The following is a 57,671-nucleotide window of genomic DNA, read 5'->3' as shown; positions in this document are numbered from 1 at the left end:
AGTCCCGCCGCGTTCATGCGTTCCAGCCAGGACGCGCTTTCGGCCCGCGGCACCGGCCCCAGCATCACGGTCCCGCCCGGAGCGGCGAGCGAGAGCGCCCGCTCGGCGAGATGGGCGCCCGTCGTCAGGTCGCAGTGGACGCGCCGGAAGAACTCCGAGGGGTACGGCAGCGCCCGGCCTGCGGGCCTTCTGACCACGGTCCCCTCCACCGCGTAGCCGTCCGGCGACGATCCCAGATGCACCAGTCCCGCCCCGTTCCGGAGGGAGTCGGCCCATCGCGGGGTTCCGCCGATGACCATCGTGTCGCCCTCATCCATGCGCTCCCACTCCAAAAGGGACGCCGAAAATATGGATTTATCCAGATCAATTACGAAAGGCTCACCAAACATATTCAACTGCTCCATCCCCGGCAACACCATCAATAGGTACGATGCGTGCAAGATCTCAGGTGGCCCGGCACGAAAGGGCTCGATGTCCGAGATAGATCTGACCCAGGTGGAGGGTGCGCTGCGCCGGTCGATGAGCCTGCTGCGCCGGACGTACGCGGAAAGCCCCGCAGGCGGTGGCGGCTGGTATCACATGCTCGAAACTCCTCCCCCGGGCGCGACCGCCACCGCCGTGGCGCTGCTGGCCTTCCACGCCGCGGGCGAGACCCCCCACCACCTCACCGACGCCCTCGCCTTCCTCCGGGCGCGGCAGCTCAAGGCCGACGATCCCCGCGTCGACGGCGGCTGGTGGACCAACACCAGCGGTGAGCGGCCCGTCGTCGAGGCGACGGCCTGGGTGATCCGATGCCTGGCGACGCTCCGGTGCGACTCCCGCCCCGACTCCCCCGACCTGGCGCGCGCGGTGGAGTGGCTTCGGCACAACCGCCACCCTTCGGGCGGCTGGGGATCTTTCGCCGACTGCCCGCCGCGAACCTGGCTCACCTGCCTGGCGATCCGCGCCCTCGTGGCCGCGGCGCCGTACGATCCGGCCATCGAGCCGGGCGTGGCCTGGCTCCTCGACCAGCGCCTGTTCCCGCAGGCCTGGGGGGCCGAACCGGGCAGCGCCGCACCACGCGTGGCACACACGGCGATGGCTCTGACGACGCTGCTGGAGGCCGGGGCCGACCCGGCGGACGAACGGCTGAGCGGCCGGTTCGACTGGCTGCTCGAACACGTCGACACCGGTTCGCTGGACGAGAAGCGCAATCGGGTCGAGAGCACCGCGGTGGTGCTGCCGACCGCCGCCGGAAACGAGATCTGGCGGCCCCCGCCGCTCATGCACTACGCGCTGCCGGTCGCCGCCACGGCCCTCATGCGCCACCCCCGGGCGCCCGAGCCGGACGTGCTGGCCCGGCTGTCGGAGGCCGTCCACCGCATCGTCACCGACCAGTGCGAGGACGGCTCGTGGCCCAACAACCACGACATGAACCTCACGCTGTGGGGCGTGTGGCCGTGCGTGGAGACGCTCGCCGGGTTCCGCGCGCTACCGCTCGCGCGCGCCGCGGACCGGATCGTCTGGGCGGACGGCGTCATCGTGATCCGCCAGGGCAACCGCGACCTGCCGCTGGGAACGGTCCTGAAGCCCCTGCTGCCGGCCCGGCCGGGACCGCATCCGCTGCGCTGGGCCCGCAGGCACTGGGCCTGGGTCGTGCTGGCCACCTTCAGCCTGGGCGGCACCGCCGGGCTGCTCGCCCGGCTCATCGAGCCCAAGGACCTGGCTCTGGGCCTGCTCGTCCCCGTGGCGCTGCTGGTGATATCGGCGATCATGCAGCGCAAGCAGAGCTGAACCGAATGCTTTGGTGTCCCAGTCGTCCCCCGACTGGGACAAGTAGAGATTATGGCCTTCTGTCCGGTTTGTATAGGTTTCGTGTGACCTGTTTCTCAGCCCGCCGCGCCGGCGGCATTTCGTCGGCCGCGTCTGCCATCATGCCGCTCACACCGATCAAGGAGTGAGCATGACCGCGCCCCCCGCCCCCTTCCCCGGCTCCGAGACGCTGGGCGACATCTACTGCGTCTCCTTCGTACGCAACCTCTCCCCGGACGAGGTCCTGCGCCGATTCGGCGTGAATGAGGACACCATCGAGGAGGTGGCGTTCGGCGACCTGGACGAGCGCTCGATCGACAGCATGCGGGACGACGCCGCCGGCTACATCGGCGCCACGAAACTCGGCGAGTGGGCCGTGGTCGTCGAACCCGGAGGCTGGCAGCTCGCCGTCGACCACGACGTCTACGGCCCGGTCTCACGGCGGACCGAGGTCGTGTCGGTCTGCCGCCACGACTACGCCCAGGACACCTTCGCCTACATCGTCGACGGCACGCCGGTCGTCACCTTCGACCCTCGGTATCCGGACATCCGCTCGGGCACCGACCCGGACCGCTTCGCCGCCGAGATGCGCGAGGCCGGCCTGGACCCTGCCGCCGACGCCGACACCGACCACCCGATCGAGCGGGCGTTCGCCCTGGCCGCCCGGATCACCGGGCTGACCTTCTCCCCGGACCTGCCGAACCTGCCGTTCCTCGGCGCGGAACCGCTGGAGGACTGATTCCAGGCCGCGGCCCGCACCCGAAAACTCATCGTCGTCCGCATCGCCCCCATCAGCATTCGTCTGCGATCTTCGAGGTGCCGGGTGCGCGGCTCATCGCCGTCGTGGCCGTTCCCGCGATGCTGGGCACCGCGTCCGTGGCGGCCGCGGTGCTGTCGGCGTACGTCGAGCGCGGGTTCCAGCCCGGGACCGGCTGGCGGGCCGTCGTCGCGGCGGCCCTGCGTCAGCTCCCCGGCCGCAGCGTCCGCCTGATCTCCTGGGTGACCCCGGCCAGTTCGTCGTTCAGGTAGAAGTGGCCGCCGGGGAACGACCTGAAGGCGAACGTGCCGCGCGTGTGATCCCGCCACGAGCGTGCCGCGCTGAGGCTGGTGCCCGGGTCGGCCTCGCCGGCCAGTGCGGTCGCCGGGCAGGTGAGCACACCCCCGGCGTATCGGTAGCGCTCCAGGGCCTTGTAGTCGCTGCGGATCGGGCCCAGGACGAGGCGCATCAGCTCGGGGTCCAGAAGCAGCGAGTCGTCCGTGCCGTTGAGCCGGCGCATCTCGGCGATGATCCCGTCGTCGTCGCGCAGGTGCACCTCCTCCGACCGCTCGGAGGAGGGACCGCGCGCGGCGGAGACGAACAGATGCGGCACCGCGATCCCGTCGCCTTCGAGCCGCTGCGCCACCTCGAAGGCGAGCGTGGCCCCCATGCTGTGCCCGAACAGCGCCGGAGGCGGACCGGCGAGTTTCCGCACCCGCCGGAAGATCTCGTCTGCCAGCGCGTGGAGGTCCTCGACGCACGGCTCGGAGACCCGGTCCTGGCGGCCCGGATACTGGATCACCAGCACTTCCAGGTCGGGCAGGAGCGCCTGCGACAGGGGGACGAAGTAGCTGGCGGAACCGCCGGCGTGCGGGAAGCAGACCAGTCGCGGCGCGTCAGGCGACGGCTCGTGGAAGCGGCGGATCCACAGATCGCCGTGGTAGGGGCTCATCGGCGTTCCAGCTGGGTCATGTGGGCGGCGACGCGATCGGCGGTGGGGCGCTGGAGGCTGTCCACCACCTGCCCGTCGGTCAGGAACACCACCGAGTCGGCGTAGGAGGCGGCGACCGGGTCGTGGGTCACCATGATCACTGTCCGGTCGTGCCGGTCCACCATCGCGCGGACGAGCTCCAGCACCTCCTTGGCGCTGCGGGTGTCGAGCGCACCGGTCGGCTCGTCGGCGAACAGCACCGCCGGCTGCGTGATGAGGGCGCGGGCGATCGCGACCCGCTGCTGCTGCCCGCCGGACAGCTCGGCCGGACGGTGCGAGCTCCGCTCCGCCAGGCCGACCTCGGCCAGGGCGCGGCGAACCTGCTCGTCGGCGGGTTTGCGACCGGCCAGGAGCAGCGGCAGCCCGACGTTCTGCGCGGCCGTCAGCGCGGTGATCAGGTTGAACGCCTGGAAGACGAAGCTGATCCTCTCGCGGCGCAGTACGGTGAGCCGCTGCTCGTCCAGCGTGGCCAGATCGACGCCGGTGAGGATCACCTGGCCGGAGTCCGGCCGGTCCAGCCCGGCCGCGCACTGCAGCAGCGTGGACTTGCCCGATCCCGACGGCCCCATCACGGCGGTGAAGCTGCCGGTGGCGAATCCGATGCTCAGGTTCGCCAGCGCGGTCACCGCGGCGCTCCCGGTCCCGTACGTCTTGCGCACCGAGCGCAGCTCGACGGCGAAGTCCATGGCAGTCACCTTCTCTGTCGTCACTCTGACACCGGCGCGGGAGTACGCAGAGCCGCCATGGCGGTCAGCGTCGTGGCGAGGATGGCGAGCAGGGCGCTCGTGGCGGCGAACGCGAGGACGGGCGCCCAGGGGATGGCGAGCGTGGCGCCGGGCACGATCTGCGTGAGCGCGGCGAGCAGCCCCGCGAAGTTGACCGCCGACGCGCCGGTGGCCAGCACCATCGCGGCCGCCACGATCACCACCGATTCGACCAGCAGCGCCGCGACCGCCTGCCGTGACGTGGCTCCGACCAGCCTCAGCATGGTCAGATCCCGCCGGCGCCCGGTGGCGGCCATCACCATGGTGTTGACGATGGCGATGCAGCTGTAGACGATGGCGATCCCGAGCGTCACCAGCATGCCGATCACGCTGGTGCCCTGGTCGCCGGTGCCCGCCGTGGCGACCCACTGCTCCTTGGTCAGCAGCGCGGCGCCCAGGCCGGCGCTCCTGTCCCGCAGCGCCGCGACGGCGTCGGCCCCGGCCCGCACGTACGCCACCTCGGCCGGGCTCGCCCCGCCGTCGGAGGCGTCCAGGTAGAAGTCTCCACCGCTGCTCGTGCTCCCCACGACCGCGGCCACCGTGAGCTGGACCGGCTTGCCGTTGTCCGGCGTGACCTGGACGCGCCGGCCGACGTCGAGCTCCCAGATCTCCGACACCACGATGCTGCCGGGCCCGAAGTCGCGCAGCGAGCCGGAGAGCAGGGGCAGGGAAGTCATCTCGGCGAACCGCGCCGAATCGGTGGCGTAACCGAAGAACGCGTCGGTCATCCCAGGCTCAAGGGCCGAGCGCACGGTCATCGGCGCGAGCGGGGCGACCTGGACGCCGGGGATCGATCGCGCCTGTTCGAGGGCTTCGACGCCGATGGTCGCGCCGCTCGCGGGGACCAGCACGTGGTCCGCGCGTAACCGGGCGCCCGCCTCGGCCGCCTGGGCCTGGCCGATCGTCTCCAGCGCGCCGAGCAGGCTGATCGACATGCCGGCGGTGATGAGGATGGGCAGCGTCGTCGCGGCCGTGCGCCGGGCCATGGTGAGGGTGTTCTCCCGCACCAGGGTGCCGATCGCGCTGCCACCACGCGCCCACGGCCAGGTCAGCAGCTTCAGGATGGGCGGGATGAGGGCCGGGGTCAGCAGCGCCACCGCCGCGATCAGCGTGAGCAGCACCCAGAGGTAGACCACGGGGACCGTGGCGATCTCCGGCAGGACCGCCGCCACCACGCCCATCCCCATGATCGAGATCGCCAGGAGCGCGAGGCCCCAGCCGGTCCGCGCCGACCGGCCGCGCTGCGACCGGGGCGGGTCGCCGTCCGACTCGCGCAGGGCCTGCGTCGGCCGGATGGCCGCCGCGCGGCGCGAGGCGGCCGACACGCTCAGCCCCGCCACCGCCAGCCCGGCGAGGCAGACGAGCACGAGCGGCAGGGGCGAGATCGACACCTCGAACCAGGACGGCGCCAGGCCGCCGGAGGCCAGCACCGAGGCCAGCACCGGGGCGCCCGCGAGGCTGATCAGCACGCCGATCACGCAGGCCACTCCGGCCAGGAGCAACGCCTCGACCACGATCATCTGCCGCACCTGGCGGGGAGTGGCGCCGATCAGGCGGAACAGCGCCAGCTCACGGGTGCGCTGGATCACCGTGAGGGCGAAGGTGGAGGCCACGATGAAGACGGTGGCGAACCCCGTCACCCCCGCGGACACGCTGAGCAGCACCACGGTCCCGGTCAGCGCGGCGCGTTCCTGCGGGAAGCCCGTGAGCGCCGAGTTCATCACCAGCGCGATGGTGGCAATGACGCCGACGCCCAGGGCGAGCGCGACGAGGGCCACGACGAAGGCCACCCACCGCGCCCGAAGCGTGCTCATCGCGATGCTCAGCACGAGCGAACCTCCACACCTTCTGCGACCGGGGGGACAGGGACGACTACCGCGTCAGCGAGCCGTGCGGTGGCGGGAGAAGTCTCCGTGCCATTCTCCGGACGGCTCGATACGCAGGCCAATCCTGCCCGCCGACGGACAGGATTCCAATACATCCACCGAATATAGTAAGACTATAGCGTTTCATGAAATGATGGTGCGCTCGCGATAAATCAAAATGGCGGGGATTCGCCATTCCGGGCACTGGCTGCATGCCCGGGGTGTAGTTAGCTACCGCGAAGAAGTAGGGCAGTCCTTACCGACACTTGCCAAGAAACCTGACACGATGGGTGTATGAGGGAGACGGACTCGCGAGAATGGTGCCCGGTCCTGCTGCGCCGCAAGCAGCCCGGCGGATGCGCCGGGTGCCCGAACGGGGCGGTGTCGAGGCCGGCGGCGGAGAAGGAACAACCGGCTCACGGGCACAGTTGACAGAGACAGCCGTTCAGGAGCCCAAATACGCGACCCGTATCCCGCCCGTGGTGTTGCGCACCGAAATCTCGTTGGCGGCGCCGGTGGTCGCGCGTACGCCGACGGCCGGTTCGCCGAGCCCGCCGCGAATATCGAGTGCGTAGTCGTCACCCTCGGGCACCTCCACATCGATGTCACCGGCTTCCGAATCGGCCCGCAACGAAAGCGGCGCCCGGACGAATCTCAGCGCTATGTCGCCCAGCACGGCGTCGGCCTCGACGTCCGCCGCCCGCAGGCCCGTGCCCGTGATCGCACCGGTCTCCGTGGTGAGCCGCAGCGCCCCGGTCAGGTCGCGCAGCGTGATGTCCCCTTCGGCGGTCCGTGCGTCCACCGCGGTCCCGGCCGGTACGCGGATCGTGTAGCTGACCCAGCAGGCCGCGATCAGCAGCTCCTCGTCACAGCTCGCCTGGATCCGGAGCGCGTCGCCGGACCACTGCTCCTGCAGCGCCGGCTTGGGGCCCGACCACGTCAGGCGCCGTTCGATGTCGACCCGGCCGGCCTCGCCCGGGACCAGGCGCACCTCACCGATCCCGAGGTCGAGGGTGATCCGGCTGACCGCGCGCTGGTGGGTCTGCCGCTGCGTCGCGGTCTCCCTGGCCAGCCAGGACCATAACGACAGGCCGATCAGCACGGCGATCATGAGCGCCGCCCCGGCCCCGAGCGTGATCCAGCCGGCCCGTGCCCCGCGCGACGCCGTCATCAAGCCTTCAGGTATTTCAGCACGGCGAGCACCCTTCGGTGGTCGGTGTCGGTCGTCTGCAGGTCGAGCTTGGTGAAGATGCCGTTGATGTGCTTGGCGACCGCGCTCTCGCTGATCGCCAGCCCCATCGCGATCCCCGCGTTCGACCTGCCCTCGGCCATCAGCGTCAGCACCTCACGCTCGCGCAGCGACAACCGGGCGAGGCTGTCGGGCCTGCGGCGGACGAGCAGTTGCGAAACCACCTCGGGATCGAGCGCCGTGCCGCCCGACGCGACGCGGCGCACGGCGTCGAGGAACTCGCGGAAGTTCGCCACGCGGTCCTTGAGCAGGTAGCCGAGACCGCTCGACTCCCCGGCGAGCAGTTCGGTGGCGTACTCCTCCTCCACGTACTGCGACAGGACCAGCACGGCGACCTGCGGCCACCGCTCGCGGACGACCAGGGCGGCGCGCATGCCCTCGTCGGTCTGGGTGGGCGGCATCCGCACGTCCACCAGCGCGAGATCCGGCTGGTGCAGCTCGACGGCGGCCAGCAGGCCCTCGGCGTCCGTGGCGGTCGAGACCACCTGGATCCCGGCCAGTTCGAGCATGCGGACCAGGCCCTCCCGCAGCAGCGCGGAGTCCTCGGCGATCACGACGCGCACGGCAGCTCCACGGAGATCACCGTCGGCCCGCCCACCGGGCTGTCGATGTGGAGTTCGCCGCCGACCGAGGTCACGCGTTCGCGCAGTCCGCGCAGTCCGGTGCCCTTCTCCAGAGTGGCGCCGCCGCCGCCGTCGTCGGCGATGTGGATTCGCAGCCGGTCATCCTGCCGGTTGACCTCGATGTGCACGTTGTCGGCCTCCGTGTGCTTGGCGACGTTGGTCAGTGCCTCCGAGACGACGAAGTAGGCCGCCGCCTCGATCGTCCTGGACGGCCGAGGCGCCACGTCGACGGTGAGATGCACGGGAAGCGGCAGTCTCGCCGCGATCCCGGACAGCGCCGCGTCGAGGCCACGGTCGTCCAGTACCGCCGGATGCAGCCCCCGGACGAATCCGCGCAGCTCGGTCAGTGCCTGCTTGGCTTCCTCGTGCGCGTCGGCGATCAGTTTGTGCGCGTCCGGCGGGAGGTGGGAGAGCAGTTCCCTGGCGATGCCCAGGTTCATGGCCAGCGACGTCAGGCGTTGCTGGGTGCCGTCGTGCAGGTCGCGCTCGATCCGCCTGCGTTCGGCGTCCGCGGCGTCGAGGAGGCGGATCTGGTTCTCCGACAGCACCTCGACCCGCTGCACCAGATGGTCGACGTGCGAGGAGGCCAGCAGGCGTTTGGCGATGGCGGCATCCCATGCGGCCATCGCGCGCACCACCCACGGCGTGGCGTGCAGGCACAGCAGGCCGGCCGACGTGAGCGCGGCCAGCGTCGCCGGCTCGTGCAGCCGCCAGCCGAAGCCGTTGCCGGCCGGCAGCGCCCACGCATAGGCGGCGATCGGCGTGCCCAGCAGGCCGACGGTCCACAGGGTCATCGAGACCGCCGCGCCCAGCGTGAGCCCCAGGCCGCTGAGCAGGCTGTAGGCCAGGCGCGAGCGGACGACGGGCTGCTGCGCCTCGGCCCGTACGCGCGCGCGCAGGCCCCGGCCGCCGGGAGGCCGCGGGACGACGGCCGGGATCGGCTCGCCGCGCAGGGCGGCGAAGCGGGAGCGGTGCATCCGCGTGCACATCCGGCCGAGCCACAGCAGGCCGGACAGCGGCAGCCGGCGGACGCCGACGAGGGCGAGCATCAGGACGACGGTGCCGGCCACGCTGAGCACGGTGAACGCCAGCATCCCGACGACGCTGCCCGCGGCGATCTGGAACGTGGCCAGCCAGGTGCCGGCCTGCCACGGCGCGCGCAGCACCCGTCCCCCGACGGTCACGAGACCTCCCAGGTTCCCACGCGGTGCGGCCGTCTCCGATGGTAGGCAATCACGCGCCCGGTTCCGGGACAAGCCTGTAGAAATCACACCCTGGCCAACGGCTCGGGCTCGTGCTCGCGGATCCCGATGCGCCGGTGCACGCGGCGCATCCCCCACGGCGCCCACCAGTTCCAGCGGCCGAGCAGGGTCATGGTGGCGGGCAGCAGGAGGCAGCGCACCAGCGTGGCGTCGACGATCACGGCGACCAGCAGGGCCAGGCCGAGCTGTTCCAGGTCGCCGATCTTCGAGGCGCCGAAGCACGCGAAGACGATCCCCATGACCGCGGCGGCCAAGGTGATCAGCCGTCCGCTGTGCTGCAGGCCGTACCGCACCGAGGTGTTCGTGTCGTGCCCCCGGTCGGCGTACTCCTTGATCCGGGCCAGCAGGAACACGTGATAGTCCATGGCGAAGGCGAAGCCGAACGCGAACACGGTGACCAGCAGGTAGACGCTCAGCCCCGAGACGGGCAGCGTGTCGAGCGGGCCGGACAGCCGGCCTTGCTGGAACAGCAGCACGAGCATGCCGAAGGTCGCCGACAGCGACACGATGTTCAGCGCCACCGCGACCAGCGGCGCGATCAGCGAACCGGTCATCAGGAACAGCAGCACGAGCATCGCGAGGAGCGCCACGGCGATGGCCAGTGGCAGGTCCCGGGAGGTCCGGTCGAGCAGGTCGTGGAGCCCGGCGGTCTCCCCCGTCACCCATGAGCGGACCCCGTCGGGCCGGTCCGCCCGCAGCCGGTCCAGCACCTGTTTCGCGACCGGGCCCTGCGAGTCGCCACGCACGAGCACGGCGACCGACGACAGGCCGGGGCCTTCGGCGCGGGCCGGCTCGACCCTGGCCACGCCGGGGGCGCCGCGCAGTCCGGCGCTCCACGCCTCCAGTTCGGCGGGGCCGTGCTCGGCGACCACCCGCAGCGGCGGGTTGCTGGTGAAGCCATAGTGTTCGGACACCTCACGTTCGACCTGCAGCGACTGCATGCCGGGCGGCACGCTGTCCGCGCCGGCCATCCTGATCTCGAGGTTGGTGAGCGTGCTGCTCGCGACCGCCAGGACGATCAGCACACCGGCGAGGACCAGCACGGGTACGCGCTGGGTGATCCGGGCGATCCTGGCGAACACCCCGCTGACCGGCCGGGTCCGGGCCCGCGACGGCCTGACGCGTCCGCCGAACACCCCCAGCAACGCCGGGACCAGCGTGACCGCGGCCAGCATGCCCAGCAGGGCCGAGGCGATCCCGGCGGCGCCCATCGTCTGCAGGCGCGGCTGCTGGATCACCAGCAGGCTGGACAGCGCCGCCGCGACGGTCAGCGCGCTGAACAGCACCGTGCGCCCGGCCGTCGCCCAGGCGCGGCGGATGGCCTCCGGCCGGTCGTGCCCGGCGGCGAGCTCCTCCCGGTACCGGGCCACCAGCAGCAGGCCGTAGTCGATGGAGAGCCCCAGCCCCAGCAGGTCGACCACGCTGAGCACGGTGTTGTCGATCTGCAGGACCCGGGTCGCCAGCAGCATCAGGCCGAACGACGACGCGATGGTCGCGACCGCCGTGATCACCGGGATGCTCGCGGCGAGCAGGCCGCCGAACACGAAGACCAGCACCACCAGCGTGATCGGCAGCGAGTACATCGTCGCGTTCGCCATGTCCTGCTGCGCCAGCGCGTTCGTGTCGTCGGAGATCAGGTCGATCCCGCCGAACCGCACGCTCACCCCGGGGTGTCCCTCGGCCAGATCGCCGAAGCGGTCCTGCGCCTGCCGTAGCGGGAGGCTCTGGTCGCCGGCCTTCACCAGCTGGACCTGGACGGCCGCGCCGGATCCGGTGTCCGCCGCGTACGGCTCGCCGACCGCGTGCACCCCGGGGATGCCCCGCACGTCGGCGACCGCCCGGGCGAGCTCCGGCGCGGCGCGGTCGATCCCGGCCACCACGGTGGTGAACTCGCGGCCGTGCACGCGGCCCTCCACCAGGGCCCGCTGGCCTTCGTCCGCTTCCAGGCCCCTGATGAAGTTGGCGGAGCTGACGGTCTGGAGGAGGGGGCCGACCGACGTCCCTCCTGCGATGACGATCAGGATCCAGGCCGCGATGACCCAGCCCCGGCGGCGGTAACAGAAACTGCCGATCCGACTCAACATGCTCTTCACTGTCGCAGCCGGGGAAGCCGCTGTCGGTACTGCCTGATGCCGTTTCCGGGTGGCACTAGCTACAGCCCCTCCGCGACCAGGACCGTCGTCACTCGCCGCCGCTCGGCAGCCGGCCTCCGTGCGGGGTGCCGGCGACGTCGCGGACGGACGGGTTGAGCGCCGCGGCGACGACGAGCAGGCCCATCAGAGCGGTCATGCCGAGCACCGAGTTCGTCACCCCCCACCAGGTGAGCGCGGCGCCCGCGAGCAGGCTGCCCAGGAAGTTCGCGCCCGACCCGAGCGTCATCATCACGCTCAGGACGCGGCCGAAGAGGTGGTCGGGCGTCACCTGCATGGTGTAGACCGAACCGGCGACGTTGAACACCCCGGACACGTAGCCGTTGCAGGCGAACAACACCGCCAGCAGCCAGGGGTCGGTGACCCACGCGAGCGGCGCGATGCAGATCGCCCACACGAAGAGCCCGCCGACGACCAGCGTCCGCATGGTCACCTGCCGCCGCCACACGGTCGCGGTCATCGCACCGGCCACGCCGCCGATGCCGCCCGCGGTGACCACCAGGCCGACCACCGCGGGCGAGTAGCCGCCGTCGTGGATGACGGCGAACAGGGTCAGCGTCATCCCCATGAAGATCATGTTGCTGGCGGAGATCAGCAGCATCGCCGCCCGCAGGAACGGCTGCCGCCACACCCATCGGATGCCCTCGGAGATCTCCGCGTACAGCTTGCCCCGCGCCTCCGGCGCGCCCTCCGCCTGGAACGGCTTGCGGATGAACAGCAACTGCACCAGCGAGATCAGGTGCATCACCGCCGTGAGCAGGAACGGGGTCCAGCGCACGAGGCTGAACAGGAGGCTGCCCAGCGGGTTGGCGAGCATGTTCACGCCCTGCATCCGAGCCTCGTTGCGGCTCAGCGCGACCGGCACCTGGGACTCGTGCACCAGGTTGCGCACGGCCGAGCGCTCCGCCAGCTCGTAGAAGATGCTCAGGCTGCCCTGCACGAACGCCGCGATGATCAGGTGAGGCAACCAGATCGCGTCGGCCAGGACCGCGACGAACACGCTGACGGCGACCACCACGCACCCGAGATCCGAGAAGATCATCAGCCGCCGCCGGTCGAACCGGTCGACGATCGCGCCCGCGGGCACCTGGACCAGCAGGTGCGGCAGCGAGGTCGCCGCCGCGATGAGGCCGGTCGCCAGGGTGGACTCGGTCTGCCAGAGCACCAGCAGCGGGTAGACCGTCATGGTGAGCATGGCGCCGAGCGAGGTGAACCCGGCGCCCGTCCACAGCAGCATGAAGTCCCGGTTGCGGTTCAGCGGCAGGATGCCGGCCACCGGCTCCTGCGGCTGCGACTGCGACTGCGTGGTGCTCATCGGGTCACCTGCCCCAGGTGGGCCTTGAGCAGAGTGGCGATCTCGGCGAGCGGCCCCGGATCGGTCATCTCGTGGTGCGCGCAGGAAATCTCGTACTCCTTGATGCTCCCGGTGACGTACGCCCGCCACAGCTCACCCGGCGAGGACACCGGTTTGCCCTGTGCGGCCGTGAAGAACAGCAGGTCGCCGTCGAACGCGGCGTCCGGCGGCTGGGTTCCGATGCCTTCCTCGTTGCGGTAGACGCGGTAGATCGACCGCAGCGTCGGTTCGTCGAGGTTCGTCAATGGTGAGCCACTGTCCTTGATCGCCGCGAGTGGGGATTCGGTGTCGCTGAGGACCTCGCGCAGCAGGGCGAAGGTCAGCGGGCGGCCGTCCAGGGCGCCGGTGTCGACCCCGGTCTCCCGCAGGATGTTGCCGATGAACTCGGCCTCGCCGGGCACCTCGCCCGCCTCCGCCTCGGGATAGGCGTCGAGCATCGCCAGCAGGTCCACCTGGTGCCCGAACTTGCGCAGGTGCACGGCGATCTCGTGGGCGATCTGCCCGCCCCACGACCAGCCCAGCAGGCGGTACGGGCCCTCCGGTGCGACCGTGCGGATCTGCTCGGCGTAGTCCGCGGCCATCTCGCCGATCGACCGCGGGCTCCGGTCCGGCTGGGTGATGCCCCGTGCCTGGATCCCGTAGATCGGCTGGTCCGCGTCGAGCAGCCCGATCAGCCGGGCGTAGGGCCAGGCCAGGCCGCCGGCCGGGTGCACGCAGAACAGCGGCGGCCGGTCCCCGCCGGTCTGCAGGGGAAGCAGGACGCCCAGTCCGGCGTCCGCGGCGTCGGTGCCCAGCCGCCGGGCGAGCGCCGCGACGGTCGGGGCCTCGAACACGACGCGTACCGGGAGTTCGTGGTCCAGCACCGAACGGATCCGCGAGGCGAGCCGGATCGCCAGCAGCGAGTTGCCGCCCAGCTCGAAGAACCCGTCCTCGACGCCGACCCGTTCCAGACCCAGCACCTCGGCGAACAGCCGGCAGAGGGTCTCCTCCCTGGCGTTGCGCGGCTCGCCGGCGGACACCAGGCCGGACAGGTCGGGCGCGGGCAGCGCGGCCCGGTCGAGCTTCCCGTTGGCGGTGAGCGGCAGGGCGTCCATGACGACGATCGCGGCGGGCACCATGTGGCCGGGCAGCCATTCGCCGGCGAAGCGCCGCAGTGACACGGCGAGTTCACCCGTACGGCGCGCGCCGGCGGGGTCGTTGACCGTGTCCGGCCACAGCCGGTCCTGCCGTGCCAAGTAGATGCCGTCCAGCGCGGCCGGCGACGCCGTGCCGGGCAGGAAGACCGCGTCGAAGGCGTCGGTCCTGGCCCGCGACCAGGTCAGGTGGGCCGAGCAGCCCCGCTCCGCCGCCCAGGCGTGCAGCGCTTCGGGGTCCTGCGCCGGGATGGGGGCGCTCAGTTGCGCCCGCGCCAGTTCCGGTGACACTCCCTGTGCGAGCGCCCGCGCCGCCGCGACCTCGTTGACCAGCCGCGCGTTCGGGATCCCGCTCACGCGCACCGGCCGGGTGAGGTGCCCGCCCAGGTCGTCGAGCTCGTGAACGTCCTTGCCCCAGACGAGTTCGGGCACCGCTCCCACGAACCGGCCGGCGGCGGGGGCCTTGTGCAGCACCACCTCGTAGCGGTGCCGGGTCAGCTCGTTGTGGCGGGCGCCCCGCTTCAGCCGGATGTCGACGGCGCCGACGTAGCCGTTCTCGGCCGCGAGGGCGGTGAAGAACTCCGGGTCGATGACCAGCTCCCGCTCCAGCAGCATCGCCCGTTCGACGCGGGCGACCATCGCCTGGTCCGCACCCTGGTCCGCGGGCTTGGGGTCCCTGCGGAACTGGATCGCGGTGTGCAGCGCCCGGAGGGTCTCGCCGCGGCGGACGTCGCCGACGAACACCCTGCCGCCCGGAGCCAGCAGATCGATCGCCTGATTGAGCACCTGCCTCAGGTAGGCGCCGTTGGGGAAGTACTGGACGACCGAGTTGATGATCACGGTGTCGAAGAAGCCGGACGGCAGCCCGTCGGTCACGTCCGCGGGCTGTGAGCGCAGCCGTACCTTGTCCTCCAGCCCCTGTGCCCGGATGTGCTCGCCGAGCAGCGCGATCGCGGACGGCGACAGGTCGGTGCCCCAGTAGGTCTCCACGCCGTCCACCAGTTCGGCCAGCAGGAGGCCGGTGCCGACGCCGATCTCCAGGACGCGCCGGGGCCGGTGTTCCGCGATCCGCGCGATCACGGCCGCGCGCCAGCTCTCCATCTCGTCGAGCGGGATCGGCTCACCCGTGTAGCTGGAGTCCCAGCCGCCGAAGTCGGTGCCGAAGGGGGTCGATTCGACGTCCGTGTGCTCGATGGACTCGTGGAGGTTCAGCCACTCCTCGACCTGGCGGCCCGCGCCGTCGTCGCCGCCCGCGGGTACGACGTAGGCGACCAGTTGCTCGTCGCGTGCCACGACCACCGCCCGTGACACGCCGGAGTGCCGGAGCAGGGCGTTCTCCACTTCACCCGGCTCGACCCGGAAGCCGCGGACCTTCACCTGTTCGTCGGCGCGGCCGAGGTATTCCACCGTGCCGTCGGGCCGCCACCGTACGAGGTCGCCGGTGCGGTACATCCGTTCGCCGGGCCCGCCGAACGGGCAGGGCACGAACCGCTCCGCGGTGAGGCCGGGCCGGTTGAGGTAGCCCCTGGCGACCCCGGCGCCGGCGAGATGCAGCTCGCCGGAGACGCCGATCGGCACGGGAAGCCCGTGGGCGTCGAGCACGTAGGCGCGGAGGTTCCACACGGGCCTGCCGATGACCTGTTCGCGTTCGCCGTCCATCCGGTGGTAGAGCGCGTCCACGGTGGATTCCGTCGGGCCGTAGCAGTTGTACACGGCGGTCCCGGCCGCCGACCCGAGCGTGCCGAGCAGCGATTCGCTCATGGGCTCGCCGCCCACGATCAGGACGGACGGGGGCGCCTGGGTCAGCAGCCCGGCGGTGACGAGCTGCTCGGCGAACGACGGGGTCACGTCGATCAGGTCGATGCGGTTCGTCCGCGCGTAGGCGACGAACGCGGCCGGGTCGTAGCGGCATTCGTCGTCCAGGACGTGCAGCTCGTGCCCCGCCACCATCCACAGGAGCGCGGCCACCGACGCGTCGAAGGAGATCGACGCGGCCAGCGCCACGCGGAACCTGCCGGTGCCCGCGAGCGGGCGGTACAGGCTGGCCAGGTGGTCGTGGAACAGGTTCACCACGTTCGCGTGCGTGACCACGACGCCCTTCGGCGTCCCGGTGGATCCGGAGGTGTAGATCACGTAGGCGGGGTTCGCCGGATCCGGCGCGGGCAGGCCGGCTACGGCCGGGTCCGCGGCGCGGGCGTCGTCCATGAGGGCGTCGTCCATCAGGAGGGTGTCGATCCCCTCGGGCAGGTCCACGCCCGCCCGCGTGACCACGACGGCGGGGGCCGCGTCCTGGACGAGGTAGGCGATCCGGGCGGCCGGGTAGTCCGGGTCGATCGGCACGTAGGCCGCGCCGGACCTGAGGATCGCCACGATCGCCACGACGAGTTCGGCCGAGCGCGGCAGCGCCACTCCGACCAGGCGTTCCGGCCCGGCTCCCCGGGCGACGAGCTCGCCCGCCAGGCGGGTGGCGCGCGCGTCGAGTTCCGCGTACGTCAGCGCGGTCCCGCCGGACACGACCGCCACCGCGTCCGGGGTGCGGGCGGCCTGGGCCAGGAACAGCTCCGGCAGGGTCGCGCGCGGCACCTCGTGCGCGGTGGCGTTGTTCGCCACCAGCACCTGCTCCCGCTCGGCGGGCTGCAGGACGTCCACTCCGGACACCGGGCGGGAGGGATCGTCGGCGAACGACTCCGCCAGCCGCACCAGCCAGCCGGCGATCCGCTCGGCGAACTCCCGGTCGAACAGGTCGGTCTGGTAGTCCAGCCGCAGCCCCATGCGGGCGCCCGGAGCGACGGCGAGGGACAGCGGATAGTGGGTGGCGTCGGTGCCCGCCGTGCCCACCACGCTCACCTGCGCGCCCATGTCCCGGTCGGCGTCGGTGGCCGGCGGGTAGTTCTCGAACACCATCAGCGTGTCGAACAGCGTCCCGCGGCCGGCCAGCCGCTGGATCTCCACCAGGCCGAGGTGGTGGTGCGGCAGCAGCTCCGCCTGCGTGCGCTGGAGGCGGCCGCACACGTCGGCGAAGGAGTCGCCCGGTGAGACGCGCATGCGGACGGGCACGGTGTTGATGAACAGCCCCACCATGTCCTCGACGCCCGCGATCTCCGGCGGGCGGCCGGACACGGTCGCGCCGAACACCACGTCGTCGCGCCCGAGCAGCCGGGCCAGGGCCAGTCCCCAGATGCCCTGGACCACCGTGTTGACCGTGAGCCCGGCCCGGCGCGCCTGCTGGGTGAGGCTCTCGGTGAGCTCGGGGCTCAGCTCCGCCTCGACCGTGCCCGGCAGCGACGGGATGTGGTCGCCGAGTTCCGGCACGACCAGCGTCGGCTCGTCGAGGCCGTCGAGCTCCCGCGTCCACGCCTGCCGTCCCGCGTCGGCGTCCTGCCGCGCCAGCCACTCCAGGTACGTCTTGTACGGGGTCGCCGGCGGCAGCCCCGCGGGGTCGCCGCGCTGCCGGTAGAGCGTGAGCAGATCCCGGAACAGCGGCGGCGCGGACCAGCCGTCCATGAGGATGTGGTGGTGCGTGAGGACGAGCAGCGTCCTGTCCTCCGCGTGACGGATCACCATGATCCGCAGCATCGGCGGCTTCGCCAGGTCGAACCGCTCCGCCTGGTCGGCGAGCAGCAGTCGTTCCAGTTCGGCGTCCCGCTCGCCCTCCGGCAGGTCGGTCAGCTCGATCCGGCGCAGCGGCACCTCCACGTCGACGGGGATCAGCTGCACCGGCGCGCCCTGGTTCTTGCGGGTGCGGAAGCAGGCCTTCAGGTTGACGTGGCGTTCCAGCAGGGCGTGGACGGCCACGCGCAGCGCCTCGACGTCGAGTTCGCCGTGGAACTCCAGGACCGTCTGGGGCATGTAGACGTCGACGGCGTCATGGTCGTAGAGGGAATGGAACAGCATTCCCTCCTGGAGCGGCGACAGGGGCAGATAATCGGCCAGACCTCGGCGCTTCATGCGCGGACTCTCATTCGTTGTCCCATTCGGTGGCAAGATCGTCAATTTCTTCCTGGCTCAGTTCGAGCAACGGCAGATCGGACGGGGTGTGACCGCCCGCGTCGCCCCGCCGCACATGCGTGACCAGGCCCCGCAGCGCCTCGGTCCACAGTTCGGCGAGTTCTTCCACATCCCTCCTGTCGATCCAGTCCGCCAGGAAGGTCCATGCGGCCTCCAGCCGCGGACCGGCGGGCAGGTCGTAGGTGACGGCGTTGATCTCCAGCGGGTGCCCCACGGCCATCCGCGGGCGCGGGGCCGGAGGCGGGGCCTCCCCGGTGGCGCGGCGGATCCGGCCGAGGTAGTTGAAGCCGATCTGCGGCGTCGGCAGCCCGGCCAGCCGCGTCGCGGTGTCGGCGTTGAGGTGGCGCAGCATCCCGAATCCGATGCCGTTCTCCGGGACGGCGCGCAGCTGTTCCTTCACCCGCTTCATGGCCTCGCCCACGGCCGGTCCGCCCGCGCGGACCGCCGCCCAGTCGACCGCGCCGGGGTCGACGGCCACGGGGAAGAGGCTGGTGAACCAGCCGACCGTGCGGGACAGGTCCACGCCCTCGGCGATGTCCTCCCGGCCGTGGCCCTCCAGATCGAGCAGCACCGCGCCGGGCGCGGCCGAGCGCCGGGCCCGCCACTGCGTGACCGCGAGCCCGAGCGCGGTGAGCAGGACGTCGTTGACGCGTCCGTGGAACGCCGCGGGCACGCTGGTCAGCAGCGGTTCGGTCACCTCGGCGGGGAGCGCCACGGTCAGCTCGCTCGTCCGGTCGGCGGTGTCGTGCGCCGGGTCGAGCGGGCGCCTGCCGAGCGCGGGATCCGGCGTGCCGAGCACCCGCGTCCAGAACGGCAGCTGCGCCACCCGGGCGGGTTCCCCGGCCTTCTCCCGCAGCAGCCGCGCCCATCGGCGGAACGAGGACGGCACCGGGTCCAGCTCGACCGGCTCACCGGCGGCCAGCGCCGCCCAGGCGGCGTGCAGGTCGGGCAGCAGGATCCGCCACGACACCCCGTCGACCACCAGGTGGTGCAGCACGAGCAGGAGCCGGCCCGCCCGGTCCTCGCCGTGGTCGAACCAGACGGCCCGGATCAGCACGCCCGCGTCCACGTCCAGGCCGGCCACGGCCACTTGCCCGTACCCGGCGATCGCGGCCTCGTCGAGCCCGGCCGCGTCCACGTGACGCACGCGGGCCGACGCGTCCACCGCGCCCTTCTCCGGCACCACGAGCCGCCACTGCCCGTCCTCCCGGGTCAGCCGCATCCGGAGGGCGTCGTGGTGGTCGAGGAGTTCCTGCAGCCCCTGGACGACCAGTTCCGGCCGGAGGCCGGCGGGCGTGGGCAGGAACGCCGACTGGTGGTGGGCGTCGATCGAGCCCTCCCGTTCGGCCAGCCAGGCGATGATGGGCGTGAGCGGGACGTCACCGAGCGCCTCGGCGGGGTCCTCGGCGACGCCGGCCGGCGCCGGCCGCATGACGGCGGCGAGCGCCTCCATCGACTGGTGGGTGAAGACGTCCCGGGGCGTCAGCTGCCAGCCCGCCCGGTGTGCCCGCGCCGAGAGCTGGATCGTCATGATGCTGTCGCCGCCGAGCTGGAAGAACCCGTCGTCGAGGCCGACCCGGTCGAGTCCCAGGACCTCGGCGACCAGCTCGCAGAGCACCTCTTCCCGCGGGGTGCGCGGGGCACGGTGCGCGGCCAGGTTCCGCGACCACGGCTCGGGCAGCGCCCGGCGGTCGAGCTTGCCGTTGGGGGTCAGCGGGATCGCGTCGACGTGCATGACCGCCGACGGGACGAGGTAGTCCGGGAGCAGGGCGGCGAGGTGCCCGCGCAGTTCCTCCGGACTCGCCGCGTCCCGCGCCGGGACGACGTAGGCGACCAGGCGTTTGACGCCCGGCTGGTCCTCGCGCGCCACGACCACGCTCGTGGTGACGTCGGCCCGCTGGTTCAGCACCGCCTCGACCTCACCGGGCTCGATCCGGAAGCCGCGGATCTTGACCTGCTCGTCGGCGCGGCCGAGGAAGTCCACCTGCCCGTCCGCGCGCCATCGGACGACGTCGCCGGTGCGGTACATCCGCTCGCCCGGCGCGCCGAACGGGCAGGGGACGAACCGCTCGGCGGTCAGGCCGGGCTGGCGCAGGTATCCCCGAGCCAGCCCGTCGCCCGCCAGGTAGAGCTCGCCGGGCACCCCGACGGGCATCGGCTGGAGGTGCTCGTCCAGCACGTAGACCCGGGCGTTCAGCAGCGGGGTGCCGATCGGCGGCGCGGCCCCGGGCGGCGCGGCCGCGACCAGCGCGGCCACCGTGAACTCCGTGGGGCCGTAGGCGTTGAACATCCGGCGTCCGGGCGCCCACCGCGCGACCACCTCGGCGGAACATGCCTCCCCCGCCGTGACCACGGTCTCCCAGCGCGGGTACGCGCCGTCCGGGAGGGTCGCCAGCACCTGGGGCGGCAGCACCGCGTGGGTGATCCCGGCGCCTTCCATCAGGTCGCCCAGATCGGCGCCACCGAGGCAGTCCGGCGGCCGCAGCACCAGTGCGCCGCCCGCGGCCCACGCCATCAGCATGTTGGCTACCGAGGCGTCGAACCCGAAGGAGGCGAACTGCAGCACCCGTGAACCGCCGGTGATCCCGTACCGCTCGATGTTGTCGGCGGCCAGGGACGCCAGCCCCCTGTGCGTGACCACGACGCCCTTGGGCGTCCCCGTCGACCCCGAGGTGTAGATGACGTAGGCGGGCTGGTCCAGCGAGACGGGCGGCCGGGGGGCGGTGGGCGAGCCCGGGACGTCCTCGATCAGCAGGACGTCGAGGCCGCCGGGGAGCCTGCCGGCCATCCCGGCCGTGGTCAGCACGAGCGCCGGTTCGGCGGCGGCCAGCAGCTGGGCGATCCGCGCGTCCGGATGGTCCGGATCGATCGGGATGTAGGCGGATCCGGACTTGGCGACCGCGAGGATCGCGACCACCAGGTCGATCGAGGTGGGCGCGAGCACGGCGATCAGCCGTTCCGCTCCCGCGCCGCGGTCGATCAGCGTCTTCGCCAGCCCGTTCGCGCGCTCGTCGAGCTGCGCGTAGGTCAGTTCGACGTCCTGGAGAACGAGCGCCGGCGCGCCGGGGGTGCGGGCGGCCGTGGTCTCGAACAGCTCCGGCAGCGTCCGCGCGATCCCGGGGCGCGCGGTCTCGTTCCAGCGCACCAGCACCTGCTCCAGCTCGCCGTCCGTGAGCAGGCCGGTGTGGCCGACCGGCCGGTCGGGATCGGACGCGACAGCGGTCAGGAGCCTGTCCAGCAGCGTCGCGAGCCGTCGCGCGGTCGCCGGCTCGAACAGGTCGGTGGCGTAGTTCAGCTCCCCGCTCAGCCCGGCCGGCTCGCCGGTGGCCGTGCGGTGCTCGGTGAGCTGGACGAGCAGGTCGAACTTGGCCACGCCCTCCTCGAAGGGCACCGGGACGACGTCGAGGCCGGGCAGGTCGAGGTCGGCGTGCTCGTCCGGTGCCAGGCTGAGCATCACCTGGAACAGCGGATGCCGGCCCGCCGACCGCTCCGGCGCGACCAGGTCCACCAGCCGTTCGAACGGCAGGTCCTGGTGCGCGAAGGCGCCGAGGTCGCTTTCCCGTACGCGCCCGAGCAGTTCGCGGAACGACGGGTTGCCCGAGGTGTCGTTGCGCAGCACCAGGGTGTTCACGAAGAAGCCGACCAGGTCCGACAGCGCCTGGTCGGTGCGGCCGGCGACCGGTGAGCCGATCGGGATGTCGCTACCGCCGCCCACCCGGGTGAGCAGCGCGGCCAGCCCGGCCTGCAGCACCATGAACATGGTGACCCGGTGCTCGGTCGCGAGGGCGGCCAGCGCCCGATGGGTCGGGGCGTCGATCCGCAGCTCGACGGAGGCGCCACGGTGCGACGACACCGCGGGGCGCGGCCGGTCGGCGGGCAGCGGGATCTCGTCGGGCAGCCCCGCCAGCGCCTTCGACCAGTACGCGACCAGCTCGTCGGCCGAGTCGAGCACCTCCCGCTGCCACAGGGCGTAGTCGGCGTACTGCACCGGCAGCGGCGCCCAGTCCGGCGCCGTGCCGCGCACCCGGGCGGAGTACGCCGAGGCCAGATCGCGTGCCAGCGGGCCCATCGACAGCGCGTCGCCCGCGATGTGATGCACGACGATCAGCAGCACGTTCTCCTCGGCGGACAGCCGGAACAGGCGCGCGCGCACGGGCAGCTCGGTGGCCAGGTCGAAGCCCTGGCCGGCCGCTTCGGCCAAGGCCGCGCGCAACCGCGCGGGTTCGACGTCGGTCATCGGCAGCTCGATCACGGCATCCGGCACGATCGCCTGGCGCGGCACCCCGTCCACCTCCGGGAACACCGTGCGCAGGCTCTCCTGCCGTGCCAGCACGTCCGCGAACGCCTGGCGCAGCGCGCCGGCATCCAGCGATCCGGTCAGCCGCAGTGCCGCCGGGATGTTGTACGTCGCGTTCGGTCCCTCCATCCGATTGAGGAACCACAACCGGCGCTGCGCGAACGACAACGGCAGCACGTCGGGCCGGGCCGCGGGCCGCAGCGGGATCTGGACGTGCCCGGACGCCTCGGCCAGGTGCCCGGCCAGCCCCGCGACCGTCGGCGCCTCGAAGACCAGCCGGATCGGCAGCTCCACCCCGAGCACCGAACGCGCCCTGGACACCAGCCGGACCGCCGACAGCGAGTTGCCGCCCGCGTCGAAGAAGCTGTCGTCGATGCCCACCCGGTCGGTGCCCAGCACCTCGGCGAACAGGTCGCACAGCGCCCGCTCGCGTGGCGTCCGGGGCCCTCGGCTGACCACCGGCCCGGCGAGGCCGGGCGCGGGCAGCGCCTTGCGGTCCAGCTTTCCGTTGGCCGTCACGGGCAGCCGGTCGATCACCATGATCACCGAGGGCACCATGTAGCCGGGCAGCGTCCCCGCGACGAAACCGCGCAGTTCGGCGATGTCCACCGGCGAGCCGGCCACCACGTACGACACGAGCCGCGGATCGGTGCCGCCGTCGAGAACGGTCGCGGCCTCCACGATCCGGGGATGCGCGGCCAGCGCCGAGGAGATCTCACCGAGCTCGATCCGGTATCCCCGCAGCTTGACCTGGTCGTCCGCCCGGCCGAGGAATTCCAGGGTGCCGTCCGCGCGCCACCTGCCCAGGTCACCGCTGCGGTAGAGCACGCCGCCGTCGCCGAAGGGGTCCGGCACGAACCGCTGGGCCGTCAGCGCGGGGTTCCCGAGGTAGCCCCGGGCCACGCCCAGGCCGCTGATGTGGATCTCGCCGGGCGTGCCCACCGGGACCGGCTCGCCGAACCGGTCGAGCAGGTGGACCCGGCCGTCGGCCAGCGGCCTGCCGATCGGGTTGCCCGCTCCCGGCTCCAGGTCGGCCTCGGTGATCCGGTGGAACGTGGTGTGCACGGTGGTCTCGGTGATGCCGTACATGTTCACCAGCGCCGGCCGGGACAGCCCGAACCTCGACGTCCACGGCCGCAGTTCGGCGATCTCCAGCTTCTCGCCGCCGAACACCACGTACCGCAGGGCCAGGCGGTCCAGCCGGGGGTCGCCGTCCTTCGCCAGGGTGACGAGCGAGCGGAAGGCCGACGGCGTCTGGTTCAGCACGGTCACCCGGTGGCGGACCATCAGGTCGAGGAACTCGTCCGGGGACCGGACCTCTTCGAGGGACGGCACGACCACCGTGCCGCCGTGGAACAACGCGCCCCACAGCTCCCAGACCGAGAAGTCGAAGGCGTAGGAGTGGAACAGCGTCCACACGTCGCGGTCGCCGAAGTCGTAGTGCCGCGCGGTGGCTTCGAACAGGCTCGTGACGTTGGCGTGCGTGACACCCGTGCCCTTCGGCCGTCCCGTCGAGCCCGAGGTGTAGATGACGTAGCAGAGGTTGCCCTCCGACCCCGGCGCCGCCGGGTTCGCGTCGGGGTAGCCCGAGACGTCGCCGAGCACCAGCGAGCCCCGCAGGCCCGCCGCGCGGCTCTCGTCGGTGAGCACGATCTCCGCGCCGGAGTCGGCGAGGATGTAGTTCAGCCGGTCTTGCGGCTGTTGCGGGTCCAGGGGCAGATACGCGGCGCCGGACTTGAGCACGCCGAGCAGGGTGGGCACCAGGTCGGCGCCGCGGTCGAGGCACACGCCGATCAGCGTTTCCGGCCCGGCGCCGAGTTCGAGCAGGCGGTGGGCATAGCGGTTGGCCTGCCGGTCGAGCTGCCCGTAGGTCAGTTCGCGGCCCTCGGACACGACCGCGACGGCGTCGGGCGTCCGGGCGGCCCGCCGTTCGAAGATCTCGTGCACCCGCCCGCGCGGCGCCGTGATCCGCGCGTCCCCGCTGAAGGCGGCCATCAGGGCCTCGTCGCCGTCGGGCAGGAACGTCGCGACGGCGTCGCCGTCGGGGTCCGCCGCCATCGCGGCGAGCACCTTGCGGTACATCTGGGTCAGGCGGTCCGCGTTGGCCCTGCTGATGAACCTGGTGTCGACGCTGATCCCGACGTGGCCGACCCGCACCGCCACGCCGAGCGGGAACTCCGTCGGGCTGTCGTCGATGCTGGCCAGGTAGTCCACCAGGCCGGTGTCGACCTGGTGGAAGTCCAGATAGACGAACATCGTCTCCAGCAGCCGGCCGCCACCGGCCAGTTCCTGCTGGATCGCGGGCATCGGGAACTGGCGGTGCCGCCACATCTCGCGTTCCCCGGCGAACGTCCGCTCGACCAGCTCCCGCCACGTCCGCGCGCCCGTCTCGTGCGCGAACGGCAGCGTGTTGAGGTACATGCCGTACACGTTCTCCGCGCCGGTCACCTCGGGCCGGCCGTGGAACACCACGCCCGCCAGGAAGGACTCCTCCTCGGTGAGCTGACTGAGCACCTTGAGATGCGCGGCGAGCAGCACGCTCTTCATCGGGGCGCCCGCGGCGCCGGCCAGTTCCCGCAGCCCGGCCTCCAGGTCGAGGAAGGAGACGACGGCCGTGTGGTTGCTCCGGTCCGCCTCGCCCATCCCGGGCGCCACGCTGAACTTCGGGTGACCGCGGACGATGTCGCGCCAGTAGCCGCGGCTCTCCTGCGACTCCAGCGACCGCAGTTCGGCGGCGATGAAGTCGGCGTAGCGCAGCCGGGGCGCGGCCCACGGCTCGAGCTCGGCGCCGTCGCGCAGCCGCTCGTAGCAGCCCAGGAGGTCCATCAGCATCGAGTGGTGGCTCCAGCCCTCCATCACCGCGTGGTGCTCGGTGACCGACAGCCACCACGAGCCGTCCGCGCAGGTGTGGGCGGCCAGGCGGATCAGGCACGGCCTGCCCAGGTCCTCGAACGGGCGGGCGCGTTCGGCGTCGACGTACTCCCGCATCGCGCGCTCGACGCCGGCGTCGCCGAGGTCGCCGAGATCCACCGTCGTGACGGACATCCGCGCCTGCCGGTGGACGAGCTGCATGGGGACGGAGTACGTCGTCATGTCGATCGCCGTGCGCAACGCCTCGTGCCGGGCGACGAGGATCGCGGCCGCCTCCCGGAACGCCTGCGGGGAGAACGGCGCTCCGTCGCGGATCCGGAACGACGTGGCGTTGTGATAGACCCGCATCTCCTGGTCCGCCATCATCTCGGCGACCATGCCGGCCTGCACCCGGGAGAGCGGATAGGCGTCGGCGACACCGGCGGGGACCTTCGCCCGGTCCGCCGGTGAGATCAACGCGAACGGCTCGACGAACCCCTGGACCGGCGCGTCCCCTTGCGGTTCCCCGACCGCGGCCGCCAGCGCGGCGACGCTCCGGTACTCGAAGAGGTCGCTGACGCCGGCGTCGAACCCGGCTTCCCGCAGCGCGCCCGCGAGCGCCACCGCGCGGATCGAGTCGCCGCCGATGTCGAAGAACCCGTCGTGGACGCCGACCTTGTCGACGCCCAGGACGTCGCTCCAGATGGCGGCGATCCGCTCTTCCACGGTGTCGCGCGGGGCCACGTAGTCGCCGCGCGTGCCCAGCTCGGCGCGCCCGGGCGCCGGCAGGGCCTGCCGGTCCAGCTTCCCGTTGTTGGTCAGCGGGAAGCGGTCCAGCACGACGAAGGCCGAGGGGACCATGTACTCGGGCAGCTCCCGGCCGAGGAACTCCCGCAGCTCCGCCGGCGGCGGGACGTCGCCGTCCTCGCTGATCAGGTAGCCGACGAGTTGCTTGTCCCCCGTGGACCCGCTCTCCCTGAGCAGGACGACGGCTTCGGCGACGCCGGGGTGCCTGGTGAGCACGGTCTCGATCTCGCCGAGCTCGATCCGGTAGCCGCGCAGCTTGACCTGGTGGTCGATGCGGCCGAGGAATTCGAGGCTGCCGTCGGGGAGCCTGCGCGCGAGGTCGCCGCTGCGGTACATCCGGGCACCCGGCCGGTCGGCGAACGGGTCCGGCACGAACTTCTCGGCGGTCAGCGCCGGCCGGTTGAGGTATTCACGGGCGACACCGGCCCCGCCGACATGGATCTCGCCCGGAACGCCGATCGGCGCCAGATTGCCCCACGGGTCCAGCAGGTGAACCCGCAGGTCGGCCAGGGGATGCCCGACGAGGTTCCCGGTGCCCGGCGCGAGCTCCGCCTCGCCCACCTCGTGGTAGGTCGTGTGCACGGTCGTCTCGGTGATGCCGTACATGTTGACCAGGACGGGACCGCGCAGGCCGAACCTGGCTATCCACGGCTCCAGCTCGGAGACCTCCAGCTTCTCCCCGGCGAACACGATCGCGCGCAACGCCAGGCGGCCGAGGTCCGGATGCCCCTGCCGGGCCAGGCCGACCAGGCCGCGGAAGGCCGACGGGGTCTGGTTGAGCACGGTCACCTGGTGCTCGACCAGCAGGGCGAGCAGGTCCTCCGGGGAACGCGTCACCTCACGGGGCGGCACGACGAGGGTGCCGCCGTACAGCAGCGCGCCCCACAGCTCCCACACCGACACGTCGAAGGCGTAGGAGTGGCACAGCGGCCAGACGTCGGTCCCGGCGAACCCGTAGTGGCGCTCGGCGCTTCTGAGCAGCCGGACCACGTTGGCGTGGGTCAGGCACACGCCCTTCGGCCGGCCGGTCGAGCCCGAGGTGTAGATGACGTAGATCAGGTCCTGGGCCCCGCCGGGCACGGCCAGGTCGTCGCCGGAGTGTCTCGCGATGAGCTCACGGTCCCGGTCGACGTCCACGATCTCGCCGTCGTAGAACCCGCCAACGGTGCCGGCGCGAGCGGTCGAGGTGACCAGCACGGGGGCCGCGGCGTCGGTGACCATGAACCCGAGCCGGTCGGCCGGCTGGGCGGGGTCCAGCGGCAGGTACGCCGCGCCGCACTTGAGCACCGCCAGCAGGGCCGGCACCAGGGCGATGGTGTTGTCCAGGCACACGCCCACCAGCGAGCCGGGCCCGGCGCCCAGCTCCCGCAGGTGGCGGGCCAGCTTGTTGGCCTCCTCGTTGAGCCGCGCGTAGCTGAGCCGGGTCCGCTCGAACACCACGGCGGTCGCGTCGGGCGTCCGGGCGGCCTGCCGTTCGAACAGCTCGTGGACGCGTCCGTCGATCACCGGCTGCTCCGCTGCGCCGATCTGCAGCGCGCGCTCCTCGGGCCCGATGAAGTCGAGGGTGGCCGCCCTGGCCGTGGGATCGGCGGCGACGGCCCGCAGCAGCCGGACGTAGTCGCCGGCCATGCGCGCCATGGTGCGCCGGTCGAACAGGGCCGTCGCGAACTCGAGCTTGGCCGGCAGCCGGGCGTCCTGACCGTCCTGGCCGTCCTCCACCAGGAGGGTCAGGTCGAAGCGGGAGAAGCGTGAGGAGCCGGGGATCGGCGTGACCGACAGCCCGGGCAGCCGGAATCCGGCCCTCTCCCCCTGCTGCATGGTGAAGGCGACCTGGAACAGCGGTGTTCTCGACATGTCCCGCTGCGGCTGCAGTTCGTCGACCAGGAGGGCGAACGGGATCCCCTGGTGGTCGAAGGCGTCGGCGACGGTCCCGTGGGCGTCGGCGAGCAGGTCCTGGAACCCGGCGTCGCCGTTCCACCGCCCGCGCAGGACCAGGCTGTTGATGCCGTAGCCGATCAGCGTGCGCAGCTCGGGGCGGGTGCGGCCGGAGATCATGGTGCCGACGGGGATGTCCGTCTTGCCGGTGTAGCGCGAGAGCAGGACCTGGAAGGCGGTCAGCAGCACGGTGAACAGCGTGGTGCCGCGCTCCCTGGCGAGGATGCGTAGCCGTCCGGCCAGGTCCTCGGGGATCTCGAAGTCGAGGACGTCTCCGGCGGGGTCGCGGTGGTTCGGCCGGGGCCGGTCGGTGGGCAGGTCGAGCGGTTCCAAGCCGGCCAGGCGCTGCCGCCAGTAGTCCAGCTGCCGCTCGTGCGCGGGCGTCTGGGCGCGTTCCCAGGCCGCGTAGTCGGCGTACTGGATGCCCAGCGGTTCCAGGGCGGACGGCCGCCCCGACTGGTGGGCGGCGTACAGGTCGCCGAGTTCCCCGGCCAGGATCGCCAGCGACCAGGCGTCGCACGCGATGTGGTGCAGGACGACGACCAGCGCGTGGTCGTCGTCCGCCAGCCGGGCCAGCTTGACCCGGACCGGCCACTCGCGCTCCAGGTCGAAGGGGACCAGCGCTTCCCGCTCGGTCAGCTCCGCCACCGCGGCGTCCCTGTCTTCGCGGCCGGACAGGTCCAGCGCGGACAGCCGGAGGTCACCCGGGTCGTCGACCACCTGGACGGGCTCGGTCCCCACCATCCGGTAGCGGGTGCGCAGCACCTCGTGCCTGACGAGCACGTCCCGCCACGCCCGCGTCAGTGCCCGCACGTCGAGCGGTCCGCGGATGCGCCACGCGACGGGGACGAGGTACTCCGGGTTGGTGGGTTCCAGCCGGTTGAGGAACCAGAGCTGCTGCTGGCCGAAGGACAACGGAAGATGCGCGTCCCGGTCGGCCGGCGGGATACCCGTGGCCGGCTTTCCGCGACGCGCCATCCGGGCGTCAAGGCTCCGGCGGAGCAGCTCTTCACGAGCGGAATTCCCGGTTGGCTCGTTGCGCATCCCCGTTGCTCCCTAGACAGGTGGTTGGCCATCTAGGGACGAGCCTTCGATCAATGCCTATACGGGCTCTATACGGGAGAACGCCGGGCGCGGAAAATCGCGGCGCCGCGCCTTTTTATCGGGTACGCCCATCCATTTCACGGCGCAGGCTCGCGGGGCGCATGTCGGTCCAGACCTGCGAGACATGGGACAGGCATTCCTCACGGGTCCCGGTGAAACCCGCGGTTCGCCAACCGGCCGGCAGAGGCCGGTCGGCCCACCAGATCGAATACTGCTCCTCGTCGTTGAGCACGACAATGTAGGTGGCGGTCCGCTGCTCGATCATGTGAACTCCTGCCAGGCGGGGCTGATACGCCGATGAGGCTTGGCGAGGAGTCTCAACATGTCCGCTATATCCCCCCTATACGTACGCAGGCCGCCCCGGGGAGGGTCTAGCCGCACCGGGCCGGCACGACCTCCCGGAATCCGATGTCGTCGATCTGGGTGGTGGCGGTCGTCATCCGGGCCAGGGCCGCCTTGCGCTCCCGCGAGGACTCCTCCTGCACGGCGTAGTTCAGCGCGAACGCGCGCACCAGCGCGTGGAAGCGGTACTGCGTCGACATCTCGTGCGAGCCGGGCACGCTGTCCAGCAGCCGGGCGTCCAGGAGCTGCTCGATCAGGTCGCGGGCCTGGGTGACCTTGGTGTTGAGGACGACGGCCGCCATCCACGGCGTGAAGGCGGGCACGTCGAGCAGCACGAGCAGCCGCAGGGCGCGCTGGGTGGCCGTCGGCAGCGCGAGGTAGCTGCGGCTCAGCCGGTCCCGGACGGTGACGTCCGCGATGCCCAGCTCGTCCAGCCGCTCCCGCTGGCTCTCCAGGCGCTGCGCGAGCCGGCTCAGCGGCCAGTGCGGCTTGCCCACCAGGCGCACCCCGGCGAGGCGGACACCCAGCGGCAGGTAGCCGCAGAGCGCGGTGATCCGCTCGGCCTCCTTCTGCTCCGCCTGGACGCGATCAGCTCCGATGATCTTGCCGAGCAGCGCGACGGCGTGCCGTTCGGTCAGGACGTCCAGGTCCAGCCCCGGGATCCCGTCGACCACCAGCCGGGCCCGCCCGGTCACCAGGACGGCGCTCCTGGGCCCCGGCGGCAGCAAGGGGCGGACCTGCTGCTCGCTCGCGGCGTTGTCGAGCACCACCATGATCCGCTGATAGATCATCCGGCTCCGGTAGAGGCGGAGCCGCTCCTCGAACGAGGACGGCACCCCCGAAGGGTCCACGCCGAGTGACAGCAGCATCTCCCCGAGCGCGTCGAACGGGGACAGCGGGCGGGGCAGCAGTCCCCCGAGATCGACGAAGAGCTGACCGTCCGGGTAGCGGTCGAGGACCTGGTAGGCCGCGTGGACGGCCAGCGAGGTCTTGCCCACCCCGGCCATGCCGCCGATGACACAGCCCACCGTGACCCCTTGCCCCCCCTTGCGCCCGAGAGAGGCGTGGAGCTCGGCGGCCTCCGTGGACCTGCCCGTGAAGTCGCCCAGGTCAGGCGGCAACTGGCCGGGGCGCAGCCGGGTGGTGACCGCCGGGCGCTCCCCCACCGCGTCCAGCTCCGGGTCGCCGACGAGCACCTTGCCGTAGAGCTCCCGCAGTTCCTGGCCGGGCTCGGTGGACAGGTCGTCGGCGAGCAGGCTGCGCAGGTCCTCGTAGACGCTGATCGCGTCGGCCTGACGGCCGCCCCGATACAGGGCCAGCATGAGCTGGCCGCGCAGGCGTTCGCGCCACGGGTGCAGGGACACCGACCCGGTCAGTTCGGCGACCAGGTCGGCGTGCCGGCCCGAGAGCAGGTCGGCGTCGACGCGATCCTCGAGGGTGGCGAGCTTCGCCTCCTCCAGGGAAGGGCGCTCCACCGCGGTGAGCAGGTCGGTTGCGCCCGACAGCGCCGGGCCGCGCCACAGCGACAGCGCCTCGCTCAGGACTCGCGCCGCCTCAACCGCCTCGCCCTTCTCCAGCAACTGCCTGCCCTGCCGGGTGAGCCGTTCGAAGTCCAGCAGGTCCACCGTGCCGGGGTCGATCTCCATGAGGTAGCCGGGCCGTTGCCGCGCGATGGAGACGCCGAGCTTCTGCCGCAGCCTCGAAACGTAGATCTGGATCTGCGCCTCGGAAGTGGTGGGCAGTTCCTCCCCCCACAGCATCTCCGCGATCCAGGAATCCGACACGATACGCGAACGCGCCAGCAGGAGGATCGACAGAAGCGTCCGTATCTTGGTGGCGCTGAGTTCGATCGGCCCCGATTGATCGCTCACCATTATCGGCCCGAGAATACGAAACTGCAGCACCTTATCGCCTTTCGTCATCACGCAACCCCGTGTTCGCAACGATATGATGGTGGCCATAGGTTAATTCGACATGAATGACGGCACATACTCCGGGTGTTGTTCGCACCCCACCGGCCTACCGGTCACCGGCCGCGAATCGGCGTCCGTGCCGCGCCAATTGCCGGGCGACCACGTCGAAGGTCTGTGAGCCCTCATGCCGGGAAAGCAGTTCGGCGAACATCACGCTGCCCGCCTCGCCCGCCGGACGAGCGGGCGCCCCCAGCCGTCCGGCGATCCGGCGCAGCGCGACCGCCTGCCAGGCGGCGCTGAACGCGCCGGCCCGCACAGAAGCCGCCCCTGAAGTCACACCGGCGCACGCGGCGGCGGCCAGCAGGAAGGCGTACTCCTCGGCCAGCGCGAAGGTGCCGGCCGAGGCCGTCACCGTCCGTTCGCCCGGCGGCAGGTCCTGGCACCGGGTCCGCAGCTCGGCCAGGCGGCCGAGGAAGAAGGTCCGCAGTTCGGCGTCCTGCACCCGGGACAGCGCGGCGGACAGGCTCTCGCGGCCCTTCGCGTCCGGCACCAGCCGGTCGAAGTCGAGCTCGGGCAGCGGGGAGCCGAGGCTGAACAGCTCCTCCGGCCCGGGATCGGCACGCAGCCAGCTTCGCCGCGCCAGCCGGGGCAGCTGCGGGATGATCGTCGCCAGGCACGCGGCGCTGCTCGAATGAGCGAGCGCGGCCACGGCGAGATCCCTGAAGTACTTCTGGAACACGCCGTAAGGCCCCTCGCGGAGGTACGAACGCGCGCCGAGGACGGTGAACAGGTCGTAGGAAGCCGAGTCGAGCAAGGCGCACACCACGTACTTGCAGGCCGCCGCCAGCACACTGGTCTGCTCGGGGAGCAGGTGCAGCGCGCGCGCCGCCACCGCGCTGAACGCGTCGCAGACCAGCAGGTCGGCGAAGACGCCCACCAGGCAGTCCCGGGCCACCGGGATGTCCGCCACCGGCCGCCCGTACAGGACCCGCTCGCCGGCGAAGCTCAGCGCCAGCCGCAGCTGGGTGTCCAGCGCGCCGATCGCGATGGCGGGGAGCGCGATCCGGGTCACCTGGAAGGCGCGCAGGGCGGTCTCCAGCCCGCTGCCCGGGGCGCCGAGCATCGCGTCCAGGGGGACGCGGCTGCCGTTGAACTCCACGCCGGCCAGCGGCGTCGCCCGTAGCCCCGACGTGTGGTGGCGGGGCAGGATGCGATAGTCGCGGACGCCGGCCAGGTCGACCAGCAGCATCGAGTGGCTGCGGCTGCCCGGCTCGGCCCAGGTCCGCGCGAACAGCGTGACGGCGCGCGCTCTGCCGATGTTGTTGATGAGCTGCTTGGCGCCCGTCATCACCAGGCTGTCGCCGCGCGTCTCCGCGCGCATCGACATGCGCGAGAAGTCGGCGCCGTGGGCCAGCTCGGTGAAGGCCGCCGCCGCCCGTTCCCCGCCGAGCAGCTGCCCGGCGAGCCATTTGCGCTGACCGGCGTCGCCGGCCGTCCACACCGGCACCGCGGCGATGAAGCTCGTGACCCCGTAGCCGATGCCCAGCGAGGGATCGCGCCTGAAGACCGCTCTCATCGCCTGGACCAGTCCGTCCACGCCGACGAAGGCGCCGCCGAGCGAAGCCGGGACGAACTGGTCGCCCAGCCGTACCTCGTCGAGGATCGACTCCCCCGCGGTCAGCAGCTCGCCCTGCTCGTCGGCGGCCAGGACGGCGGCGAACCCGGCCGGGTTCGCCGGGTTCCACGGGTCCCCGAGCAGCTCTTCCAGTGCGGTCATCGGCACCACTCGAGCACAGCCATGGCGCTGTGCAGCTTGTTCTCCGCCTGGTCGAAGACGATGCTGTGCGGGCCGTCGATGACCTCGGCGGTGACCTCCTCGCCACGGTGGGCGGGCAGGTCGTGCATGAACACCGCCTCCGGGCTCGACCGCCACAACCGCCCGGTCACCTGGAAGGGCGCGAAGACGTCCCGCCAGTTCGGATCGGGCTTGTCGGTCCCCGTGGTCTGCCAGCGGGTGGTGTAGATGACGTCCGCGGCCTCCGGCAGGTCCCGCATGTCGTGACGCTCGACGACCACCTTGGGATCGACCCTGTCGAGCACGTCCTCGGACAGCCCGTAGCCCGGCGGCGTGCGCAGTTCGAGGCTCACCGACTCGTACCTGCTCAGCGCAAGGGCGAGGGCGGCGGCGGTGTTGTTGCCTTCGCCCACGTACAGGATGCGCAGCCCCTCGATGGCGCCGAAGCGCCACTTCAGCGTGGTGAGGTCGGTCAGCGCCTGGGTGGGGTGCTCGGTCGCGCTCATCGCGTTGATCACCGACATGCGCCGGTCCTGGGCGAACATCCGCATCTCGGCCGGATCGCCCGCCGTGCGCATGACGAAGACGTCCAGCATCCGGTTCAGCACCCTGGCCGTGTCCTCGATCGACTCGCCGGTGTTGGTCTGCAGGTCGTGGGGCCCGAAGGCGATCGTGCGCGCCCCCAGGCGCAGCGCTCCGGAGGTGAAGGCGGTCCGCGTCCTGGTGGACGTCTTGCTGAAGTAGATGCCGACGACCTGGTCGGCCAGCGGGTGCGACGTCGCGCCGACGCTGTTGCGGTAGTCCAGGCCGCGGCCGACGAGATGGCGCAGAGCCTCGTCCGAGAGGTCGTCGATCGAGATCAGGTGATGGGGCGTCATGCCGTTTCCTCCGCACGGAAGTCCTCAGCCAGCAAGACGGCCTCGATGTGACCGGCCAGCATTGCCAGTTCGGATTGCTCGAACACCTGACGGGCGCCGAGTTCCAGGTCGAGCTCCTCCTGGACCCGCGCGATCATCTTCAGCACCTGGAGCGAGTTGCCGCCCAGGGCGAAGAAGTCGTCCCGCGCGCCCACCTTGTCGATGCCGAGAACCTCCTGCCAGATCTCGGCCAGCAGCGTCTCCACGGCGTTGCGCGGCGCGACGAACCCCGCCGCGCCCGTCTCCTCACGTCCGGGCGCCGGCAGGGCGGCCCGGTCGAGCTTGCCGTTGACCGTGAGGGGAATGCGGTCCAGGGCGATGATGGCGGCCGGCACCATGTAGTCGGGCAGCGCCCGGCCCAGTGCCGTCTTGAGCTCACCCACGTCGATGCTGTCGCCCGCCGGTTCGACGTAGCCGACGAGAGCCTGGTCCCGCACCACGACCACCGCGTCGCGGACGCTGGGGTGGCCGAGCAGGCTCGCCTGGATCTCGCCGAGTTCGATGCGGTAGCCGCGGATCTTCACCTGGTCGTCGGCACGCCCGAGGAACTCCAGGCTGCCGTCGGCGTTCCGCCTGGCCAGGTCGCCGCTGCGGTAGAGGCGTCCGCCGCCGGCCGCGGGCAGGAACCTCTCCGCCGTCAGCGCCGGCCGGTTCAGGTAGCCGCGTGCCACGCCCGGCCCCTCGACGTAGATCTCGCCGGGCACGCCGACGGGCGCCACTCCCCCGTACTCGTCCAGCAGGTGCACCCTGAGGTCGGCGAGCGGGACGCCGATCGGGCTGCCGTGGTCGCCGGGACGGATCTCGTGGAGGGTGGTGTGGACGGTGGTCTCCGTGATGCCGTACATGTTGATCAGTCGCGGACGCCCGGTGCCGAAGCGGCGGATCCACGGGGTCAGCTCGCCCATGTCGAGCCTCTCGCCGCCGAACACCACCGCGCGCAGCGCGAGCCCCGTGAGCCGGGGGTCGTCCTCGGCGGCGAAGGCGGCGAGCTGCCGGAAGGCGGACGGCGTCTGGTTCAGCACGGTGACCCGCTCCTCGCGCAGCAGGTCGACGAAGCGGCCCGGGTCGCGCACCACGTCCCTGGGGACGACGACGAGGCGGCCGCCGTGCAGCAGCGCCCCCCAGATCTCCCAGACGGAGAAGTCGAAGGCGTAGGAGTGGAACAGCGTCCACACGTCGCCGGGACCGAAGGAGAAGGCCGCCTCGGTCGCCGTGAACAGGCGCAGCACATTGGCATGCGTCACCTCGACGCCCTTGGGACGTCCGGTGGAGCCCGAGGTGTAGATCACGTACACGACGTCGTCCGGTGCGGCCGCCGCCGCGGGGTCGTCCGGCGCGGAGCCCGGCGCGAGCGTGTCGAGCAGCACCGCCGGTTCCGTGACCTTGCCCGCGAGGCCGGTGGTGGTCACCACGAGCGCGGCGCCGGCGTCCTCGATCATGAACGCGAGCCGTTCCGCCGGCTGGTCGGGATCCAGCGGCAGGTAGGCGGCGCCGGACTTCAGCACGGCCAGCAGGGTGATGATCAGATCCGGCCCGTGCTCCAGGCAGACGCCGACCGGCTTGCCGGGGCCCGCTCCCCGCGCGCGCAGGTGCCGGGCGAGATGGTTGGCCCGCGCGTTCAGCTCGCCGTACGTCATGCCGTCCACGGCCGGGGCGCCGGGGGTGCGTGCCGCCTGCTCCTGGAACACCTCGTGCACGCAGCGGGCGGGCAGGCCGCCGAGCCGCGCCGGATGCTCGAAGTCGGCCAGGTCGACGGCGGACAGCCGGAGCCGGGGTTGCGCCGCGACGTCGCGCAGGAGCTTGAGGAAGCGCGCGGCCATGGTCGTGGCCGTGGCCCGGTCGAACAGCGCCGTGGCGTACTCGAGGGACGCCAGGACCGAGCCGTCCGGCCGACGCTGCGCGAGCAGGCTGAGGTCGGTCTTGGCGATCAGCCACGCCTCGGCCATGACCGAGGCGTCCGCCGCCTCCAGCGCGGTGTCGGTGTGGCCGGCCTCGTGCAGGTCGAAGCTGACCTGGTAGATCGGGGTCCTGGTGAGATCGCGCCCGGGCTGGAGCTCTTCCACCAGCCGGTCGAAGGGCAGGCGCTGGCGTGCGAAACCGGCGCGGCAGGCGGCGTTGACGCGTGCCACCGCCTCCTCGAAGGTGGGGTTGCCGGTCAGGTCCATGCGCAGGGCGAGGGCGTTGAGGAAGAATCCCACCACGTCGCCGAACTCGGCGCGCTCGCGCCCGGCGACCGGGGTGCCGACGGCGAAGTCCCGCTGCCCGCTGTGCCGGGAGAGCAGCATCGCCCACGCGGTCATCAGCACGGCGGTCAGGGTCGCGCCGCGCTCACGTCCCCAGGCGGCCAGGGCGTTCCCCAGCTCCGCCGGGATGTCGAACGTGACCATGGCGCCGTGGTGGTCGCGGTGCGCGGGCCGGGGCCGGTCCGTGGGGAGTTCCAGGACGGGCACGCCGGCGAGGTGCTCGCGCCAGTGGGCGAGGTCGTCCGCGAGGGTCTCGGCGGTCAGGGCACGGCGCTGCCAGGCCGCGTAGTCGGCGTACTGCAGGGGCACCGGCGGCAGGTCCGCGCCGGCGCACAGCGCGCGGAGCTCCCGGTCGAGCACCACGGTGGACCAGCCGTCGCAGGCGATGTGGTGGATGGTGATCAGGAGGAGGTCGCCGGCCAGCATCGCCCGCCACACCGGCCCGCGTTCCAGGTCGAAGCCCCGGGCGAGCTGCCCGGCGACCAGCGCCGCGGGGTCCTCGCCGGCGGCGGCGACCCTCAGCTCGACCGGTGCGGGGTCGTCGATGATCTGCCGGGGCTCGCCGGCCACCGGGACGTAGCGGGTGCGCAGGATCTCGTGCCGCTCGGCCAGGCGGTTCAGGGCGGCGCGTACGGTGCCGGCGTCCGCGTTCTCCAGCCTGACGAACAGGGGCGCGACCCACTCGGGGCTGCCGGGCTGGATCCGGTCGAGGAACCACAGGCGGCGCTGGCCGTACGAGACCTCCGCCGAGCGCGCGTGCCCGGCGGGGCCGACGCGCTCGGCCGTGGCGCCCTGCCGGTCCAGGAGTTCGGCCTGGCCGGCCACCGTGGAGACGGCGTACAGGTCGGGGACGGGCACGTCGAGCCGGTTGGCGAGTTTGGTCAGCAGCAGCGAGGTGCCACCGCGCTGGAAGAAGTCGTCGTCGGCGCCGATCCGCTCGACGCCCAGCAGTTCGGACCACACGGCGGCGACGCGATGCTCGGCGGGCGTGCTGGGCGGGGTGTGGGCGGCCGGTGCGACGGGGGCTTTCAGCGCCGAGCGGTCGATCTTGCCGCTGGGCAGCACGGGCAGCTTGTCGTGCAGGACGTACCTGGTCGGCACGTGGGTGTCCGGCAGGACGTCGCGGGCGAAGAGCCGCAGCTCGGCGGGGGCGACCCGGCCCGCGACGTGGGCGACCAGCCGTCCCTCCGACGCCACGACGGCCACCGCCGCCACCGCCGGATGGCCCTGGAGCACGGCCTCGATCTCCGCGGGCTCGACCCTGACGCCGTTGACCTTGAGCTGCTCGTCGAGCCGGCCCATGAAGTGCAGGACGCCGTCCTCGGACCAGCGCACGAGATCACCGGTCCGGTAGAGCCGCTCGCCCTCGCCATAGGGGTCGGGCACGAACCGCTCGGCCGTCATGGCGGGCATGCCGAGATAGCCCCGCCCGACCCCGGGCCCGCCGGCGCACAGCTCACCGGGGACGCCGATGGGCGCCAGGCCGCCCTCCTCGTCCAGCACCCGCACGCGCATACCGGAGATCGGCCGGCCGATCGGCACCGAATCCCCGGGCTGATCGGGGTCGACCTGATGAGCGGTCACGTCGATGGCGCACTCGGTGGGTCCATAGGTGTTCCAGATCGCCATCGACGGCAGAGCCGCCTCCCGCACCAGGCCGGCGTGCAACGGCTCGCCGGCGCTGAACAACAGCCGCAGCGAGGCCAGGCCGGTCCAGCCCGGCTCACGCACCAGCTCACGCAACAGCGAGGGGACCACCTGGAGCACCGTGATCTCGTGCTCGCGCATCAGGCGGACGAGCGACGCCGGATCGCGCTCCGCGCCCGGCGGCGCGATCACCACCGTGCCGCCGCTCAGCAAAGGAGCGATCATCTCCCAACCGGCGGCGTCGAACGTGACCGACGTCTTGTGCAACAGCCTGTCGTACGGGCCCAGCTCATGGGTCCGTGTCGTCCAGAGCACCCGGTTGGCGATGCCCTCGTGCGTCACCACGACGCCTTTCGGGCGCCCGGTCGAACCCGACGTGTAGATCACGTACGCCGCGTCCGCCCCGGCCACCGGGACCTGGCCGGCCTCCGGGGTGGGCAGCGAGCGCAGCAGCTCCGGCGTGAGCACGATGGCGGGGCGGGCGTCCCGCAGGATGCGATCCCGGCGCTCGCGCGGGTGCTCGGGATCCGTCGGCAGGTAGGCGGCGCCGCCGCGCCAGATGCCGAGGAGGGCCACGATGAAGTCGGCGCCGCGCGGCAGGTTGAGGCAGACGACGTCACCCCGGCCGATGCCCCACTCGCCCAGCAGGTGCGCGAGGCGAGCGGCCCGGCGGGTGAGCTGGGCGTAGGTCAGGGTCCTTTCCCCGTCCACGACGGCGACGGCGTCGGGGGTCGCCGCGGCCTGCCGCCACACCAGGTCGCCGAGGAAGCCGTCCTTCACCGCAGGCTCCGGGGTCGCATGTCGGTCCAGACCTGCTCGATGTGCCGCAGGCACTCGTCCTTGGTGCCCCCCGTGCCTTCGGCGCGCCATCCGGCCGGCAGGTCTCGGTCCGCCCACCAGATGGAGTACTGCTCTTCGTCGTTGAGCACTACCAGGTACCGGTCACTCATGGTGGCTGCTCCTTCATACGGGTTGCTGGAAGGCCTCGACGGCCAGCCCGGAGTTCCGGGCGAGAGCCTGTTCGAGCACGTACCTGGCCAGTGCCAGGTCCAGCGCGCCGAGGCCGAAGGGGGAGAAGATGATCGATGAGCCGCCGCCGGGCAGCGTGGTGGTCCCGCGCAGGAGTCCGCCGAGTGTGGCGTGGACGAAGGCGCGGTCGCCGGTGGCCAGCTCCGCCAGGTGCACCGAGGTGCGCTCGCGCAGTACGTGGTCGACGTCGTCGACGACGTTGCGCGCGGCCAGGACGGTCTCCGGGGTGAGGTCGCGCAGCGAGATGTGCAGCACCACCGCTCCCGGCCGGGCCCCGTCCAGGGTCATGTGCGGTTCGATGGCGGTGGTCGCCAGCGACAGCACGCCGGCCGCCGCGACGGCTTCCGCGGAGGTGGCGGCGATCCGCACGTCGAGTGCGGGCAGCGCCTGCCGTGCGCGTGCGCCGAAGGCCTCGGCGCGGGCCCGTGACACGTCGAAGAGGGTCAGCGCCGAGAGACCGGGCAGGAACCGCAGCACCTCGAAGTTGATCAGGCCGCATCCGATCATGGAGATGGACCGCACCGGGTCCGGACCGGCGAGGGTCTGGGCGGCGACCGCCGTGGCGGCGGCCGTGCGCGCGGCGGAGATCTGCGCGCCCTCCATCAGGGCCAGCGGCCTGCCGGTCTCCATGGAGTTCAGCACGATGGTGGCGCTGGCCCGCGGCAGCCCCCTGCCGAGGTTGCCGGGGAAGGAGGCCACCCACTTGATCCCGGCGATCGGCTGCTCCCCTCCCACGAACGCGGGCAGGCCGATGATGCGGTTGGCGCTCTCCCCGGGGAAGCGCAGGAACGTCGAGTGGGGCACCACCGTCTCGCCGGCGTCGTGCTCGCGATAGGTGTCGCGCACGAGCTCCAGCACGGCCTGCTCGGCACCCCGCAGGATGTCGCGCACCTCGTCGTGTCGGATGACCAGCATGGTCAGATCCCTTCTTTCCACAGGTGCGAGACCTCGCCGAAGGTGCGGCGCACCCACTCGTCGGAGTAGATAGTGTCCAGATAGCGATCTCCGCCGTCCGGGAGCAGCAGTACGCAGGTGGCCCCGGGGGCGATCTCGTGCTGGGTCGCGGTCAGCGCGGAGACGATCGCACCGGACGACGCCCCGGCGAGGATGGCCTCGCGCTCCGTCAGCCTTCGGCACCCCACCACGCAGTCGAGGTCGGACACGTGGACCACGCGATCGGCCGCGCCCTCGCGGAAGAGGGCCGGGCGGATGGCCGCGCCGTGGCCCGGCAGCAGCCGGGGTGCCGGCCGCTGCCCTTCGAAGATCATGCTGCCGATCGCGTCCACCGCCGTGATCTTGATGGGCAGGTCGTGCGCGGCGACGTAGTCGGCGCAGCCGACCAGCGTGCCGCACGAGCTCACGGGGACGAACAGGTGGTCGATCCCGCCGTCGAGCGCCCGCACGATCTCGTGCATCGTCTGGAAGTGCGCCCGCGCGTTCAGCAGATTGCCGTACTGGTTGGGATGGAAGGAGTTCGGAATGGTGTCGAGCAGCTCCCGCACCCGCTGGATCCGGCGCGGCAGGTACTCCCCGGTCCCGGGATCGGGCAGCTCCACGACCTCGACCTCGGCCCCGAAAGCCCGCAATATCGCCAGGTTCTGCTCCGTGGTCCTGGCATCGACCACGCAGATGAACCTGAGGCCGAGGTAGCGGCAGATCTGCGCCATGCCGATGGCCAGATTGCCCGAACTGGACTCCACCACGACGGAGACCCCGGGAACGAGATCACCTGCGTCGATGGCGGCGCTCAGCATGCTGAGCGCACTGCGGTCCTTGAGGCTCCCCCCGGGATTGAACCTCTCCAGCTTTGCGAACACCAACAGTCCCGGGACGAGCCGTTCGAGTTCGACGAGCGGCGTCCCACCAATAGCCGAAAGAATTCCAGTCGTGGTGGATATTGGCACAGCGCTGGCTCCGTCCATGAAATTGCGCCGGCTCCGCAACCAGAACCAGCCAGCTCACTATCCGGCCACGCCGCTATATCTTTCCTATATCCGTGCACGACGGAAATGGGAGCCGGTCAACACGCGCGGCGTCCTCAGCGGCTCCCCGGTCGCGGAAATCCGGGGGCGGTCGCCGGCGGGTCGAGGCCGCTCGGGACATCGCCGTCGAGCACGTCCAGGGCGTTGGCTCTGAGTAGTTCCCGCACGAGCTGCCGGTTGACCCCGCCGTCCGGGGCCGCCGGGAACTGACCGGGCCTGACCAGGACGACACCGACCCGCTGCAGCCCGAAGCGCAGGGCGAGCCGGGCACGGACGGCGCGTACCAGCCCGCCCTCGTCCGCGCCGTCCGGCTGGGCGACCACGATGATCTCCTCGGGCGTGTCCAGCGCGGGAAAGGCGGTGCAGGCGACGATGGAGCCGAGGTCCAGAAGGCTGCGTTCCACCCGGCCGAGGTGCAGCGGACGGCCCCGATGCAGGATCAGGTCACGTGACGCGCCCGCCACGTAGAGTTCGCCGTCCACCGTGGCCCCCAGGGTGCCGCTGCGCACGAACCCCTTCTCCCCCGTCGCGGTGATCTGGTCGAATCGTTCGGCGCTGAGCCGGTCCTCGTGCCAGTAGCCGGCGGCGACATGCGGTCCCCGCACCCAGATCTCCCCGACGGTCCCCTCCGTCACCGGGACGCCCGTGAACGGGTCGACGATCAGAAGGTCCTGGTCGCCGGGTTCGCCGAGGCCGGCGAGTCGCGGCCCGTCGGTGCCGGGCAGCATGAGGCTCTTGTCCAGCGCGCGCGTGTCGAATCGCGGGGCCCGCAGGACCTGTCCCGCCGATCCCACCGAGGCGATCATCGTGGCCTCGGGAAGGCAGAAGGCGGTGCGCAGCGCCTCGGACCGCAGCCCGGCGTGGCGCAGGCGGTGTGCGAGCTCGACGAGGTTGTCCGGTTCGATCGAGGGCAGGCCGGTCATCTCCAGCACCAGCAGGTGGCGTAATCGGGACAGGTCCAGCGTCGCGCACTGCTCGTGGGTGATCTCGCGCAGGCACTCGTCGAACCCGAATCCCGGGGCCGCGCTCACCTCCACCCGGTAGTCGTCGAGCAGGCGCAGCCACGCGACCGGGTCGGCGCAGAACGTGTGCGGCGGGACGAGCACCGCCGTGCCCCCCGAGAGCAGCGGCGCCAGCAGCAGGGTGAACAGCCCGAGCCCGTGGTGGAGGGGCAGCCAGCCGCCCGTGCGCACGCCCGGACGCAGGTCACACGCCTCGATCAGGGACTCCACGTTGTGCAGGAGGTTGGTGTGCGACAGCGGGATGCCGACGGGTTCACCGGCCAGGCCGCTGGTGTAGTGGAGCAGTGCCGGGTCGTCGCCGGACCGCAGGGGTTCGACCCAGTCGGCGGGGTCCTCGTAGACGACGCCGTCGGTGGCGACGCAGGCGTAGGTGCCCAGGTCGTCGTGGTTCAGCCAGGCATGGATGGCGTCGGCGTGGGCCGTGTCGGTGAGGACGAGATGGGCGTCGGCGTCAAGCGCGATGCCGGTCTGCGTGCTGAGATGGTGCTCCGCGTGTGAGGGGAGCGGCAACGGCACCGGGACGACGTCCGCGTAGAGGCAGGCCAGGAAGGAGCGCACGTACTCGATACCCGTCGGGTAGCAGAGCAGGACTCGGTCCCCCGGTTTGCATACGGTCTGTAACCAAGACGCCACTTCCCTCGCGGCCAGGTGGAGATCCAGGTAGCCGATTCGAGTTTCGCCGTCCCCCTTGAATATGACCGCGTCAGCGTGCGGTCTTTCCTCGACGTGACGAAGTATCGCCCCGAAAACAGATATTTCCCCCATACAAACTCCCCTTGCAGGCTCACAAGGATGGGACCTTGCGCCCGATCGGGCCAAACGCAACTATACCCATCATTCGGGACAGACCCCAGGAACCAAAAGGGGGGAACAATATTCTATTAGGGGTGGCGGAGGGCGATTGTGAGCCAATAACAATGAGCATGACTCATGCTTCACCGAAGGCGAGTAATCGCGCCACCTCACTCTCGTCCACCCTGGGCACCCGGCCGATCGGCGCGTCAGGGCCCGACTCCACCACCTGACGAAGCCGGCTGGTGAAGCGCTCGATCGTGAGCTGGTCGAACAGGTCGGCGTCATACTTGACCACGGCGGTGAACAGCGTTCCGGCCCTGCGGACATCCACCATCAGGTCGAACTGGCCCTCCATCTGCGCGAGGTCGAGAACGGCGATCCGCATCCCGCGATAGGTCGTCGGCGGGCCCTCGATCGAGCCGTCCGCCGCCAGCGGCAGCGGCGGGTCCATCGCGTCCATGGACAGCAGATTGACGGCCAGGTGATAGGGCAGCCCGCGACCGGGTGACAGCTCCCTGATGAGGGCCGACGGAAACTCTCCGTGCGCCGTCGCCGCCACCAGTTCGCGGTGCGCGGCGACGGCGGCCTCCCCCAGCGTGATCCCCGGCGTCAGCCTGGCCCGGAGCGGCACCGTGTTGGCGAAGCAGCCGACGACGTCGCGGGTCCGGGCGGCGAAGCGGGTGCTGACGGGGCAGCCGATGAGGAAGTCGCCGCTCGCGCCGCGCCGGTGGAGCGCCGCCTGGAGCGCGGCGACCACGACGGCGAAGGGCGTCACCCCCAGCTTCCGGGCCTGGTCGATCAGGCGCGCCCCGGTGCTCTCCGGCCACACCAGGGTGACCGCGGCCCCCCGGAACGACCCGGCTGAACGGGTCCGGTCAGCCGGCAGGCCCGCGGGCTCGGCGCCCTCGCAGACACCACGCCAGTAGCGCTCCAGCCGTCCGCGCCGCGGCGATTCCAGCGACTCGCGCTCATGCCGTACGTAGTCGTCGAAGGTCCGCGTGATCACCGGCCAGCCGGGCTCGTCCTGCTCGTAGGCCCACAGCAGGTCGCGCAGGATCATCCACTGCGACATCGCGTCGCTGACGATGTGGTGCGCCGTCACCAGCAGCACCGCGTCACCGGCGCCGCCGCGCACCAGCGTGACCCTGAACGCCCCCTCGCCGAGGTCGAACGGCTGCCCGGCGGCCCGCGCCGCCCCGGCACGCAAGGCGTCCTCGTCCACCGGGCCCAGGTCGACGACCGTGAGCGGCGGCGGCAGGTCGGCCGGCGAGCGCCGGGGCACGCCGTCGACCTCGTCGAAGACCGACCGCAGCAGCTCATGCCGGGCCATGACCGCCGCGGTGGCCCCGCGCAGCCGATCGAGGTCCAGCACGTCGTAGACCCGCAGCGCGACGGTGATCAGGTAGGCCGTGCTCTCCGGTGCCAGGCGGTAGAGGAACCACAGGGCCTGCTGGCCGATCGACAACTCCATCAGGCGACTTCCGCGTGGAGGTGATCGGCCAGGGCGTTGACGGTCGGGTGGTCCCACGCCACCGTCGGCTCCACGACCAGCCCGAACTCGTCCTCGATGTCGCCGCTCAGGCTCATGGCGAAGACAGAGTCCAGCCCCACCTCGACGAGCTTGGCGTCGGGATCGATCTCCTCGGGCGTCCTCTCCACGTAGAAGGCGACCCGCTCGCGCAGCCAAAGGCGGATGTGATCAAGTGTCATGGTCGGTGACTCCTCGCAAGAACGAAAACGGGCGGCCGCGCCGCGTCAGGTCGAGCAGATGTTCGGTGGCCTCGTCCGGGCGGCCGAAGACCCTGGCCAGGCACGCGCGCAGCCAGACGTCGTCGAGGGCGTTGTCCGCCCACACGCGCACGCAGGCCGCCGCCGCGTACAGCTGGGCGTAGTCCCTCGCCAGGCCGAACAGCTCGGGCGGCACCTCCCGCCCGCGAGGCCGCCACTCGGCCATGGAGCGGTGCAGCCGGTCGGCCCGGTCGCGCAGCTCCTCCGGTGCGTCGGGGCTCACGGCCAGGCTCTGCACCAGGCTGCAGCCGTCGCGCGCGGCCAGGCTCAGCCGTCCCGGATCGAGGGGTGGCAGGGGCTGCTTCAGTCCGGTCGCCGCGGCCAGCCCCTCCTGGTCCACCCGCGCGTCGCGGTAGCCCCGCGTCAACGCCGGGAACTGGTTGACCAGGGTGCTGAGGTTGACCCAGGTGTTGCCGTCGAACACGCCGACGATCGCGTGGTCGCGCCAGATCTTCTGGAAGGGCCCGTCCATCAGCAGGGCACGGGCGCCCAGCACCTTGGCGAGCCGCTGGATGGTCCGGTCGATCAGGGTGGGCACGTAGTACTTGACGATGGCGGAGATGAGGCTCTGTTCGCCCGTCAGCGAGTGGATCGACCGGGTGGAGACCACGGTGACGGCCTCGGCGACCAGCAGATCCACGTACGAGTCCGCCAGGGCGCGCGTGGCGAGCGGAAGGTCGGCCAGCCGCCTGCCGTACATCCGGTGGTTCTCGGCGAATTCCAGCACGGTCCTCAGGGCGTGCTCCCCCATGCCCAGGGACATGCCGCCGCACAGGGTACGGGTGATCTGCAGGCCCTTGAGCAGGATCTCCAGGCCCCTCCCCGGCTCTCCGATCATCGCGTCGGCCGGGACCACCGCGCCGGTGAAGCGGATGCCGCTGATGTCGGCGCCCCGCACCCCGTGGGTGGCCACCTTCGGCAGGCATCGGTAGGTGCCGGCGGGCAGGCTGTGCTTGTCCACCAGGAACAGGCTGAATCCCCGCGCGTCGCCCTTGTTCCCGGTCCTGGCCAGCACGCAGACCACGTCCGCCCGGGTGGCATTGTTGATCAGCCATTTCTCCCCGTCGACGCGGTAGCCGCCGGGGACGGGCGTGGCCGTGACATCTCCCGCCAGCGCGTCGCTGCCGTGATCACGTTCGGTGAGCGCCAGGGAGACCACCGCGCCGCCGGACACCTTGGCCGCCAGCCCCGCCACCTGCGCCGGGCTTCCGCCGACCCAGGTGGCCACCGAGCCCAGGTAGGTCTTGCAGTGCGCGAGCGCCACCGTGAAGTCGCGGCCGGCCAGATCCCTGATCATGGCCAGCAGCCGTTCGGCGGGCACCCCCGGCAGGTAGAGCCGCTCCGCTCCGAGGTCGGTCAAGGAGTCGCAGAGCGCGTCGGGGAACTCTTCACGCGCGTCCAGCTCCAGGCAGTGCTCGACCGTCAGCTCCGGCGGAAGCTCCAGGTCACGCATCGTGGCTCTTCCGGTAATGGGCGATCACCCCGTGGGACAGGGCCTCGTGATGGACGGTGAGCCCGCCGGAGGCGAAGAGCTGCCTGGTGACCTGCCGCCGGATCTTGCCGCTGGTCGTCCTGCGGATCTCACCCGGCCGTACCAGGCACACGTTGGCGGCCCCCACCCCGAACCGGCGGCTCAGGGCCGATCTGATCTCCTCGACCAGCTCTCCCGGCGAGGCGAGCGCCCGCGACCTGACCTCCTGGACCACCACGATCTCCTCACGCGGCACGGCCACGGAGAAGACGCACGACGGCATGTTCTCCACCGCCGCGTGCACCTTGCCCAGCGCCCGCTCGAGGTCGTGCGGGTAGAGGTTGCGGCCGTTGACGATCACCAGGTCCTTGATCCGCCCGGTGATGTAGAGCTCGCCGTCCAGCAGCGCGCCGAGGTCTCCGGTCCGCAGGTAGCCGCTCTCGCCCGCGGCGGTGCTGCCGCCGAAGGTGCGCCGCGTCTCCTCGGGCTTGCGCCAGTATCCGGCTGCCACACCGGGGCCGCGCACCCAGATCTCGCCGACCCGCCCCTCCGGCAGCTCCGCGCCCGTGTCGGGATCCACGATGCGCACCTGGAGGGCTCGCGGGCGCCCGCACCCCACCAGGGCCTTGCCCCTCGGAGCGGGGTCCAGCATGTCCCGTTCCAGCGCCCAGGGGTCGACGGTGGTGACGACCGGGGCATGCCCGGGAGCGGTTCCGGAGATGAACAGCGTGGCCTCGGCCATGCCGTAGCCGGCGGTCAGCGATTCCGGCTTGAGCCCCGCGGCGGCGAACCGGTCGGCGAAACGCGTGAGCGTCCCGGCGTCGATGGGCTCGGCGCCGTTGCAGACATGCCGCCAGGAGGACAGGTCCAGGCCGCGCAGTTGCTCGTCGGTGACCCGGCGCGCGCACAGGTCGTAGGCGAAGTTCGGCGCCGCGCTGACCTCCGCCCCGTGCCGGGTGATGAGATCGAGCCACTGCCACGGGTGGCGCAGGAAATCGGTCGGCGACATCAGCGCGGTGGTCCCGCCCAGGTGCAGCGGCAGCAGCAGCATGGCCACCAGCCCCATGTCGTGATGCAGGGGCAGCCAGCTGCAGAACCGCGCGCCCTCGCCCACGTCCAGCAGTTCCGCGCCGACGCGCAGGGTGTCGACCAGGCTGCGGTGGCTGACCATGACGCCCTTGGCGTCGCTGGTCGAGCCGGAGGTGTACTGCAGGAACGCCAGCGAGCCGGGCCCGGTCACGTGGGACCTCGGCAGCGGCTCGCCGTACCCCGCGGCGCTTGCCTCCAGGCCGGGCCGGCCGTCCGCGAGCGCGGCCGAGAGGGCCTCGACGAGCTGCCCGGAGGTGAGCGCCAGGGCGGGTTCCGCGTCGGCGGCCACCGCGAGGACCCGTTCGCGGTGCAGCGGAGAGGCGTCCGGGAACGGCGCGGGAACGGCTACCGCACCGGCGGCCAGGCAGCCGAGGAAGACCTCGACGAACTCCAGGCCGGAGGGGTAGCACAGCAGCACCCGCGCGCCGGGTTCGACCCGCTCGGCCAGCCAGCCGCCGATCCGGCGGGCGGCGAGGTCGAGCTCGCCGTAGGTGCGCCTCTCTTCACCCCGCCGGTCGTGGAAGAGTACGGCGGGCCTGTCGGCGAATGCGCCGGCGTGCCGGCTCAACGTGCTCATGAAGTCCATGGAGCTCATCCCCTACTCCTCAGCCACAGCCACCTGGGTGATCTTCCGGCGGGTATCCGCCCGCCACCGGCTCGCCGGCCGACTCGGCGAAGCTGTCCAGCCGGTCCAGTCCCCAGAACTTCTCCCGCCCGTGGACGAGGAAGGGCACTCCGAAGACGCCGTCGCGATCGGCCGACCGCAGCGCGTCGATCCCCCGTTCGCGCAGCTTGGGGTCGTCCGCCGCGGCGATCAGCCCGGCCTCGTCGAGCCCGAGCGAACGCCCGAGCTCGGCGACGACCTGCGGATCGCAGATGTCGGCCCCCTGCTGCCAGCGCAGTTCGCCGGCCCGCACCGCGAACTCCTGCCCGGCCCCGTGATCGGCCGCGATCAGGTAGGCGAGGTGGGGCACCTCCCATCGGGGGCCGCGGTCCAGCGGCCAGCGCGGCTCCAGGCCCCGAGCCCTGGCCAGCCTCCGCACGTCCTGGAGGATGTACAGGTGCTTGGCCTTGGACATGGCCGTGTAGCCGAACCGGCCGCCCGCCGCGTCGAGCTCGCGCAGCGTGGCCTCCTCCGGGTCCCAGAACGGGATCCACTCCAGCCGGCGCGCCAGGCCGGGATGGCGGGCGAGCAGGTCGTGCACGGTCAGCCAGGAGTAGGGACTGCGGAGGTTGAAGTAGAACTTCACAGCGCCATCCCCCCGTCGACGCGCACGACCTGGCCGGTGATGTAGCCGGCGCGTTCGGAGGCGAGGAAGGAGACCAGCTCCGCGACCTCGCCGGCCGCGCCGAAGCGCCCGAGCGAGATCCGCTCACGGAGCTGCGCGGTGGCCTTCTCCGGCAGGTCGGCGGTCATGTCGGTCTCGATGAAGCCCGGCGCGACCACGTTCGCGGTGATGCCGTAGCGCCCGACCTCCTTGGCCAGGGCCTTCGTGTAGCCGATGATCCCCGCCTTGGACGCGGAATAGTTGGTCTGCCCGACGTTGCCCGCCACCCCGGCGACGGACGACAGGGTGATGACGCGCCCGCCGCCGCGTTTCATCATGCCGAGGATGACCGCCCGCACGATGTTGTGGGTGCCGCCCAGGTTGACGTCGAGGACCCGGTCCCAGTCGGCGTCGGCCAGCAGCGCCAGCGGCTTGTCCCGGGTGATCCCGGCGGAGGTGACCACGGTGCGCACCGGGCCGAGCTCGGCCTCCACGTCCCCGGCGAAGGCGCGTACCTGGGCCCGGTCGGTGACGTCGACCTTGCGGATCATGGCGCGCACGCCGCACGCCTCGATCTCCTTGGCGACCGCCTCGGCCGCGTCGGTGTTGGACTGGTAGCAGAGAGCTATGTCCTGCCCGTCGCCCGCCAGGGCGCAGGCGACGGCTCGCCCGATGCCCCGGGAACCGCCGGTGACCAGTGCGACCGTCATGCCAGCACCCCGATCGGCCGAGTCGTCTCGATCATGGTTCCCATCTCCTGCACGACGACCGGCCCGACCAGCGACTCGCCCTCCATGATGGCGTTCTCGCCGACCTTGCGGACCATGCGTACGCGGTGCTCGATCACCTGGCCCGGCAGCACGGGATGGTGGAAGCGCACGTTGCGCATGCCGCCCGCCAGCACCACGTCACCGGTGAGCACGTCGGGGGTGGGCGACTCCCACAACGCCAGCAGCGCCGCGGCCTGCGCCCAGGACTCCAGCAGCAGCGGCCAGGGGTAGTGGTAGGCGCCGGGGCCCTCCTGGTCGCCGATCCGCTCGTAGCAGGGCTCCGTGCCCGTGACGGCCTTCACCGCGACCAAACTCTCGCCCGGCGAGACGTCGAGCACCCGGTCCAGCAGGAGGATCGGGAAGCGGTGCGGGATGATCTTCTTGATCCCGTCGATCCCGATCATGTCGTCGTCCGGTAGCGCACCTGGAGCCGCGCGGTCTCACCGCGTTCGGTGCTCACCACCGCGGAGAATCCGTCCCCCTGCTCGGCGACCCGCACGGTGAGCGTGTCCTCGGGGAGGACCGGCCGCAGGAAACGCCCGCTGACGATCTCGGTGAGAACCAGATCCGCGCCGTAGGCCGCACGGATGGCCTGGTCGGCGACCTCCAGCACGCCCACACCGGGGAAGACGGGAAAGCCCGGGTAGTGCCCGGCCAGGACCGGCTCACGCGGGTCGACGTAGACGCCGCCGTCGCTCGGCGTGTTCACCGCGAGAATGGCGCTCACCGGCCGGCCCCTTCCGCCAGCAGGCCGCACAGCAGGTCGTACGTGCTGTTCAAGGAGGTGATCCCGGCCATCTCGGTCTCGTCGATCTTGACCTGGAAGCGTTTCTCCAGAGTCACCGCGATCTCCAGCGCCATCAGCGAGTCGACTTCCAGATCGTGGACGAAGTGCGCGTCGTCGGTGACTTCGGCCACGTCGACGTCGAGCGTCGTCGCGATCACCGTCCGCAGTTCGTCCTTGTCCACCGGGGAGGCGGTCATGTCGTGCTCCTTTCGGTCGTGCACAGCTTGTCGACGATGTCCAGCCGGTAGTCCCCGGCCCGGAAGTCCCGGTCGGCCAGCAAGGTTCGATGGAAGTCGGCGTTGGTCACCACGCCCTCGCAGCGGAACTCCCGCAGCGCGCGGGCCATCCGCCGCAGCGCGACGTCCCGCGTGGGGCCGGTCGCGATGATCTTCGCGAGCAGCGAGTCGTAGAACGGCGGCACCACGTACCCCTCGTAGAGGTGGGTGTCGACGCGGATCCCCGGGCCTCCGGGCAATCGCAGCCGCTCGACGCGACCGGTGCTGCCCGCCCAGTCCCGGGCCACGTCCTCGGCGTTGATCCGCACCTCGATGGCGTGCCTGTCCAGGTCGGGCTCGCGCTGCCGGAAGGGGAGCGCCTCACCTCGGGCGATCCTGATCATCCACTCGACCAGGTCGATCCCGGTGCGCTCCTCGGTGACCGGATGCTCCACCTGGAGGCGGGTGTTCATCTCCAGGAAGTACGGCTCGCCGTCGTCGGACACCAGGAACTCCATGGTGCCCGCGCTGACGTATTCCACCGACGTCGCGCCCAGGACGGCGGCCTCACGCAGCCGCTCCCGGAGATCGCCGGGAAGGGAGGGGGCCGGGGTCTCCTCGGCCAGCTTCTGGTGCCTGCGCTGGACGGTGCAGTCGCGCTCGCCGAGATCGATGACGTTGCCGAAGGAGTCGGCGAGAATCTGGACCTCGATGTGCCGGCCGCGGGGCACGTACCGCTCGAGATAGATGCGGTCGTCGCGGAACAGGGTCCGGGCGACCGCCCTGGTGTCCTCCCACATCCGCGCGAGCTCGCCGGGCGCGCGGACGACGCACATGCCCCGGCCGCCGCCGCCCGCCACGGCCTTGAGGATCAGCGGATAGCCGATCCGGTCAGCGGCCTCGGCGGCCTGGGCGATCCCCTCCACCGCGCCGTCGGAACCGGGCAGCACCGGCACGCCGCACGCCCGCATCGCGGCCCTGGCGTCCAGCTTGTTGCCCATGAGCGCGATGTGCTTGGGGGAGGGCCCGACGAAGGTCAGGCCGACCTCGGCGCAGGCTGTCGCGAACAGCGGTTCTTCCGACAGGAAGCCATATCCCGGATGAACGGCGTCAGCCTCGGCCAGCGCGCAGGCGTACAACAGGGAAGGGATGTCGTTGTAGCTGCGCCGCGCGGGCGGGGGGCCGATGTGTACGGCACGGTCGGCGAGTTCCACGGCCAGGCTGTCACGATCGGCGGACGAGTACGCGACAACACTGCCGATGCCGAGGTCGTGGCAGGCGCGGACGATGCGGACCGCGATCTCGCCGCGGTTGCCGACCAGCAGACGCTCCACCTCAGCCCACCGCCCCCAGCTCCATGAGCGGCTGCTCGAACTCCACGACCTCGCCGTCCGCGACGTTGATCCGCACCACGACGCCGGCGTGCTCCGCCACGACCGGGTTCATCATCTTCATCGCCTCGACGATCGCCACCTGCTCCCCGGCCTCGACGTGCTGGCCGACGGTGACGAACGGCGGCTGGTCCGGGGCCGGCCGCTGGTAGAAGACCCCCATCAGCGGGGCGGTCACCGCCTCGGCCGGCTCCCCCGCCGTGGTCTCGGCCGCGGCGTCCGGCGCGGCCTCCGAGGGCCGTGCGGCGGAGGCGGCGGGCAGGGCCGAGCGTTCGACCTCGATCGTGACGCCGTCGCCCTGCACCACCAGGCGTTGCACGTCGCTGCCACGCACCAGGTCCAGGATCAGGCCCGTGGCCTCGACGGTCGCGCGGAGATCAGTCATGATCTTCTCCCTCCGTGCTCCACACGCCGTGGGAGCGCAATCGGTCGCGGCGCCTGGCCACCAGGTCGTCGATCGGCACGGCGAGCAGCTCGCGCAGGTGCCGCGCCAGGGTGGGGCCGAGGTCCTGATCCGGCACCACGTCATCGACCAGGCCCATCGACCGCAGGTCGGCGCCCCGCAGCTTCAGCGCCCTGGCCGTCTCGGGAGCCCGGGCGGCCGTGCCGTACAGGATGGACGCCGCGCCCTCGGGGCTGATGACGGAGAAGACGGCGTGCTCCTCCATGAGGAGGCGGTCGCCGACGGCCAGGGCCAGCGCCCCGCCGCTGCCGCCCTCGCCGGTGATCACCGACAGCACGGGAGTGCGCAGCCCCGAGGCGAGCAGCAGGCACTCGGCGATGGCGCCGCTCTGGTTCCCCTCCTCCGCGGCCAGCCCCGGGTACGCGCCCGGCGTGTCGACCAGCGTCACCACGGGCAGCCGATGGCGCTCCGCGAGGCGGAACAGGCGCATGGCCTTGCGATAGCCGCCGGGATGCGGCATCCCGAAGTTGCGTGCGACGTTCTCGGCGGTGTCGGCGCCCTTGTGATGAGCGATGATCATGACGGGATGACCCGCCAGCCTGGCCAGGCCACCGAGCACGGCCGGATCGTCGCTGCCCTGGCGGTCGCCGTGAAGCTCGGTGAATTCGGTGAACAGCTCCTCCACCCGGCGCCGCGCGTTCGGCCGCCCCGGATCGCGTGCCAGCTTCACCGTCTCCCAGGCGTCCAGGTCCCCGGACGGCCGGGCGCCGGACGGCTCGCGGAGTTCACCGGCGACGCGCTCCCCTGACAGGAGCCCGAGGAGCCGGTCCAGCAGGCCGCGCAGTTCCTGGCGCCGCTCGACACGGTCGACGTGGCCATGGCCGAGGAGGAACTCGGCGGTCTGGAACCCCGGCGGCAGCGCCTGCCTGATCGTCTGCTCGATCACCCGGGGGCCGGCGAAACCCGCCCTGGCGCCCTCCTCGGCGATGATCACGTCGCCCAGGCTGGCGAAGGAGGCGGCCACCCCGCCGTAGACCGGGTCGGCCAGCACGCTGACGAAGGGCACACCGGCCTGCCTGAGGGCGCGCACCGCCTCCGCGGTCTTGGCCATCTGCAGGAGCGACAGCACGCCTTCCTGCATGCGCGCGCCGCCCGAGGCGGAGACCACCACGAGCGGAAGCCGTTCGCGCAGGGCGTCCCCGGCGATCCTGGCCACCTTCTCCCCGACGACGGAGCCCATGCTGCCGCCGAAGAAGGCGAACTCCATGACGGCCAGCGCCATCGGCCGCCCGTTGAGCGTGGCCAGGCCGGTGACCACCGCGTCGTTGAGCCCGGTCCGCTCCCTGGCGCGGGCCAGGCGTTCGCGGTAGGTCAGCCGGTCCTCGAAGCCGAGGGGGTCGAGCGGAGCCAGCCGGCCGTGGCGTTCGCCGAAACTCCCCGGGTCGGTCAGCATGCCGATGCGCTCGAACGCGCGCACCGGGAAGTGCCGGCCGCAGTTCGGGCAGGTGTGCTCATGCCTGACCAGCGCCTCGCGATGCAGGAGGACGGCACAGCCGTCGCAGCGTCGCCAGGTGTCGGCGGGCAGCGCGTCGATCTGTTCCAGCACCGTCATGCCGCTCGCTCCAGCTGCAGGGCCGTGCACCCGACGACCCCGTCGCGGTCGACCGAGGTCACCAGGGTCACGGCTCCGGACGGTCCGCCCGTGACAGCCGCGGCGAGCTGGAACGCCGACGCGGCCGAAGCCGTGTCGCCGAGTGCCTCGCGGCAGTTCCGCCGCGGCGCGTGCGGGCCGACGATGGCGTCGAGAGCGGCGTCCTCCCCCTCGGCGCCCGAGGAGAGGACCGCGCCGATGTCCTCGGCGCGCAGGCCGAGATCCTTCAGGAGCCCGCGCACGCACGCGGTCAGCACCCCGGGGACCTCGACCGCGCGCTCGTGGACCATGAAACGGGAGCCGAGCACGGCCGCCAGCGGCTCGCGCGACGCCGCGGCCGCGTCCTCCCTGGACTCCAGCAGGAAGATCGCGGAACCCTCGCCCGGCGGCACCTCCCGCCGGCCGGCATGCCAGGCGAGCCAGCCCCGCTGTTCGGAGTACTCCTCCACGGCACCGCACAGGACGGCCTTGCACCGGCCGCGGCGCAGCAGCCGGGTGGCGTAGTTGAGAGCGAGGAGGCCGGTGGCCGCCCCGCCGGCGACCGTGGCGTTGGGGCCCTTCAGCCCGTGCCAGATCGCGCTCTGACCGGCCGCCCGGTTCATCACCGTGTTGGGGAAGCGGGCGGGGTCGACGTGGTAGGGCTTGTCCCCGACCAGCGACTCCCGGGTGAAGTCCATGATGCTCTGGATGCTCCCGGAGCTCGTCCCGAGGACCAGGCCCACCTCGTGCGGATGCTCCGTCACGGGGGTGTCCAGCAGCATTCCCACGCTCGCCACGGCGATGGCGGTGGCCCGGTCCATCGTCCGGGTCCCCTTGGCGCCCAGCACGGTGCGGGCGTCGAAGTCCGGAATGAGGCAGGCTCCGGCGTACGGCCCGCCGGAGGTGGCGGACATCGGCCGGGTGCCCGAGGCGAGTCCCGCGGCGAAGGCTTCGACGCCCAGCCCGAACGGGGAGATCACGGAGCAGCCAGAGATGACCAGCTCATCCATCTTGCCCAATCCCTTCCTGAGATGCCCAGGAGCCGCCCGCGGCCAGCAGTTCGCCGCCGTCGACTCCGATCGTGTTGCCGGTGATCCACGAGGAGCTGGTCGCGGACAACAGGACCATGGCCTCGGCCACGTCCTGAGGTGTGGTGAGCCGGTGGTGCGGGTTGTTGCGCGCACTGTCCCGGCTGAACTCGCGGTGCTCCGGAATGCGCCGCAGCGCCGGTGTGAGGGTGACGCCCGCGCGCAGCGCGTTCACCGCGACGCCGCGTGGCGCGAGCTCGCAGGCGAGCTGGCGCACGTGCGCCTCCAGCGCCACCTTCGCCGCCGAGACTGCGCCGTAACTGGGCAGATGCTGCACGGCTCCGGCGCTGGTCATCGCGAAGACCTTGGCCCCCGGCGGCAGCAGGTCGGCCGCGCACAGGTCCTGCACCCAGTACACGAGGCTGTGGGCCATGACGTCCGTGGTCATCTCCAGCTGGCGCTGGGTGAGCATCGGGGCGCCGGCCTTCTCCGGCAGGTACCTGACCAGGGTTCCGAAGGCGAGCGAGTGCAGCAGGATCTTCAGCCCCGCCCCGCCCGTCAGCTCGGCGATCGTGCCCACGAGCTGGTCCCTGGTCGTCTTGCGGGCGGCGTTGAGGTTGTGGAAGTGCGCCTGGACGCCGCAGGCGGTGATCTCCTCGGTCAGCTCCGCCACGGACTCAGCCGCGGCCGCGGTGTCGAAGTGCACGCCCACCACGTTCATCCCCTGCTCGGCCATGGCCAGGGCGCACGCGCGGCCGATCCCGCTTGATGCGCCCAGGACCAGGCCCCAGGTCTTGTCGAGTGAGATCAACATGGTGGTACCCCCGGGAGGAAGGCGCCGAAGGCGTAGTGGCCCTCGGCCGTCGCGGTGATCACTAAGGTGTTCTCCCGCGCGGTGCGCAGGAGGTGGGAAAGCAGCGTCATGGGACTCAGGCACCCTCCGGCCCCGGGTGCCGTGACCACCGGCGCGACGCCGTCGCCCGCGGTGGTGACGGCCCGCACGACCGCCTCGGCCACGGGCGAGTCGTCGACGACCGCGTGGACCTGGCGCGGCCGGGCGTGCTGGACGATGTCCGCCGCGTCCGCGAGCAGCCGCCGGCGCCCCCGGTCGGAGGTGACGAGGTCCGGCGGCGCGAAGGCGGTGCGCGCCAGCAGCCGGGGCTGATGCGTGCCGCCTGGCTCGATGATCATCGCCACCGCGCCGGTCTCCTCCATGGCGGCCACGACCATCACATCGGCCCGGCCGGTCGCCAGCGCCCGCGCGCCCAGCTCGATCGCCTCGAATCCGGCGACGCCCGGTGACGTGCAGGTCAGGCTGAACGCCTTGAGCTGGTGCTCGCTGCTCACGCGGGTGGTCAGCGCGTTGATCGCGAAGTAGGGGGCCCTGGCCGGGCTGAGGTCCTCCTGGCGGGTGGCCGTCATGGCCTGGGTGAAGTACTCGCGGACGGCGGTGCTGGAGCCCACCGCCACTCCCCTGCGGTCGGCCGGCACCCGGTCCAGCCGTCCGCCTCCGGCCACCGCGCGCCGGGTGGCCGCCAGCAGGTGCCGCGAGGCGGGCAGGAGGTACTTGTAGCCTCGCTCGCCCAGCTCGCGCGTGACGTCGAGCGGCGCGCCGACCTCGCCCACGCCGGTGACCGCGATCATGCGGCCTCCAGGACGAAGGAGGCGTTGGCGCCGCCGAAGGCGTAGGCGTTGACCAGGACGCGCGGGACCGGCAGCGGGACCGGCGCGTCCACGGGCAGGAAGATCTCGCAACGCGGGTCCTGCTCGTCGATGGGGACGTTGGCCGGCACGGCGCCGGCGCGCAGGATGAGACAGGCCATCACCGCGCCGAGCGCGGCCGAGGCTCCGCCGGTGTGCCCGAGCAGGGCCTTGGCGCTGTAGAGGGGAACGCGGCCGGCTCCCGGCCCGAGCACGGTCCGCAGGGCCTGGCTCTCGACCAGGTCGTTGAGCACCGTGCCGGTGCCGTGCGGGATGACACAGCCGGGCTCGCCGCCGCCCAGCGCCTCCCGCATGCCGCGGATGATCTGCTCGCCGCTCGGCTCCGGCGCCGTGAGATGGTGCGCGTCGCAGCTCCACCCGCTCCCCGTCAGCCTCGCGTACGCGCTCGCGCCGCGCCGGTGGGCGTGCTCGGCGCTTTCGAGCACCAGGATCCCGGTGCCCTCGGCGAGGATGGTCCCCTGGCGGGCCCGGTCGAACGGCCGGCAGCGCACGGGATCCACCGCCCCGAGCCGGTCGAAGGACGCCCAGCCGACTCTCGAATAGGCGTCGGCGCCACCCGTGATCGCCACGTCGACCTCGCCCGCCCGGATCAGGTCGGCGGCCAGGCACACCGCGAAACCGCCCGCCGCGCAGGCGTTGCTGACGCTGATGTTGGTGCCGAACGCGCCCAGCGACCGCCCCACGGCCGAGGCCACCTGGAAGGACGGGCTTCCGTCAGGGCCCACGTCGCCCAGGCAGGAGCCGAGGACCACGCCGACGCGCAGGTCGGGCACCTGCTCCAGGCCCGCGTCGCCGAGCGCCTCCCGCACGGCCGAGACCGCCAGCTCCGCCGCGCCGCGCGGCACGCCCGGAACCCGGTGGATCAGCGGATGGCGCATGACGACCGGCAGGTCGGTCAGCCGCTCGGGCACCGGCGGCGCCCCGGCGGTCATGGCGGCGTGCAGCGCGGCGGCTCCGTACCCTTGGCAGGTCACCGCGCCCACCCCGGTGACCAGGATGTCGGTCATGACGGGCGGCTGGTCAGGGCGTCGTGGAGCCGGTCGTCGAGGTCGACCAGGTTCCATTCGGATCTGCCGGTCAGCCGCGCGTACCCGTGGGTGATCCGTCCCGTCGCGGTGCGCACCAGGACGCCGTCCCGCACGACGTAGCAGTCCATCCGGCTGGTGTACGTCAGGCGCTTGAACACCTCTTCGACGGTGAGGACGATGTAGAGCTCCTCCTCCATCAGGGCTTCGTCGAGCATCGTGATGCGCGAGTGCGGCACGGCGGGGATGAGCCGCTGCTCGTCCAGCAGCCGCTTGACGGACACCCCCCGGTCGGCGAGGAAGAGGTCCACCACCTCTTCCATGAGCCGCAGGTAACCGGACATCTGCAGCCGCTCGGTGAAGTGGCAGTAGAAGTACGGGATGCGCCACTTCCAGGCGAAGGCGTTGCGTCCCGAGGTCAGGTGCTCCTCCACGGTGACCCCCTCGGGCAGCCGGTCC

At 71.9% G+C, this 57,671-nt stretch carries 39 protein-coding genes; 3 read left to right on the top strand and 36 right to left on the bottom strand.

What is annotated here, in order from left to right; genetic code table 11:
- Positions 1-471 precede the first annotated feature (471 nt).
- The 3 genes from ADY59_RS17955 (at position 472) to ADY59_RS17945 (ending at position 2,820) form a co-directional block, all read left to right on the top strand.
- Positions 472-1,773: a prenyltransferase/squalene oxidase repeat-containing protein gene (locus ADY59_RS17955; protein WP_049563558.1), complete on the top strand. Its 1,302-nt coding sequence runs from the start codon at positions 472-474 to the stop codon at positions 1,771-1,773.
- Positions 1,774-1,942: 169 nt separating this feature from the next.
- Entirely contained in the window at positions 1,943-2,530 is a 588-nt protein-coding gene (locus ADY59_RS17950) for a DUF6461 domain-containing protein (protein WP_049563556.1), read from the top strand.
- 77 nt (positions 2,531-2,607) lie between these two features.
- Entirely contained in the window at positions 2,608-2,820 is a 213-nt protein-coding gene (locus ADY59_RS17945; protein WP_049563554.1) for a hypothetical protein, read from the top strand.
- On the opposite strand, the gene ADY59_RS17940 is transcribed toward ADY59_RS17945, so the two are convergent.
- The 36 genes from ADY59_RS17940 to ADY59_RS51495 all read right to left on the bottom strand — a co-directional run.
- Positions 2,754-3,500 (bottom strand): thioesterase II family protein, encoded by a 747-nt coding sequence (locus ADY59_RS17940; RefSeq protein ID WP_049563552.1) that lies wholly within the window; start codon positions 3,498-3,500, stop codon positions 2,754-2,756. The genes ADY59_RS17945 and ADY59_RS17940 overlap by 67 nt on opposite strands.
- Positions 3,497-4,225, bottom strand: a complete 729-nt coding sequence (locus tag ADY59_RS17935) for an ABC transporter ATP-binding protein (protein ID WP_049563550.1) — start codon at positions 4,223-4,225, stop codon at positions 3,497-3,499. The genes ADY59_RS17940 and ADY59_RS17935 overlap by 4 nt, the downstream gene beginning before the upstream one ends.
- A gap of 20 nt (positions 4,226-4,245) precedes the next feature.
- Positions 4,246-6,132: an FtsX-like permease family protein gene (locus tag ADY59_RS17930; protein ID WP_049563548.1), complete on the bottom strand. Its 1,887-nt coding sequence runs from the start codon at positions 6,130-6,132 to the stop codon at positions 4,246-4,248.
- A gap of 481 nt (positions 6,133-6,613) precedes the next feature.
- On the bottom strand, positions 6,614-7,339 hold the full coding sequence (locus ADY59_RS17925; RefSeq protein ID WP_049563546.1) for a DUF4097 family beta strand repeat-containing protein: 726 nt from the start codon (positions 7,337-7,339) through the stop codon (positions 6,614-6,616).
- Positions 7,339-7,980, bottom strand: a complete 642-nt coding sequence (locus tag ADY59_RS17920; RefSeq protein WP_049563545.1) for a response regulator transcription factor — start codon at positions 7,978-7,980, stop codon at positions 7,339-7,341. Before ADY59_RS17920 ends, ADY59_RS17925 begins: the two co-directional genes overlap by 1 nt.
- Positions 7,968-9,224: a sensor histidine kinase gene (locus tag ADY59_RS17915; protein ID WP_231618765.1), complete on the bottom strand. Its 1,257-nt coding sequence runs from the start codon at positions 9,222-9,224 to the stop codon at positions 7,968-7,970. The genes ADY59_RS17920 and ADY59_RS17915 overlap by 13 nt, the downstream gene beginning before the upstream one ends.
- A gap of 83 nt (positions 9,225-9,307) precedes the next feature.
- Positions 9,308-11,386 (bottom strand): MMPL family transporter, encoded by a 2,079-nt coding sequence (locus ADY59_RS17910; protein ID WP_049563542.1) that lies wholly within the window; start codon positions 11,384-11,386, stop codon positions 9,308-9,310.
- Between the two features lie 97 nt (positions 11,387-11,483).
- A complete protein-coding gene (locus ADY59_RS17905; RefSeq protein WP_049563540.1) occupies positions 11,484-12,767 on the bottom strand; it encodes an MFS transporter in 1,284 nt (427 codons plus the stop codon).
- A complete protein-coding gene (locus tag ADY59_RS17900) occupies positions 12,764-17,887 on the bottom strand; it encodes a non-ribosomal peptide synthetase (RefSeq protein WP_049563538.1) in 5,124 nt (1,707 codons plus the stop codon). Before ADY59_RS17900 ends, ADY59_RS17905 begins: the two co-directional genes overlap by 4 nt.
- Before the next feature lie 10 nt (positions 17,888-17,897).
- Positions 17,898-28,814, bottom strand: coding sequence for a non-ribosomal peptide synthetase (locus ADY59_RS17895; RefSeq protein ID WP_197093714.1), 10,917 nt, complete (start codon positions 28,812-28,814; stop codon positions 17,898-17,900).
- A 181-nt stretch (positions 28,815-28,995) separates the two neighbouring features.
- The gene (locus ADY59_RS17890) at positions 28,996-29,205 is read right to left on the bottom strand and encodes an MbtH family protein (protein WP_049563534.1); all 210 of its coding nucleotides are present in this window, start codon (positions 29,203-29,205) and stop codon (positions 28,996-28,998) included.
- 106 nt (positions 29,206-29,311) lie between these two features.
- A complete protein-coding gene (locus ADY59_RS17885) occupies positions 29,312-31,156 on the bottom strand; it encodes an AfsR/SARP family transcriptional regulator (protein ID WP_049563532.1) in 1,845 nt (614 codons plus the stop codon).
- 145 nt (positions 31,157-31,301) lie between these two features.
- Positions 31,302-32,972: an acyl-CoA dehydrogenase family protein gene (locus ADY59_RS17880; protein WP_063780694.1), complete on the bottom strand. Its 1,671-nt coding sequence runs from the start codon at positions 32,970-32,972 to the stop codon at positions 31,302-31,304.
- On the bottom strand, positions 32,969-33,868 hold the full coding sequence (locus ADY59_RS17875; protein ID WP_049563525.1) for an ornithine carbamoyltransferase: 900 nt from the start codon (positions 33,866-33,868) through the stop codon (positions 32,969-32,971). The genes ADY59_RS17880 and ADY59_RS17875 overlap by 4 nt, the downstream gene beginning before the upstream one ends.
- The gene (locus ADY59_RS17870; protein WP_049563523.1) at positions 33,865-38,577 is read right to left on the bottom strand and encodes a non-ribosomal peptide synthetase; all 4,713 of its coding nucleotides are present in this window, start codon (positions 38,575-38,577) and stop codon (positions 33,865-33,867) included. The genes ADY59_RS17875 and ADY59_RS17870 overlap by 4 nt, the downstream gene beginning before the upstream one ends.
- A complete protein-coding gene (locus ADY59_RS17865; protein ID WP_049563522.1) occupies positions 38,574-38,747 on the bottom strand; it encodes an MbtH family protein in 174 nt (57 codons plus the stop codon). Before ADY59_RS17865 ends, ADY59_RS17870 begins: the two co-directional genes overlap by 4 nt.
- Positions 38,748-38,760: 13 nt before the next feature.
- A complete protein-coding gene (sbnB, locus tag ADY59_RS17860) occupies positions 38,761-39,741 on the bottom strand; it encodes a 2,3-diaminopropionate biosynthesis protein SbnB (protein ID WP_049563520.1) in 981 nt (326 codons plus the stop codon).
- A gap of 2 nt (positions 39,742-39,743) precedes the next feature.
- Complete coding sequence (sbnA, locus tag ADY59_RS17855) at positions 39,744-40,748, bottom strand: 2,3-diaminopropionate biosynthesis protein SbnA (protein WP_049563518.1); 1,005 nt, start codon at positions 40,746-40,748, stop codon at positions 39,744-39,746.
- 116 nt (positions 40,749-40,864) lie between these two features.
- Positions 40,865-42,595: an AMP-binding protein gene (locus ADY59_RS17850; RefSeq protein ID WP_082310181.1), complete on the bottom strand. Its 1,731-nt coding sequence runs from the start codon at positions 42,593-42,595 to the stop codon at positions 40,865-40,867.
- A gap of 163 nt (positions 42,596-42,758) precedes the next feature.
- On the bottom strand, positions 42,759-44,096 hold the full coding sequence (locus ADY59_RS17845) for a condensation domain-containing protein (protein WP_049563515.1): 1,338 nt from the start codon (positions 44,094-44,096) through the stop codon (positions 42,759-42,761).
- A complete protein-coding gene (locus ADY59_RS17840; RefSeq protein ID WP_049563514.1) occupies positions 44,096-44,335 on the bottom strand; it encodes an acyl carrier protein in 240 nt (79 codons plus the stop codon). Before ADY59_RS17840 ends, ADY59_RS17845 begins: the two co-directional genes overlap by 1 nt.
- On the bottom strand, positions 44,325-45,866 hold the full coding sequence (locus tag ADY59_RS17835) for an acyl-CoA dehydrogenase (protein WP_053174861.1): 1,542 nt from the start codon (positions 45,864-45,866) through the stop codon (positions 44,325-44,327). Before ADY59_RS17835 ends, ADY59_RS17840 begins: the two co-directional genes overlap by 11 nt.
- Positions 45,859-47,568, bottom strand: coding sequence for a fatty acyl-AMP ligase (locus ADY59_RS17830; protein WP_049563512.1), 1,710 nt, complete (start codon positions 47,566-47,568; stop codon positions 45,859-45,861). Before ADY59_RS17830 ends, ADY59_RS17835 begins: the two co-directional genes overlap by 8 nt.
- A gap of 10 nt (positions 47,569-47,578) precedes the next feature.
- Positions 47,579-48,223 (bottom strand): 2-hydroxychromene-2-carboxylate isomerase, encoded by a 645-nt coding sequence (locus ADY59_RS17825; protein WP_049563510.1) that lies wholly within the window; start codon positions 48,221-48,223, stop codon positions 47,579-47,581.
- Positions 48,220-48,951, bottom strand: coding sequence for a 3-oxoacyl-ACP reductase FabG (gene fabG, locus ADY59_RS17820; protein ID WP_049563508.1), 732 nt, complete (start codon positions 48,949-48,951; stop codon positions 48,220-48,222). The genes ADY59_RS17825 and fabG overlap by 4 nt, the downstream gene beginning before the upstream one ends.
- Entirely contained in the window at positions 48,948-49,415 is a 468-nt protein-coding gene (locus ADY59_RS17815) for a 3-hydroxyacyl-ACP dehydratase FabZ family protein (protein WP_049563506.1), read from the bottom strand. Before ADY59_RS17815 ends, fabG begins: the two co-directional genes overlap by 4 nt.
- Positions 49,412-49,738 carry a hypothetical protein gene (locus ADY59_RS47565; protein ID WP_053174858.1) on the bottom strand — a complete coding sequence of 109 codons (327 nt, stop codon included), beginning with the start codon at positions 49,736-49,738 and terminating at the stop codon, positions 49,412-49,414. The genes ADY59_RS17815 and ADY59_RS47565 overlap by 4 nt, the downstream gene beginning before the upstream one ends.
- Positions 49,735-49,995 carry an acyl carrier protein gene (locus tag ADY59_RS17805; RefSeq protein WP_049563504.1) on the bottom strand — a complete coding sequence of 87 codons (261 nt, stop codon included), beginning with the start codon at positions 49,993-49,995 and terminating at the stop codon, positions 49,735-49,737. Before ADY59_RS17805 ends, ADY59_RS47565 begins: the two co-directional genes overlap by 4 nt.
- On the bottom strand, positions 49,992-51,347 hold the full coding sequence (locus tag ADY59_RS17800; protein WP_049563503.1) for an acetyl-CoA carboxylase biotin carboxylase subunit: 1,356 nt from the start codon (positions 51,345-51,347) through the stop codon (positions 49,992-49,994). The genes ADY59_RS17805 and ADY59_RS17800 overlap by 4 nt, the downstream gene beginning before the upstream one ends.
- A gap of 1 nt (position 51,348) precedes the next feature.
- Positions 51,349-51,789, bottom strand: a complete 441-nt coding sequence (locus tag ADY59_RS17795) for an acetyl-CoA carboxylase biotin carboxyl carrier protein (protein WP_053174855.1) — start codon at positions 51,787-51,789, stop codon at positions 51,349-51,351.
- Positions 51,782-53,419, bottom strand: a complete 1,638-nt coding sequence (gene accD / locus ADY59_RS17790; protein ID WP_049563502.1) for an acetyl-CoA carboxylase, carboxyltransferase subunit beta — start codon at positions 53,417-53,419, stop codon at positions 51,782-51,784. Before accD ends, ADY59_RS17795 begins: the two co-directional genes overlap by 8 nt.
- On the bottom strand, positions 53,416-54,447 hold the full coding sequence (locus ADY59_RS17785; RefSeq protein ID WP_049563494.1) for a beta-ketoacyl synthase N-terminal-like domain-containing protein: 1,032 nt from the start codon (positions 54,445-54,447) through the stop codon (positions 53,416-53,418). Before ADY59_RS17785 ends, accD begins: the two co-directional genes overlap by 4 nt.
- Positions 54,440-55,279, bottom strand: coding sequence for an enoyl-ACP reductase FabI (locus tag ADY59_RS17780; RefSeq protein WP_049563490.1), 840 nt, complete (start codon positions 55,277-55,279; stop codon positions 54,440-54,442). Before ADY59_RS17780 ends, ADY59_RS17785 begins: the two co-directional genes overlap by 8 nt.
- Positions 55,273-56,109, bottom strand: coding sequence for a beta-ketoacyl synthase N-terminal-like domain-containing protein (locus ADY59_RS17775; RefSeq protein ID WP_049563489.1), 837 nt, complete (start codon positions 56,107-56,109; stop codon positions 55,273-55,275). The genes ADY59_RS17780 and ADY59_RS17775 overlap by 7 nt, the downstream gene beginning before the upstream one ends.
- A complete protein-coding gene (locus ADY59_RS17770; protein WP_049563487.1) occupies positions 56,106-57,194 on the bottom strand; it encodes a beta-ketoacyl-[acyl-carrier-protein] synthase family protein in 1,089 nt (362 codons plus the stop codon). The genes ADY59_RS17775 and ADY59_RS17770 overlap by 4 nt, the downstream gene beginning before the upstream one ends.
- The coding region (locus ADY59_RS51495; RefSeq protein ID WP_049563485.1) for a thioesterase family protein at positions 57,191-57,671 on the bottom strand (481 nt) is incomplete at its 5' end. The genes ADY59_RS51495 and ADY59_RS17770, both read right to left, overlap by 4 nt.

The sequence above is a fragment of the Nonomuraea sp. SBT364 genome (assembly GCF_001083785.1).
Lineage (GTDB): Bacteria > Actinomycetota > Actinomycetes > Streptosporangiales > Streptosporangiaceae > Nonomuraea.
Note: the sequence above shows the minus strand (reverse complement) of the source record. Positions and strands in the feature narration are given on the sequence as shown.

What these genes read in the sequence shown, in the direction of transcription:
- ADY59_RS17955 (WP_049563558.1), top strand. Translation starts at nt 472, where the DNA reads ATGTCCGAGATAGATCTGACCCAGGTGGAGGGTGCGCTGCGCCGGTCG.
- ADY59_RS17950 (WP_049563556.1), top strand. Translation starts at nt 1,943, where the DNA reads ATGACCGCGCCCCCCGCCCCCTTCCCCGGCTCCGAGACGCTGGGCGAC.
- ADY59_RS17940 (WP_049563552.1), bottom strand. Translation starts at nt 3,500, where the DNA reads ATGAGCCCCTACCACGGCGATCTGTGGATCCGCCGCTTCCACGAGCCG.
- ADY59_RS17935 (WP_049563550.1), bottom strand. Translation starts at nt 4,225, where the DNA reads ATGGACTTCGCCGTCGAGCTGCGCTCGGTGCGCAAGACGTACGGGACC.
- ADY59_RS17925 (WP_049563546.1), bottom strand. Translation starts at nt 7,339, where the DNA reads ATGACGGCGTCGCGCGGGGCACGGGCCGGCTGGATCACGCTCGGGGCC.
- ADY59_RS17910 (WP_049563542.1), bottom strand. Translation starts at nt 11,386, where the DNA reads ATGTTGAGTCGGATCGGCAGTTTCTGTTACCGCCGCCGGGGCTGGGTC.
- ADY59_RS17905 (WP_049563540.1), bottom strand. Translation starts at nt 12,767, where the DNA reads ATGAGCACCACGCAGTCGCAGTCGCAGCCGCAGGAGCCGGTGGCCGGC.
- ADY59_RS17900 (WP_049563538.1), bottom strand. Translation starts at nt 17,887, where the DNA reads ATGAAGCGCCGAGGTCTGGCCGATTATCTGCCCCTGTCGCCGCTCCAG.
- ADY59_RS17895 (WP_197093714.1), bottom strand. Translation starts at nt 28,814, where the DNA reads ATGGCGCGTCGCGGAAAGCCGGCCACGGGTATCCCGCCGGCCGACCGG.
- ADY59_RS17890 (WP_049563534.1), bottom strand. Translation starts at nt 29,205, where the DNA reads ATGATCGAGCAGCGGACCGCCACCTACATTGTCGTGCTCAACGACGAG.
- ADY59_RS17885 (WP_049563532.1), bottom strand. Translation starts at nt 31,156, where the DNA reads ATGGTGAGCGATCAATCGGGGCCGATCGAACTCAGCGCCACCAAGATA.
- ADY59_RS17880 (WP_063780694.1), bottom strand. Translation starts at nt 32,972, where the DNA reads ATGACCGCACTGGAAGAGCTGCTCGGGGACCCGTGGAACCCGGCGAAC.
- ADY59_RS17875 (WP_049563525.1), bottom strand. Translation starts at nt 33,868, where the DNA reads ATGACGCCCCATCACCTGATCTCGATCGACGACCTCTCGGACGAGGCT.
- ADY59_RS17865 (WP_049563522.1), bottom strand. Translation starts at nt 38,747, where the DNA reads ATGAGTGACCGGTACCTGGTAGTGCTCAACGACGAAGAGCAGTACTCC.
- sbnB (WP_049563520.1), bottom strand. Translation starts at nt 39,741, where the DNA reads ATGCTGGTCATCCGACACGACGAGGTGCGCGACATCCTGCGGGGTGCC.
- sbnA (WP_049563518.1), bottom strand. Translation starts at nt 40,748, where the DNA reads ATGGACGGAGCCAGCGCTGTGCCAATATCCACCACGACTGGAATTCTT.
- ADY59_RS17850 (WP_082310181.1), bottom strand. Translation starts at nt 42,595, where the DNA reads ATGGGGGAAATATCTGTTTTCGGGGCGATACTTCGTCACGTCGAGGAA.
- ADY59_RS17845 (WP_049563515.1), bottom strand. Translation starts at nt 44,096, where the DNA reads ATGGAGTTGTCGATCGGCCAGCAGGCCCTGTGGTTCCTCTACCGCCTG.
- ADY59_RS17840 (WP_049563514.1), bottom strand. Translation starts at nt 44,335, where the DNA reads ATGACACTTGATCACATCCGCCTTTGGCTGCGCGAGCGGGTCGCCTTC.
- ADY59_RS17835 (WP_053174861.1), bottom strand. Translation starts at nt 45,866, where the DNA reads ATGCGTGACCTGGAGCTTCCGCCGGAGCTGACGGTCGAGCACTGCCTG.
- ADY59_RS17830 (WP_049563512.1), bottom strand. Translation starts at nt 47,568, where the DNA reads ATGAGCTCCATGGACTTCATGAGCACGTTGAGCCGGCACGCCGGCGCA.
- fabG (WP_049563508.1), bottom strand. Translation starts at nt 48,951, where the DNA reads ATGACGGTCGCACTGGTCACCGGCGGTTCCCGGGGCATCGGGCGAGCC.
- ADY59_RS17815 (WP_049563506.1), bottom strand. Translation starts at nt 49,415, where the DNA reads ATGATCGGGATCGACGGGATCAAGAAGATCATCCCGCACCGCTTCCCG.
- ADY59_RS17805 (WP_049563504.1), bottom strand. Translation starts at nt 49,995, where the DNA reads ATGACCGCCTCCCCGGTGGACAAGGACGAACTGCGGACGGTGATCGCG.
- ADY59_RS17795 (WP_053174855.1), bottom strand. Translation starts at nt 51,789, where the DNA reads ATGACTGATCTCCGCGCGACCGTCGAGGCCACGGGCCTGATCCTGGAC.
- accD (WP_049563502.1), bottom strand. Translation starts at nt 53,419, where the DNA reads ATGACGGTGCTGGAACAGATCGACGCGCTGCCCGCCGACACCTGGCGA.
- ADY59_RS17785 (WP_049563494.1), bottom strand. Translation starts at nt 54,447, where the DNA reads ATGGATGAGCTGGTCATCTCTGGCTGCTCCGTGATCTCCCCGTTCGGG.
- ADY59_RS17780 (WP_049563490.1), bottom strand. Translation starts at nt 55,279, where the DNA reads ATGTTGATCTCACTCGACAAGACCTGGGGCCTGGTCCTGGGCGCATCA.
- ADY59_RS17775 (WP_049563489.1), bottom strand. Translation starts at nt 56,109, where the DNA reads ATGATCGCGGTCACCGGCGTGGGCGAGGTCGGCGCGCCGCTCGACGTC.
- ADY59_RS17770 (WP_049563487.1), bottom strand. Translation starts at nt 57,194, where the DNA reads ATGACCGACATCCTGGTCACCGGGGTGGGCGCGGTGACCTGCCAAGGG.